At 60.1% G+C, this 55763-nt stretch carries 52 protein-coding genes, 2 pseudogenes and 1 riboswitch (2 of these 55 only partly in view); of the genes and pseudogenes, 24 read left to right on the top strand and 30 right to left on the bottom strand.

Annotated elements, in window-relative coordinates:
- On the top strand, window positions 1-1792 hold the end of the coding sequence (gene gltB / locus SULPSESMR1_RS15165) for a glutamate synthase large subunit (RefSeq protein WP_089421619.1). The gene continues 2738 nt to the left of window position 1, outside the view; only the last 1792 of its 4530 coding nucleotides appear in the window; its start codon lies beyond the left edge, outside the window; it ends in the stop codon at window positions 1790-1792.
- 22 nt (window positions 1793-1814) lie between these two features.
- Here the strand turns inward: gltB and SULPSESMR1_RS15160 are convergent, their stop codons facing one another.
- The gene (locus SULPSESMR1_RS15160) at window positions 1815-2066 is read right to left on the bottom strand and encodes a hypothetical protein (RefSeq protein ID WP_089421618.1); all 252 of its coding nucleotides are present in this window, start codon (window positions 2064-2066) and stop codon (window positions 1815-1817) included.
- Window positions 2067-2409: 343 nt separating this feature from the next.
- Between SULPSESMR1_RS15160 and mtgA the strand changes: the two genes are divergently transcribed.
- From mtgA to SULPSESMR1_RS15140, 4 genes are all read left to right on the top strand, one after another.
- The gene (mtgA, locus tag SULPSESMR1_RS15155; RefSeq protein ID WP_089421617.1) at window positions 2410-3135 is read left to right on the top strand and encodes a monofunctional biosynthetic peptidoglycan transglycosylase; all 726 of its coding nucleotides are present in this window, start codon (window positions 2410-2412) and stop codon (window positions 3133-3135) included.
- Window positions 3136-3196: 61 nt separating this feature from the next.
- Window positions 3197-3862, top strand: coding sequence for an FtsZ-binding protein FzlA (gene fzlA / locus SULPSESMR1_RS15150; RefSeq protein WP_089421616.1), 666 nt, complete (start codon window positions 3197-3199; stop codon window positions 3860-3862).
- Window positions 3863-3934: 72 nt separating this feature from the next.
- On the top strand, window positions 3935-4963 hold the full coding sequence (gene queG / locus SULPSESMR1_RS15145; protein ID WP_089421614.1) for a tRNA epoxyqueuosine(34) reductase QueG: 1029 nt from the start codon (window positions 3935-3937) through the stop codon (window positions 4961-4963).
- A complete protein-coding gene (locus SULPSESMR1_RS15140) occupies window positions 4963-6969 on the top strand; it encodes a hydantoinase/oxoprolinase N-terminal domain-containing protein (protein ID WP_089421612.1) in 2007 nt (668 codons plus the stop codon). Before queG ends, SULPSESMR1_RS15140 begins: the two co-directional genes overlap by 1 nt.
- A 16-nt stretch (window positions 6970-6985) precedes the next feature.
- Here the strand turns inward: SULPSESMR1_RS15140 and msrA are convergent, their stop codons facing one another.
- Both msrA and msrB read right to left on the bottom strand, forming a co-directional pair.
- Window positions 6986-7492 carry a peptide-methionine (S)-S-oxide reductase MsrA gene (gene msrA / locus SULPSESMR1_RS15135; RefSeq protein WP_089421610.1) on the bottom strand — a complete coding sequence of 169 codons (507 nt, stop codon included), beginning with the start codon at window positions 7490-7492 and terminating at the stop codon, window positions 6986-6988.
- Entirely contained in the window at window positions 7489-7938 is a 450-nt protein-coding gene (gene msrB, locus SULPSESMR1_RS15130) for a peptide-methionine (R)-S-oxide reductase MsrB (protein WP_089421608.1), read from the bottom strand. Before msrB ends, msrA begins: the two co-directional genes overlap by 4 nt.
- A gap of 148 nt (window positions 7939-8086) precedes the next feature.
- Here msrB and SULPSESMR1_RS15125 point away from each other — a divergent pair, with 148 nt between their 5' ends.
- A complete protein-coding gene (locus SULPSESMR1_RS15125) occupies window positions 8087-8620 on the top strand; it encodes a glutathione peroxidase (RefSeq protein WP_089421606.1) in 534 nt (177 codons plus the stop codon).
- Window positions 8621-8788: 168 nt separating this feature from the next.
- On the opposite strand, the gene SULPSESMR1_RS15120 is transcribed toward SULPSESMR1_RS15125, so the two are convergent.
- The 4 genes from SULPSESMR1_RS15120 to SULPSESMR1_RS15105 form a co-directional block, all read right to left on the bottom strand.
- On the bottom strand, window positions 8789-10654 hold the full coding sequence (locus SULPSESMR1_RS15120; RefSeq protein ID WP_345889515.1) for a polysaccharide biosynthesis protein: 1866 nt from the start codon (window positions 10652-10654) through the stop codon (window positions 8789-8791).
- A 216-nt stretch (window positions 10655-10870) separates the two neighbouring features.
- Window positions 10871-11536, bottom strand: a complete 666-nt coding sequence (locus SULPSESMR1_RS15115) for a sugar transferase (RefSeq protein ID WP_089421602.1) — start codon at window positions 11534-11536, stop codon at window positions 10871-10873.
- Window positions 11537-11648: 112 nt separating this feature from the next.
- Window positions 11649-12365 carry an NAD-dependent epimerase/dehydratase family protein gene (locus SULPSESMR1_RS15110; protein ID WP_275888370.1) on the bottom strand — a complete coding sequence of 239 codons (717 nt, stop codon included), beginning with the start codon at window positions 12363-12365 and terminating at the stop codon, window positions 11649-11651.
- Window positions 12366-12525: 160 nt separating this feature from the next.
- Window positions 12526-13227 carry an IS6 family transposase gene (locus SULPSESMR1_RS15105; protein WP_089421598.1) on the bottom strand — a complete coding sequence of 234 codons (702 nt, stop codon included), beginning with the start codon at window positions 13225-13227 and terminating at the stop codon, window positions 12526-12528.
- A gap of 308 nt (window positions 13228-13535) precedes the next feature.
- Here SULPSESMR1_RS15105 and SULPSESMR1_RS15100 point away from each other — a divergent pair, with 308 nt between their 5' ends.
- The gene (locus tag SULPSESMR1_RS15100) at window positions 13536-14186 is read left to right on the top strand and encodes a 4'-phosphopantetheinyl transferase family protein (protein ID WP_089421596.1); all 651 of its coding nucleotides are present in this window, start codon (window positions 13536-13538) and stop codon (window positions 14184-14186) included.
- Complete coding sequence (locus SULPSESMR1_RS15095) at window positions 14173-18120, top strand: non-ribosomal peptide synthetase (protein ID WP_162791863.1); 3948 nt, start codon at window positions 14173-14175, stop codon at window positions 18118-18120. The genes SULPSESMR1_RS15100 and SULPSESMR1_RS15095 overlap by 14 nt, the downstream gene beginning before the upstream one ends.
- 422 nt (window positions 18121-18542) lie before the next feature.
- Here SULPSESMR1_RS15095 and SULPSESMR1_RS15090 read toward each other — a convergent pair whose 3' ends face one another.
- Genes SULPSESMR1_RS15090 through SULPSESMR1_RS15080 form a run of 3 tightly spaced genes read right to left on the bottom strand, consistent with a single transcriptional unit; the run spans window position 18543 to window position 22364 of the window.
- The gene (locus SULPSESMR1_RS15090) at window positions 18543-20822 is read right to left on the bottom strand and encodes a xanthine dehydrogenase family protein molybdopterin-binding subunit (RefSeq protein ID WP_089421592.1); all 2280 of its coding nucleotides are present in this window, start codon (window positions 20820-20822) and stop codon (window positions 18543-18545) included.
- On the bottom strand, window positions 20815-21870 hold the full coding sequence (locus SULPSESMR1_RS15085; RefSeq protein ID WP_089421590.1) for an FAD binding domain-containing protein: 1056 nt from the start codon (window positions 21868-21870) through the stop codon (window positions 20815-20817). Before SULPSESMR1_RS15085 ends, SULPSESMR1_RS15090 begins: the two co-directional genes overlap by 8 nt.
- The gene (locus tag SULPSESMR1_RS15080) at window positions 21867-22364 is read right to left on the bottom strand and encodes a (2Fe-2S)-binding protein (protein ID WP_089421588.1); all 498 of its coding nucleotides are present in this window, start codon (window positions 22362-22364) and stop codon (window positions 21867-21869) included. Before SULPSESMR1_RS15080 ends, SULPSESMR1_RS15085 begins: the two co-directional genes overlap by 4 nt.
- A 138-nt stretch (window positions 22365-22502) precedes the next feature.
- Between SULPSESMR1_RS15080 and SULPSESMR1_RS15075 the strand changes: the two genes are divergently transcribed.
- Both SULPSESMR1_RS15075 and SULPSESMR1_RS15070 read left to right on the top strand, forming a co-directional pair.
- The gene (locus SULPSESMR1_RS15075) at window positions 22503-23075 is read left to right on the top strand and encodes a TetR/AcrR family transcriptional regulator (protein WP_089421587.1); all 573 of its coding nucleotides are present in this window, start codon (window positions 22503-22505) and stop codon (window positions 23073-23075) included.
- 354 nt (window positions 23076-23429) lie between these two features.
- Window positions 23430-23915, top strand: a pseudogene (locus SULPSESMR1_RS15070) (IS6 family transposase); the annotation flags it as partial.
- A 276-nt stretch (window positions 23916-24191) separates the two neighbouring features.
- Here SULPSESMR1_RS15070 and SULPSESMR1_RS15065 read toward each other — a convergent pair.
- Entirely contained in the window at window positions 24192-25220 is a 1029-nt protein-coding gene (locus SULPSESMR1_RS15065; RefSeq protein ID WP_089419576.1) for an IS110 family transposase, read from the bottom strand.
- A gap of 85 nt (window positions 25221-25305) precedes the next feature.
- On the opposite strand from SULPSESMR1_RS15065, the pseudogene SULPSESMR1_RS25450 reads away from it, so the two are divergent.
- A pseudogene (locus tag SULPSESMR1_RS25450) lies at window positions 25306-25524 on the top strand (IS6 family transposase); the annotation flags it as partial.
- A 73-nt stretch (window positions 25525-25597) separates the two neighbouring features.
- Window positions 25598-25801, top strand: a complete 204-nt coding sequence (locus SULPSESMR1_RS15055; protein WP_198362807.1) for a hypothetical protein — start codon at window positions 25598-25600, stop codon at window positions 25799-25801.
- 4 nt (window positions 25802-25805) lie between these two features.
- Here SULPSESMR1_RS15055 and SULPSESMR1_RS15050 read toward each other — a convergent pair whose 3' ends face one another.
- The 7 genes from SULPSESMR1_RS15050 to ade all read right to left on the bottom strand — a co-directional run bounded on the left by SULPSESMR1_RS15050 (window position 25806) and on the right by ade (window position 33358).
- Window positions 25806-27059 carry a glycosyltransferase family 4 protein gene (locus SULPSESMR1_RS15050; protein ID WP_089421585.1) on the bottom strand — a complete coding sequence of 418 codons (1254 nt, stop codon included), beginning with the start codon at window positions 27057-27059 and terminating at the stop codon, window positions 25806-25808.
- 41 nt (window positions 27060-27100) lie between these two features.
- A complete protein-coding gene (locus tag SULPSESMR1_RS15045) occupies window positions 27101-28072 on the bottom strand; it encodes a GlxA family transcriptional regulator (RefSeq protein WP_089421583.1) in 972 nt (323 codons plus the stop codon).
- A 68-nt stretch (window positions 28073-28140) separates the two neighbouring features.
- Entirely contained in the window at window positions 28141-28545 is a 405-nt protein-coding gene (locus SULPSESMR1_RS15040; RefSeq protein ID WP_089421582.1) for a thioredoxin family protein, read from the bottom strand.
- A 74-nt stretch (window positions 28546-28619) separates the two neighbouring features.
- Window positions 28620-29489 carry a DMT family transporter gene (locus SULPSESMR1_RS15035; RefSeq protein ID WP_089421580.1) on the bottom strand — a complete coding sequence of 290 codons (870 nt, stop codon included), beginning with the start codon at window positions 29487-29489 and terminating at the stop codon, window positions 28620-28622.
- 168 nt (window positions 29490-29657) lie between these two features.
- Window positions 29658-29945, bottom strand: coding sequence for an HU family DNA-binding protein (locus tag SULPSESMR1_RS15030; protein WP_028955749.1), 288 nt, complete (start codon window positions 29943-29945; stop codon window positions 29658-29660).
- A gap of 150 nt (window positions 29946-30095) precedes the next feature.
- Window positions 30096-31559 (bottom strand): AMP nucleosidase, encoded by a 1464-nt coding sequence (locus SULPSESMR1_RS15025; RefSeq protein ID WP_089421579.1) that lies wholly within the window; start codon window positions 31557-31559, stop codon window positions 30096-30098.
- Complete coding sequence (gene ade, locus SULPSESMR1_RS15020; RefSeq protein ID WP_089421577.1) at window positions 31556-33358, bottom strand: adenine deaminase; 1803 nt, start codon at window positions 33356-33358, stop codon at window positions 31556-31558. The genes SULPSESMR1_RS15025 and ade overlap by 4 nt, the downstream gene beginning before the upstream one ends.
- An 86-nt stretch (window positions 33359-33444) precedes the next feature.
- Between ade and SULPSESMR1_RS15015 the strand changes: the two genes are divergently transcribed.
- Window positions 33445-33870: an arsenate reductase family protein gene (locus SULPSESMR1_RS15015; protein ID WP_089421575.1), complete on the top strand. Its 426-nt coding sequence runs from the start codon at window positions 33445-33447 to the stop codon at window positions 33868-33870.
- A 35-nt stretch (window positions 33871-33905) separates the two neighbouring features.
- A complete protein-coding gene (locus SULPSESMR1_RS15010; RefSeq protein WP_089421574.1) occupies window positions 33906-34343 on the top strand; it encodes a VOC family protein in 438 nt (145 codons plus the stop codon).
- Here SULPSESMR1_RS15010 and SULPSESMR1_RS15005 read toward each other — a convergent pair.
- A complete protein-coding gene (locus SULPSESMR1_RS15005) occupies window positions 34295-35215 on the bottom strand; it encodes a LysR substrate-binding domain-containing protein (RefSeq protein ID WP_089421572.1) in 921 nt (306 codons plus the stop codon). The two genes, SULPSESMR1_RS15010 and SULPSESMR1_RS15005, sit on opposite strands and share 49 nt — an antisense overlap.
- 106 nt (window positions 35216-35321) lie before the next feature.
- Here SULPSESMR1_RS15005 and SULPSESMR1_RS15000 point away from each other — a divergent pair, with 106 nt between their 5' ends.
- The 4 genes from SULPSESMR1_RS15000 to SULPSESMR1_RS14985 all read left to right on the top strand — a co-directional run bounded on the left by SULPSESMR1_RS15000 (window position 35322) and on the right by SULPSESMR1_RS14985 (window position 40125).
- A complete protein-coding gene (locus SULPSESMR1_RS15000) occupies window positions 35322-36074 on the top strand; it encodes a class II aldolase and adducin N-terminal domain-containing protein (protein WP_089421570.1) in 753 nt (250 codons plus the stop codon).
- 14 nt (window positions 36075-36088) lie between these two features.
- Window positions 36089-37249, top strand: coding sequence for an acyl-CoA dehydrogenase family protein (locus SULPSESMR1_RS14995; protein ID WP_089421569.1), 1161 nt, complete (start codon window positions 36089-36091; stop codon window positions 37247-37249).
- 77 nt (window positions 37250-37326) lie between these two features.
- Window positions 37327-39342 carry an acetate--CoA ligase family protein gene (locus SULPSESMR1_RS14990; RefSeq protein WP_089421567.1) on the top strand — a complete coding sequence of 672 codons (2016 nt, stop codon included), beginning with the start codon at window positions 37327-37329 and terminating at the stop codon, window positions 39340-39342.
- A 3-nt stretch (window positions 39343-39345) separates the two neighbouring features.
- On the top strand, window positions 39346-40125 hold the full coding sequence (locus SULPSESMR1_RS14985; RefSeq protein WP_089421566.1) for a carnitinyl-CoA dehydratase: 780 nt from the start codon (window positions 39346-39348) through the stop codon (window positions 40123-40125).
- Here the strand turns inward: SULPSESMR1_RS14985 and SULPSESMR1_RS14980 are convergent.
- Window positions 40122-40748 (bottom strand): class I SAM-dependent DNA methyltransferase, encoded by a 627-nt coding sequence (locus tag SULPSESMR1_RS14980; RefSeq protein ID WP_089421564.1) that lies wholly within the window; start codon window positions 40746-40748, stop codon window positions 40122-40124. The genes SULPSESMR1_RS14985 and SULPSESMR1_RS14980 overlap by 4 nt on opposite strands.
- 75 nt (window positions 40749-40823) lie before the next feature.
- Between SULPSESMR1_RS14980 and SULPSESMR1_RS14975 the strand changes: the two genes are divergently transcribed.
- On the top strand, window positions 40824-41678 hold the full coding sequence (locus tag SULPSESMR1_RS14975) for an SDR family oxidoreductase (protein ID WP_089421562.1): 855 nt from the start codon (window positions 40824-40826) through the stop codon (window positions 41676-41678).
- 7 nt (window positions 41679-41685) lie between these two features.
- Window positions 41686-42273 carry an exopolysaccharide biosynthesis protein gene (locus SULPSESMR1_RS14970; protein WP_089421560.1) on the top strand — a complete coding sequence of 196 codons (588 nt, stop codon included), beginning with the start codon at window positions 41686-41688 and terminating at the stop codon, window positions 42271-42273.
- Between the two features lie 7 nt (window positions 42274-42280).
- Here SULPSESMR1_RS14970 and dxs read toward each other — a convergent pair whose 3' ends face one another.
- The 5 genes from dxs to SULPSESMR1_RS14945 all read right to left on the bottom strand — a co-directional run bounded on the left by dxs (window position 42281) and on the right by SULPSESMR1_RS14945 (window position 46625).
- On the bottom strand, window positions 42281-44209 hold the full coding sequence (gene dxs, locus SULPSESMR1_RS14965) for a 1-deoxy-D-xylulose-5-phosphate synthase (protein ID WP_089421558.1): 1929 nt from the start codon (window positions 44207-44209) through the stop codon (window positions 42281-42283).
- A 13-nt stretch (window positions 44210-44222) separates the two neighbouring features.
- Window positions 44223-45083: a polyprenyl synthetase family protein gene (locus tag SULPSESMR1_RS14960; protein ID WP_089421556.1), complete on the bottom strand. Its 861-nt coding sequence runs from the start codon at window positions 45081-45083 to the stop codon at window positions 44223-44225.
- A gap of 4 nt (window positions 45084-45087) precedes the next feature.
- Entirely contained in the window at window positions 45088-45330 is a 243-nt protein-coding gene (locus SULPSESMR1_RS14955) for an exodeoxyribonuclease VII small subunit (RefSeq protein WP_089421554.1), read from the bottom strand.
- Between the two features lie 84 nt (window positions 45331-45414).
- Entirely contained in the window at window positions 45415-46116 is a 702-nt protein-coding gene (locus tag SULPSESMR1_RS14950; RefSeq protein ID WP_089421552.1) for a response regulator, read from the bottom strand.
- A complete protein-coding gene (locus tag SULPSESMR1_RS14945) occupies window positions 46113-46625 on the bottom strand; it encodes a MarR family winged helix-turn-helix transcriptional regulator (RefSeq protein ID WP_089421550.1) in 513 nt (170 codons plus the stop codon). Before SULPSESMR1_RS14945 ends, SULPSESMR1_RS14950 begins: the two co-directional genes overlap by 4 nt.
- A gap of 160 nt (window positions 46626-46785) precedes the next feature.
- Here SULPSESMR1_RS14945 and SULPSESMR1_RS14940 point away from each other — a divergent pair, with 160 nt between their 5' ends.
- Both SULPSESMR1_RS14940 and SULPSESMR1_RS14935 read left to right on the top strand, forming a co-directional pair.
- Window positions 46786-47655, top strand: coding sequence for a branched-chain amino acid aminotransferase (locus SULPSESMR1_RS14940; protein ID WP_089421548.1), 870 nt, complete (start codon window positions 46786-46788; stop codon window positions 47653-47655).
- The gene (locus SULPSESMR1_RS14935) at window positions 47633-49081 is read left to right on the top strand and encodes a citrate lyase subunit alpha (RefSeq protein ID WP_089421547.1); all 1449 of its coding nucleotides are present in this window, start codon (window positions 47633-47635) and stop codon (window positions 49079-49081) included. Before SULPSESMR1_RS14940 ends, SULPSESMR1_RS14935 begins: the two co-directional genes overlap by 23 nt.
- 97 nt (window positions 49082-49178) lie before the next feature.
- On the opposite strand, the gene SULPSESMR1_RS14930 is transcribed toward SULPSESMR1_RS14935, so the two are convergent.
- From SULPSESMR1_RS14930 to aroC, 5 genes are all read right to left on the bottom strand, one after another.
- A complete protein-coding gene (locus SULPSESMR1_RS14930) occupies window positions 49179-50135 on the bottom strand; it encodes a cyclase family protein (protein ID WP_089421545.1) in 957 nt (318 codons plus the stop codon).
- Window positions 50136-50222: 87 nt separating this feature from the next.
- On the bottom strand, window positions 50223-50816 hold the full coding sequence (cobO, locus tag SULPSESMR1_RS14925) for a cob(I)yrinic acid a,c-diamide adenosyltransferase (protein WP_089421543.1): 594 nt from the start codon (window positions 50814-50816) through the stop codon (window positions 50223-50225).
- 3 nt (window positions 50817-50819) lie between these two features.
- Window positions 50820-51761 carry a DMT family transporter gene (locus SULPSESMR1_RS14920; protein ID WP_089422350.1) on the bottom strand — a complete coding sequence of 314 codons (942 nt, stop codon included), beginning with the start codon at window positions 51759-51761 and terminating at the stop codon, window positions 50820-50822.
- A 38-nt stretch (window positions 51762-51799) separates the two neighbouring features.
- Window positions 51800-52180: a hypothetical protein gene (locus tag SULPSESMR1_RS14915; RefSeq protein ID WP_089421541.1), complete on the bottom strand. Its 381-nt coding sequence runs from the start codon at window positions 52178-52180 to the stop codon at window positions 51800-51802.
- 91 nt (window positions 52181-52271) lie between these two features.
- Complete coding sequence (gene aroC / locus SULPSESMR1_RS14910; protein WP_089422349.1) at window positions 52272-53387, bottom strand: chorismate synthase; 1116 nt, start codon at window positions 53385-53387, stop codon at window positions 52272-52274.
- Window positions 53388-53519: 132 nt separating this feature from the next.
- Window positions 53520-53621, top strand: a riboswitch (TPP riboswitch).
- A 37-nt stretch (window positions 53622-53658) separates the two neighbouring features.
- Here aroC and thiB point away from each other — a divergent pair.
- Together thiB and SULPSESMR1_RS14900 are read left to right on the top strand one after the other, a co-directional pair.
- Entirely contained in the window at window positions 53659-54645 is a 987-nt protein-coding gene (thiB, locus tag SULPSESMR1_RS14905) for a thiamine ABC transporter substrate binding subunit (protein WP_089421539.1), read from the top strand.
- Window positions 54621-55763: the 5' portion of a thiamine/thiamine pyrophosphate ABC transporter permease ThiP gene (locus tag SULPSESMR1_RS14900; RefSeq protein WP_089421538.1), read on the top strand. 417 nt of this gene lie beyond the right edge of the window; 1143 of the gene's 1560 nt are visible here — the first part of the coding sequence; it begins with the start codon at window positions 54621-54623; its stop codon lies beyond the right edge, outside the window. Before thiB ends, SULPSESMR1_RS14900 begins: the two co-directional genes overlap by 25 nt.

Here is a 55763-nt window from a genome sequence, read left to right as displayed (position 1 = left end):
TGAAGGTGGCGAAGACCCCGCACATTTTGTGCCCGAGGCGAACGGTGACAACCCGTCTGCCAAGATCAAACAGGTGGCGTCGGGCCGGTTTGGTGTTACAGCCGAATACCTGAACCAGTGCGAAGAGCTAGAAATCAAGGTGGCGCAGGGCGCCAAGCCCGGAGAAGGTGGCCAGTTGCCCGGTATGAAGGTCACAGACCTGATCGCTCGGCTGCGGCATTCGACCAAGGGGGTGACGCTGATCTCGCCTCCGCCGCACCACGACATCTATTCGATCGAGGATCTTGCCCAGCTGATCTACGACCTTAAGCAGATCAACCCACGCTGCAAAGTCACCGTGAAACTGGTTGCCTCTAGCGGTGTTGGCACGATCGCGGCGGGTGTGGCCAAGGCCAAGGCGGACATTATCCTGATCTCGGGGCACAACGGCGGCACCGGCGCATCACCTGCGACGTCGATCAAATATGCGGGTCTGCCGTGGGAAATGGGCCTGACCGAAGCGCATCAGGTTCTGGCGATGAACAACCTGCGCGACCGTGTCACGCTGCGGACCGATGGCGGGCTGCGCACGGGGCGCGACATTGTCATGGCCGCGATGATGGGTGCCGAGGAATACGGTATCGGCACAGCCGCGCTGATCGCGATGGGCTGTATCATGGTGCGTCAGTGCCAGTCGAACACCTGCCCCGTCGGTGTGTGTACCCAAGACGAAGCATTGCGGGACAAGTTCACAGGCAACGCCGACAAAGTGGTCAACCTGATTACCTTCTATGCGCAGGAAGTACGCGAGCTGTTGGCATCAATCGGGGCGCGGTCGCTGGCCGATGTAATCGGGCGCGCTGACCTGCTGGCACAGGTGTCGCGCGGGTCGGCCCATCTGGATGATCTGGACCTGAACCCGCTGCTGATTACCGTCGATGGCGCATCGGAAATCGTCTATGACCGTGACAAGCCGCGCAATGCTGTGCTGGACACTCTGGACGCCAAGATCGTGCGCGATGCAGCACGTTTTCTGGAAGACGGTGAGAAAATGCAGCTGTCCTATGCTGTGCAGAACACGCACCGCACCGTGGGCACTCGCACTTCCAGCCATATTGTCCGCAAATTCGGTATGCGCAACTCACTCCAGCCCGACCACCTGACGGTGAAGCTGACAGGTTCGGCTGGACAATCCTTGGGTGCCTTTGCCGCGCCGGGGCTGAAACTGGAGGTATCGGGCGACGCCAACGACTATGTCGGCAAGGGTCTGTCGGGCGGCACCATCGTGGTACGCCCGCCAATGTCATCGTCCATTATCGCGTCTGAAAACACCATCATCGGCAACACGGTGCTTTATGGTGCGACAGCGGGCAATTTGTTCGCAGCGGGCCGTGCAGGCGAACGCTTTGCCGTGCGCAATTCGGGCGCATCGGTGGTGATCGAAGGCTGCGGAAGCAACGGTTGCGAATATATGACCGGCGGTGTGGCGGTCATTCTGGGAGAGATCGGTGCAAACTTTGGCGCGGGTATGACCGGCGGCATGGCGTATCTGTATGACCCAGAGGGAAAATCCTTGGCGATGATGAATATGGAAACGCTGGTGACCTGCCCCGTGACCGTAGACCACTGGCGCACCCAGTTGGAAACATTGTTGCAGCGGCATCTTGAGGAAACTGGCAGCCAGAAGGCGGCTGATATACTTCAGCACTGGGATATCGAGCAGAAGCATTTCATGCAGGTCTGCCCGAAAGAGATGCTTGTGCATCTGCCAGCGCCGCTGTCCATCGAGGAAAAAGCAATCCCGGCAGAGTAAGAACAGGTGGGGCCTTCTGGCCCTATCTCTGCAACATGGCGGCACGCGCATTGCGCATGCGCGCGGCGTTATCGCGTGATCCTACATAGGTATTTTCTGCCAATATGTCGGCCACGCGGCCTATGTTGGTGCCCATTTTGGCGGCGATAACGGTTTCATCATTTCCGGTCCAGCTCAGCAGCCAAACAGTGGCAGCATCAGCATAGCTGAGCACGGCTGGCTGTGGTGTGGTCGACAGTCCGGCAGTGCCGGACGCGTTGAGTGCGGTAATCATCCCGAGGTCTCCATATTGCGTTGCGGGAGTTGCAGAATACGACAACTGTGCCGTTCGAAGAGATTAGCACGAAGTCAGGCGCAATCGGACCTATTAACGATTTGGTATTTCTTAAACTTTTCTGAATTCACGCCGTCGTTGTGCCACAGCTTTTGGCATTTTGCGCCTCATCTTTTGAAAGTCGCAACATCTAGGGTCTATCTGTGGAGGACAACGCCTACCCTGGTGCACCGCAGTAGTTGTAACCATGAACAGGTTTGGTTGGATTTTAAGCACTGCGGGCTTTTGTAAGCTGGCAAACCCAAAGATTGCGGGCCTGTAACGGGACGTCTATAGCTGATGGATGGCCCGAAAAAAGACCCGTAAAAGCACCAAGACCAAAACGGCAGCGCGCCCCCGATGGACGCGGCTGCTGTTTCGCTGGTGGCTGCGGACTGTCAGTGTTGTCTTTCTTCTGATGGTGACTTTGGTGTTGCTGTTTTCGGTCGTGAACCCGCCCACTACCATTTACATGATGCAGGAATCGCGCCGTCTTGGCGCGCTTGATCAGCAATGGGTGCCGTTGAAGAACGTGGCCCCTGCAATGGCTCGTGCCGTCGTTGCTGCTGAAGATGCGAATTTTTGCAATCACTGGGGTTTTGATCTGATCGCAATTCGTACCGCCATCGCAGAGGGGTCTGGCCGTGGCGCGTCGACGATCAGCCAGCAGGTCGTCAAGAACGTCTATCTCTGGCATGGGCGCAACTGGTCGCGTAAGGTACTTGAGGCGCTGATGACACCATTGGTCGAGGCACTGTGGTCCAAACGCCGGATCATCGAGGTTTATCTGAACGTGGTCGAATTCGACGAGGGTGTGTTTGGCGTCAAAGCGGCTGCCCGTCACTATTTTGGCGTCGGTCCCGAAGCGCTGAGCGATGTGCAGGCTGCGCGTCTGGCGGCCATCTTGCCGCTGCCAAAAGAGCGATCCGCCAGCAACCCCAGCAATTCCGTCCGGCGGCGCGCCGCCGCTGTACTGGATGGGGCGGCAACAATCGACGTGGATGGTCGGGCAACCTGTTTCCAGAGTTGAAAAGGTCCGTCTGCCCGTGCAAGGAAGGTGAACGCTTCTTTCACCTATCAGCGGATGTTCTATGGCCCGTATGTTTCACGTTCCCCTGTCCCCGTTCTGTCGCAAGGTCCGTCTAAGCCTTGCCGAGAAGAAGATCGGGGTTGATCTGGTTGAAGAGAAATACTGGGAGGCTGACGCCGACTTTTTGCGCCGCAACCCTGCCGCCAAGGTGCCGGTGCTGCAACTGGACGGTATCACCATGTCGGAAAGCGGCCCGATCTGCGAGTATCTCGAAGAAACACGGCCCGAGCCGTCATTGTTGCCCAAGGATCCGGTCGCACGGCTGGAGGTGCGGCGACTGGTCAATTGGTTCGACGATAAATTTCACAACGAGGTCACGTCGAAACTGCTCTACGAGCGGGTGAACAAAAAGATGATGGGGCAGGGCTATCCTGATTCGAAGAATGTGAAAGCTGGAGCCAAAGCGATCAAATACCATCTGGATTACATGACATGGCTGTTAGACCATCGCCGTTGGCTGGCGGGCGATCAAATGACGCTGGCCGATTTCGCGGCTGCGGCGCATCTGTCTTCGCTGGACTATATTTCGGACGTTGACTGGAACCGGTCGGCGGTGGTCAAGGACTGGTATGCCAAGATCAAAAGCCGTCCGGCGTTTCGCAATATTCTGGCCGATCAGGTTCCCGGCTTTCCGCCCCCACGGCATTACAATGACCTCGACTTCTGAGGCACACGCGATACCGGGGCCACGCTTTTTGCCCTGCGGCCCTATTCGGGGATTTCTTGAATCAGAGACGACATGGACCTGAAGCAACAGGTCATCGCCCGCGCTCTTGAAGAAGGGTTTGTGATGGCGCGTGTCTGTAGGCCGGATTCAGTGCCAGAGGCAGCGCCGCGATTAGAGGCCTTTGTTGCGGCAGGTTATCACGGCCAGATGGGCTGGATGGAAGACCGGATGCACTGGCGTGGCAACCCCGCAGCGCTGTGGCCCGAAGCGCGGTCGGTGATCATGTTGGCCGAAAGCTATGCGCCGGAATACGATCCGATGAGTTTACTGGAAGCACGTGAGCGCGGCGTGATTTCATCCTATGCGCAGGGCCGCGATTATCATGACATCGTCAAGAAACGGCTTAAACGATTGGGGCGGTGGTTGATTGAGACCTCCGGAGGCGAGATCAAGGTTTTTGTCGATACAGCACCCGTGCCGGAAAAGGCATTGGGGCAGGCGGCGGGGTTGGGATGGCAGGGCAAACACACCAGCCTGCTGAGCCGTGATTGGGGAAATTGGGCCTTTTTAGGCTCTGTTTTTACGACGCTGAAACTGGAGCCCGACACGCCCGAAGTGGGGCATTGCGGGTCTTGTACGGCTTGTCTGGATGTCTGCCCGACCGATGCGTTTCCGGGCCCCTACCAGATGGACGCGCGGCGCTGTATTTCCTATTTGACGATTGAGCACAAAGGTCCGGTGGATCTGGAGCTGCGGGCCAAGATGGGCAACCGCATTTACGGCTGCGATGACTGTCTGGCGGTCTGCCCGTGGAACAAGTTCGCGGTTGCGGCCAGCGATATGCGCTATCACGGCGGGGTGGGTGCGCCTCCTCTGGCCGAACTGGTGGCGCTGGACGATGCAGCGTTTCGGTTGCGATTTTCCGGTTCTCCAGTCAAGCGGATCGGTCGGGATAGATTTGTCCGCAACGTATTGTACGCAATCGGAAATTCAGGTGTCGCGGATCTACTACCGGCGGCTCAGGCACTGTGTGAAGATGCGGATGCGACGGTGGCCGATGCGGCGCGCTGGGCAGTGGCGAGATTGAAGGGAACAGCCTGATGGCGATCTTGTTGGGTGTAGACACAGGCGGAACCTATACAGATGCGGTGTTGATTCGTGACGAGAAGGTGGTGATTGCAAGCGCCAAGGTGCTGACCACGCGGCAGGATCTGGCGATTAGCGTTGGTGCGGCGGTGCGTGCGGTGCTGGCACAGTCGGGGGTGGCTGCCGAACAGGTCACGATGGCGTCGTTGTCTACCACACTGGCCACGAATGCGCTGGTCGAGGGGCAGGGCGGTCGCGTGGCGCTGGTTTATATTGGATTTCGCGAGCGGGATCTGGATGCACACGGACTGCGCGAGGCGTTGAAGGGTGACCCCTATATTGTGCTGGACGGCGGGCATGACCATGCTGGCGTGCAGGTGGCCACACTGGACGAAGCCGCACTGATCGCCTTTTTAGAGACGCATAAGGAAGATGTGAGCGGCTTTGCCGTGGCCGCACAATTCGGTACACGAAATCCGGCGCATGAAGTTCGGGCGGCGGAATTGGTCACGCAGATCACCGGGCGGCCTGTGTCGGCGTCGCACCAACTGTCTGCCAAGCTGAACGGTCCAAAGCGGGCGCTGACGGCAGTGCTAAATGCGCGGCTGATCGGGCTGACACTGCGGCTGATCAAGCGGGCCGAGCAGGTGCTGGCGGATCTGGGCATAACTGCGCCGTTGATGGTGGTGCGTGGTGACGGTGCACTGATGAGTGCGGCACAAGCCCGCGCTCGGCCAATCGAAACGATCCTGAGCGGACCTGCGGCGTCGATTGTCGGGGCGCGTTGGATGACAGGGGCCGAGACAGCTTTGGTCAGTGACATTGGCGGGACGACGACGGACGTGGCGATGCTGAAGAACGGGCGTCCGGCGATTGACCCGGCCGGTGCGCGGGTGGGCCCGTACCGGACAATGGTCGAAGCGGTGGCAATGCGCACCACGGGGCTGGGCGGCGACAGTGAGGTGCATTTCACCGTCGAGGGGTTGCAAGGTGGGGTGACGCTGGGACCGCGCAGGCTGTTGCCTGTGTCGTTGATAGCGCACGAGGCCGCAGACGTGGTTTTGCCAGTGTTAGAGCAGCAATTACGCAGCGCTACACCGGGGGAACATGACGCCAGATTTGTCCGCGCGGTTCAGGGTGTCGAGGCGCACGGGCTGCCTGAACGGGATGCGGATCTGCTGAACCGGATCGGCACCGGCGTTTGGCCTTTGGGCAAGGTGTTGAAATCACGCATGGAGACAGGCGCGCTCAAGCGTTTGGTCGAGCGTGGTTTGGTGCAGGTCGCAGGTGTGACACCTTCGGATGCCGCGCATGAGCTGGGTGTGGTCTCTGCGTGGGACACAGATGCAGCGCGGATGGCATTGGAACTGTTCGGCAGACGGCGAACAGGCGCAGGCGTGATGCTGGCGCGTGATCCGCAGGCAGTGGCGCAGATTATCGTGGATCAGTTGACCCACCAGACCGGATTGGCCTTGTTAGAGGCTGCTTTTTCCGAAGATCCGCAGGATTTTGGTCTGTCCGCCGAAGTATTGGCCCGCCATGTGCTGATGCAACGCGGGTTGGGGCGCCACGCAGGTGTTGTGCGGATTGATACCGGCCTGAACGTGCCCGTGATCGGATTGGGTGCATCGGCTGCCAGTTATTATCCGGCGGTGGGCGACCTGATGGGGTGTGAGATGATCCTGCCGGAACACGCAGGTGTTGCCAATGCCATCGGCGCGGTCGTGGGGCGGGTGACGATGCGGCGCAGTGGGACTGTAACCTCGCCCAGCGAAGGGCGGTTTCGCGTGCATCTGGACAGCGGCCCCGAGGATTTCATGGCCTCGGACGCGGCTCTGACACGGCTGGAAACGGCCCTGCGCACGGCAGCCCGTTCGGACGCCGAGGCAGCCGGTGCAGGGGATATCCAGATACGAGTTGAGCGGGACATTCGCACCGCCGAAGCCGAAGCACGGCAGGTGTTTGTCGAAGCGACGCTTACCGTCGAAGCGTCAGGCCGCCCGCGCGTGGCGGACGGCTGATTTGCCTTTTTAGGGTCTATTCTGCCGCGCGTCGGGGCAGCACCCAACCGGGACGCACAAAGTGACATGTATAGCCATTGGGGATGCGTTCCAGATAGTCCTGATGCTCTGGTTCGGCTTCCCAAAAGTCGCCAACCGGTTCCACTTCTGTCACGACTTTACCGGGCCAGATGCCCGACGCTTCGACGTCCGCTATGGTGTCCAGTGCCACGGCTTTTTGCGCGTCATCGACGTAGTAGATCGCCGAGCGATAGCTTAGGCCGACATCGTTGCCCTGGCGGTTGGGCGTGGTCGGGTCATGAATCTGAAAGAAGAACTCTAACAACTCGCGGTACGAAACAACGGCAGGATCAAAGATGATCTCGATGCCCTCGGCGTGGGTGCCGTGGTTGCGATAGGTCGCATTCGGAACGTCACCGCCCGTGTATCCGACACGGGTGGATTTTACGCCGGGCCGTTTGCGGATCAAATCTTCCATTCCCCAGAAACAGCCGCCGGCCAATACTGCGCGTGCGTCGCTCATGCCACGTCCTCCACTTGGTTGATGTAGTCGCCATAGCCTTCGGCTTCCATGTCGTCACGGTGGACGAACCGCAAAGACGCCGAGTTGATACAATAACGCAGGCCGCCGCGGTCACGGGGGCCGTCGGGAAACACGTGACCCAAGTGGCTGTCACCGTGGGTGCTGCGCACTTCAGTGCGGATCATACCAAGGCTGGAATCACGCAATTCGTTCACATGGGCGGGTTCGATCGGCTTGGTGAAGCTGGGCCAGCCACAGCCGCTTTCGTATTTGTCAGCTGACGCGAACAGTGGCTCGCCCGAGACGATGTCAACGTAGATGCCGGGTTCTTTGTTGTCCAAAAGCTTGCCGGTGCCGGGGCGCTCGGTGCCGCTTTGTTGGGTGATGTGGAATTCTTCGGGCGACAGGCGCGCGATGGCGTCGGGATCTTTTGTATAAGTGGCCATTGGTGCCTCCTTCGGGTCAGAGTTACTTTGTCCATTAAATGGGGCGTCGCGGGGAAAATCAAAGGGATGTTACAACACGATAACACAAAGGACAGTGATCCGTTTAGCCCTGCCGCCCGTATCTTTTTTAGCCGGCAGGAGATTTCACATGCGTGCCTTCGCCCGATTGTTTTCCGCGTTACTGACCAGCTTCTGGTTCGCAAGCGTCGCGTGGGCCGGAATGGCAGGGTACAGCTTTGACAGTATTGACGGTGGCACGATTGATACAGGTGACTGGGCGGGGCGACCGGTGTTGGTGGTGAACACTGCTTCGCAATGTGCCTTTACTCCGCAATACGCCGAACTTCAGGCGCTCTATGACCGGTACAAGGCGCAGGGACTGGTCGTGCTGGCCGTACCATCTGACGACTTCCGTCAAGAGCTGAACAGCTCCGAAGAGGTCAAGGCGTTTTGCGAACTGACATTCGGGCTGGATATGCCGATGACCGACATCACCCACGTGCGTGGCGCCAAGGCGCATCCATTCTATGCTGGGGTGAAAGCCGAGACCGGCTTTGTCCCGGGTTGGAATTTTCACAAGGTGCTGATTGGACCGGACGGTCAGGTCACCGCAACATGGGGCGCGCGCACCCGTCCTATGTCGGCGGAAGTCACTGGGGTGATTGAGGGGCTTTTGAACTGAGCATCGTTGCTGCTGGTGCAATTTATTAGGCGCGCCTAGTCGAGGCTTCCTTTTGAATTTTAGTGTGCCTGCACTGTTGTTGCGCTACCCACGCATTCTGCAGTGGCATCTGTCCTTGATCTTAGCGACCTTTTGCGCAGCGTTCTGGCGAGAACTGACCAAACGCCGTCATGACATCGGGTTGAATTTTGGCGCGTTTTCAAACTGCTCGCGCACGGCAAGTGAATACCCTTCAACCCAGCGCATCGCGACATCCTTGGCGGCCTGTTCATCGCTGGCAGCAAGGGCCGCACGCAAACTGCGCAGCGCGCTTGCAATTTCGATTTCAGACAAGGCCGCCTCGTCTGCCGAAAAAATCTTGCGGTGACCGGTGCCGACCATATTACCGGTCAGGGACAATTCTTCGGTCATTTTTTCGCCCGGGCGCAGGCCGGTAAATTCGATTTCAATGTCACCCTCGGGGTAGTTGGCGTCGCGCACCGTATAGCCCGCACTTTCAATGACCTGACGGGCAAGGCGTTCGATGGGAACTGGTTTGCCCATATCCAGAACATAGATTTCACCGCCTTTGGCCATGGCACCGGCGCGCAGCACCAGATGCACGGCCTCTTGTGCGGTCATGAAATAGCGCGACACATCGCGGTGGGTCACGGTGATCGGGCCGCCACGGCGCAGTTGCTCTTGAAACAGTGGCACGACCGAGCCTGACGACCCCAGAACGTTGCCAAAGCGCACCATCGTATAAATTGGTCCTTCGCCGAAAGGGACACGCGTGGCCAGATCACGCACCACGAATTCCGCCAGACGCTTGGACGCGCCCATAACGTTAGACGGGCGCACAGCCTTGTCCGAACTGATCAGGATAAACCGCTCGACTCCTGCGGTCGCAGCCTCTGTGGCGAGAGTCTGGGTGCCCAGCACATTGTTGGTCAGACCTGTCAGTGGGTTGGTTTCGACCAGGGGCACATGTTTGTAGGCGGCAGCGTGCAGCACCACCTGAATGTTGTGTTTCGTCAGAATGCGCCGCACCTGCAGCGTGTCGGTGACAGTTCCCAGAACCGGAACAATCTCAACTTCTATATCTTCGGCGATTTGCCGAAGTTCCATATCAACTTTATACAGGGCCACTTCGCTTAGTTCGAACAGCACCATTTTCGCTGGGTGGCACTGCAAAACCTGACGGCACAATTCCGACCCGATCGAACCACCCGCGCCTGAAATCAGGATGGTTTTGCCCTCGTAGCTTTCGATTCCACCCGCGCCCGTGACGCTTGAGACTTCATCGCGGTTCAGGAATAGTTTCGGTTCGACATCGGTCAACTTATCGACCAGCGCCTCTTCTCCGATCAGCTGTGCAAAGGAGGGCAAAGCTTGAACCTCAAACCCCATTTTCTGCAACCGCCGCGAGATTTGCGCCTGTTTCGGAAGACTGAGTGACGGCAGGGCCAGCAAAACGCGGTCAATCTGCTTTTCGGCGGCGATTTCCGCGATGCGCACCGGCGAATAGACCGGCAGACGCGCGACCACCAGGCCGTGCAGTGCTCTGCTGTCATCCACAAAGGCGACGGGTTCGATTTTTTCATGGTTGCGCAGCGCCGACACCAGCTGGGTGCCCGTCGTGCCCGCACCATAGATCAGAACGCGGCAACGGACCGCGGACCGGCGATAGATCGCCAGAACGATTTGCAATAATACCGCGCGGCTGATGACCGAAAAGATGAAAAAGCTGGTGCCAAAAACGATATGCGTTGCCACCGTGACCGGAATTTGCGCCGCGGTGGTCAACAAGACAGACACCAACACCAGCGCCACGGAATAGGCACCTGTCAAACCGATTGCCGCCGATTCATAAGCGTTCAGTTGGATTGTCGAAACGCCCAGCAGCACAGATAATGCCCCCGAAATAACCAGAAAAACGGGCAAAACCGGCAAATAGGCCAGCATCATCGAAAGTATGCTTTGCCCGCCGCTGCTGTGCAGAGATAATGCCAGCAAAAGCGCAAGCGGCACCAACATTGAATCGACCGCAAGCATGATGTTACGCTTTTGGGAACGCGACAAAGATTTAACGAAGCTCAACATGTAGTGTCCCCACGATTTGGAAAGCTAAACGGGTATCAGCGTATTTCGGTTCAACGCTTTGCCAAACCAGTCTGGGACGCTGCACCGGCGCAATGCACACGCAGCATGATTAGCCAGCAGTTTGGCTATCAATAGTTAAAGAATAGAGAATATGATGAGACTATGGGTCTACGGAGAACGATCCGGTCCACTGTGTAAGCCATCAGAAGTCTCTGTGATGGAGCGCCGCCTGCGAAACAGGTTTCCGATGGTCTGAAAAACCAGATCAATGTCCCAGCAGGTCGACTGGTTGCGCTGATACATAATATCCAGCCGGGCTTTGCGCGGGATGCAGATGCGCGTATAGATGTCATCAGTTTCCGCTGGCGTTTCGCACCGAGCAAGAAGCCAATCCTCGTGTTTGTGGAACATAATGGTGGCCAGTCCGGTTACTCCGGGTCGTGATTTCAGCACTTCACTGTAAAGCTCGGGGAAACGTTCGACGTATTCGCGTAGCGGCGGGCGCGGTCCGACAAAGCTGAGATCGCCCCTAAGGATATTCCAGAGCTGCGGAAATTCATCCAGCCGCTTGGCCCGCAATTTTGCACCCAGCGGGGTAATCCGTTGCTGCTTGTAACCACCAGACACGCCTGCGTCTTCGTTGACCACAGTCATGGTGCGGAATTTCCACAAGCCAAAGGGTTGGGTCGGCGTTTTCATGCGTTCCGAGACATAGAACAGCGGCCGACCCTGTTTGATCAGTATATAACAGACCAGCCACAGGATGATCGGACCAAGGATGATCACCAGCAAGCTGGCAAAAAACAGGTCAAATATGCGCTTGTGCCATGTCATTTTGGGCCTTGTGCCTGATGCCAATCGGCGACGATGCCTTCGGCGGTACTGCAGCTTGGGGCAAAAGGGACCAATGTGGCAAGCGTGTCGGTGTTCAGGGTCACGTCCCAGATCACATGATCGCCAGGCGTGCGTGGCTGCCAGGGCAGTCCGGCGGCATCCAGCACAGCGCCCATTTGCACCCCCCCCGGAGCCGCAATGTTGAGCACCGGGGGGGTGCTTTGGCATCCATCACAAACGCCAACGTGCGGGCAAAAGTCTGCGGCCCAATGTAGCTGCGGCAGGGCGTGCTGCCATCAGGACGCGCGTCCAGCGTCATGCCGTTATGCCAACCGCCCAAGATTGCGTCAGAACCGGCCACATTGCCGATGCGCAGGCATGTCACTGGTGCGCCGGTCGCCAGAGCGGATTGTTCCATCGCCAGCTTTGCCTGACCATAGGGCGACACTGGCACGCAAGCGTCCGTTTCATACAAATTCGCTCCGCCCGCGCCGTAAACCGATGCAGATGAGGCCAGAAACACCCGCGCACCCTGTGCTGCCTGAATCGCGGCAATCGCCAGATCGGTGTTATACTGCAATGTATGGGCCGCGTTGCCGATCACGCCCGCCAGACACAAGATACTGTCTGCGCCGACGCACAGATCTTTCAACCCTTTGGGATCGTTCAGAATATCCACCTTGTGAAAGCCGACCCTTTCGGTTCTGGTCTGCCACACCACCGCGTCCCCCTGCCAGAACTGGCGTAGAACAGCGCCCAAACGCCCTGTGGCTCCTAAAACCACGTGGCGCTTAAACTTGACATCAGGGTGTGTTGACGTTGACGGCATGAGGGCATTCAGTATCTTGCCGCAAAGAAAAGTCCAACGTGTCTGCATTGTCCTGCCGGCTGATTCGGATGGAAATGTGTCGCCCGGGGGGCAAACAGCACCATGACAGGTGTTGTCACGTTAACTCGCCGAGTTTGCAAGTTGACATGCCGTTCGTTGATCAAGCGGCATGTGCCGCGGATTTCCACGCCTCGAATGCTTCGAGCCGATGGTAGCGGATGGTGAGGGCAGAGCGGCGGCGGGCTGGGACAGAGAAGGAATTTCGGGTTGCGGACTGCATAGATACAAAGCGTTGTAATCCACCCGGCGATCGGAAGCCTTGCATCACCCGCTCTCGCTTTCGGAAGGGCAAGTGGCTGTTCTCGGCACGGTTATTGAGCCCCTTGTGTGACCAATGATCAAGGCCAGGCGCGACTTCGCGCTTGGCGGCGCCGTAGGATCGCAATTTGTCCGTAATGATCCTTTTGGGAACGAAGCCCCGGCGCTTCATCAGCTTGACCAAAAGCCGCTTTGCGGCGCGCTTGTCTCGCCTCGATTGAAGGATTTCTTCAAGAACAACGCCGTTTTGGTCGACTGCGCGCCAGAGCCAGTATGACCGGCCTGCGATCTTCACAACGACTTCGTCCAGATGCCAGACATCGCCAGGGCCCGGCTGCCGTCGCCGCAGAACGTGGGCGATCAGGGGGCCGAACTTGACGGTCCAGCGCCGGATCGTTTCATACGAAACGTCCACGCCACGTCCCAGCATCATCTCCTCTACCTCCCGCAGGCTCAAGTTGAACCGGACGTAGAGCCAGACAACATGAGCGATGATCTGAGGCGGAAACCGATGGCGTTTGTAGCTGATCTTCTGTGTCTGCATCGACACCGCCTACGCCCAGATCAATGAACCAGCAACCTCAGGCCCGTTAATGTGACAACACCCTTGTGCGGCATCAATAGCGTTCAGATCCGAGACAAAGAACTCTGCTACCACACGAGACCTCCTCCCTGCAACAACGCCTCTCGCTGTCTATTATTTCAGCAGCCTTTTTGAAGTTATTGTAAAAATTATCTTTTGCTATGTAAGTTCACATCTTTAGTATGTACCAGTGGTCCAAGAATATTCCCTCTTAGGTTGAAGTTCGCGCGTGCACGTGCCAGCCACAACCCCATTGCAGGCTTGGATCAATGGCTTTTATCAGCGCCCAAAATCCGGATGTGCGGCCCCGTAACCGCGGGCGAATCGACCGTTCCGCGCCACCCCGCGCGATCCGCGTTCCAATCGTTGCGCGTCCGGACTGGGCCGATAGCATCGCGCATCTTGATGACGGGGTGCCATATGATCCCGAAGATCCGGCACGCCATATCTCGCGCTCCCATGCCGGCGGGCTGACGCTTCATGCGCAACAACGGCTGGGACGGATCGGGGTGGATCTTGTGGCGCTCGGCGATCTGCGCATGACTGATTCCACGGCGCTGGTCTCTCTGACCCGCCCACGGACGACACCCGAAGCGCTGGGGATCAGATCGCGCTGTGATCTGGGGATATGGTGGGCGGCGACAGAGGCCGCCGTCAAAGCCTGGCGCGGCGGCCTTTCGACGTTGATCGGGCGGTTTCAGGTTGTGCTGATGCGGTCGTCGCGCGCCGCACTGCTGTGGAAAGACGACGCCCTGCCGCCGCTGTTATTTCATCCCCTTGTCCTGCGTGACGGTCTGACTGGCATGCTGGCCAGCGACGGCGCGGGCGTGGATGTCTCGGTGATTGCATACGACAGACATCCCCCCTGCACGCAACTCCTGACCCAATATGACAGAAGGAAACCCGATGCTGTTGGATAACACCTTTGTAATCTCGCCAGACCAGACGAGCCTTTCGGCGAATGCTGCCCAGAACGGGATCTGGTTCGCCGAACAGCTCAGCCCCGATGGCTATCTGTTCAACCTTGCGGAATACCTGTCTTTGCAGGGCGATCTGGACACGACCCTGTTTTTGGACACGCTGCGATGGCTGGCCAACGAGATACAGGCCCCCCGTGCCCGCCTTGTTCCGCGCACGGCGGGGTTACAAGTTGAAATCGCGCCGCACTTTGAAGGCGAGATTCCGTTGATCGACTTTAGCGACCACGCCGACCCTATGGCTGCGGCGACAACGTGGATGCAGACCGACCTGAAAGATCACAAACGCGGGCTGTGGCGCGCGGCATTGATCCGCCTGAATGCGCGTCACCACCTGTGGTATCATTGCGCCCACCACGTGCTGCTCGACGGTCATTCCGGCGGCCTTATCGCGCGCCGCTGCGCAGAAATCTACACGGCGCGGCTGCGCGGGGAAACGCCGCCCCCCTCGGGCCTTGCCCCTGCCGATGTGTTGCTGGAAGCCGAGCGCGGCTATAGTGATGGCAAGCGGGCCGGGCGCGACCGTGACTATTGGGCCGAAAAGCTGGCCGCGCTGCCCGATCCGGTGACGCTGTCGACCGGCGGCACCCGCACCGGCGGTGTGATCTGCGCCAGCCGTCGGCTGAGCATAGAAGACAGCAACCGGCTGCGCGCGTTTTCCGCGCAAACCGGCATTTCGCTGCCCCAGGTGATGGTCTCGGCCTTTGCCGGTTACGTTCACCGGATGACCGGCGCCCAGGATCTGGTGCTGGCCATGCCGGTTCTGGGGCGGCTGTCACGATCCGAACGCGCGGTGGCGATGATGGCAGCAAATGCCGTCGCGCTGCGCTTTGATTTTTCTCGGGAAATCAGCTTTGCGGAACTGGTGCGCCAGGGTGGTCAGACCATGATGGGTGCCCTGCGTCACCAGAAATACCGGTTTGAGCAGGTCCGCCGCGATCTTGGTCTGACGCGGGCCGATCAACAGGTCGCCACCATAGCCGTCAATTTCGAACCCTTCGACTATACGCTGCATTTCGGGCCTGTCCCTGCCAGGGTAACGAACCTGTCAAACGGGTCGGTGGACGATCTTACGGCCTTTATCTTTGATCGTGGCGACGGACAGGGGCTGGTCCTGACGCTCAACGCCAATCCGGGCCTTTATTCCCGTGCCGAGGTCGAAGGCCATCTCGAACGCCTGCATCTTTTCCTGCGCGGGATGGTGACCCGTCCGGACGACGCGGTGCGCGCGGCGGCGATTTACCTGCCGGACGAACAGGAAAAAATCGCCGCATGGTCTGACGGTGGCCCGGCCCCGACGGGCGCAAGCTGGCTTGATGCGTTTGACAGTCAGCGCAAAGAGGCTCCGGACCGCATCGCGGTTCATGACGGTGTGCAGCGTCTGACCTATGACGGTCTTGACGCGGTGGCCTCGCGGATTGCACAGGCCCTGCTGCGGCGCGGAGTCGTGCGGGGCAATATAGTGGCGCTGTTGCTTGATCGCACGGTGCTGCTGCCGGCGGCGATCCTGGCATTGCACCGGATTGGCGCGACCTATCTCCCGCTTGATCCCTACGCCCCCGAGAAACGCAACGCGCTGATCCTTGAAACCGCCGCGCCTAATCTGGTGTTGATGCCCGCCGACCGAACCGGCACCGCGCCCGCAGGCATGGTAGAGAGTTTGGTTCTGGGCGCGGACCTGTTCACCGATGCGCCAGCCGACTGGCCCAATGACGCGCAGCCCCGCACAGCCGGTGATCTGGCCTATGTTATCTTCACCTCAGGGTCGACGGGCCAGCCCAAGGGCGTCGATATTGGCCACGGGGCGCTGTGGGCCCTGCTTGCAGCGATGCGTGACGCAATCGGGCTGGATGCGGCGACACGTTGGCTGGCTGTCACCACAATCGCCTTTGACATCGCGACACTGGAAATGCTGTTGCCGCTTAGCGTGGGCGGCACGGTTGAAATCGCGCAGCGGCACGAAACGCTTGATCCCGATCTGCTGAACGCGCGGATTGAAACGTCGGACGTGACCCATCTTCAGGCAACGCCGTCGCTGTGGTCTCTCGCGCTCGAAGCCAAAGGGTCAGCACTGCGCTCGCTGACCAAGCTTGTCGGCGGGGAAACGCTTCCGGGCGATCTGGCACGGCGGCTGGTGACAGGCGGGCCGCTGTTCAACGTCTACGGCCCGACCGAAACAACCATCTGGTCCAGCCTCGCACGGATCACCCCCGACACAGCGGCCCACCCGTCTGTCGGGCGTCCTCTTGCCGGTGAACGGATTTTTGTTCTGGACCGGTTCGGAACACCCGCACCCGTCGGAACCATCGGTGAAATCTGGATCGGCGGTGTCGGGCTGGCGCAGGGATACCACGCCCGCACCGACCTGACTGGCGAACGCTTCATCGAAACGACGCTGGGACGCGTTTACCGGACCGGCGATCTGGGCCGCTGGACCGATACAGGTACGCTGGAACATTTCGGGCGGATCGACTTCCAGATCAAGGTACGCGGCCACCGGATCGAAACCGGAGAGGTCGAGGCGGTGATGCGCCAGTTTGACACCATTAACGATGCCGTGGTCGTCAAGCCCGACAATCACGATCACCTGCTGGGCTATTTCTGCAGCACCGATCCGGTCGAAATCCCGTCACTTGAAACATATCTGCGCGCCCGTCTGCCCGACTATATGGTGCCCCACGTGTTCATACGGATTCCGGCCATACCGCAAACGACCAACGGCAAGCGCGACCTGAAGGCACTGCCGCCCATCACCCCCGCGCGCGGCACCTGCGGGCGGGCTGCCGCCGAACCGCTTTCACCAACCGAGCGCCACCTTCTTGACCGGGTGCGCGACGCACTGAATCGACAGGACGTGGGGATTGATGACGATTTCTTTCAATTGGGCGGGACAAGTCTTTCCGCCGCACGGCTTATCGCCGGTCTACGCCGCGACTATGGGTCTGACATTGCGCTGGCCACCGTCTTTGCCAATCCCGGCCTGCGTCGGCTGGCCGCCGAGATAGACAGCGCCTGTGCGGCTGATCCGCTGAGCCCCGTTCTCGACCTGCGCAAGGCGGATGATGATGCCCCAACGGTCTTTTGCCTGCATCCCGTTCTTGGGATTGGCTGGGGCTATTCGGCCCTGATACAGACCCTTCCCCAAAAGGTAGGTATTTGCGCCCTGCAATCCCCTGCCCTGACCGGACCGGACAACTGGCCTGACCTGCGCAGCATGGCGCGCGATTACGTAGCCCGTATCCAGGCCGTGCAACCCGAGGGGCCATATTTCCTTCTTGGCTGGTCCTTCGGGGGCCTTGCCGCGCAAGAGATTGCGCATCAGCTCGAAACACAAGGGGAGCGGATCGCCTATCTGTGTCTGCTCGATGCCTTTCCGTTTCAACCCGAAACCGCTGCCTGCACCCAAGCAACACGGGTGCAACAGACGCTGGCCTTTCTCGGAGAAGCCCCAGACCCCGCGATCCGTACGCTGGACGCGCTGGCGGAAAAGCTGGTCACGCGGCCCGAGATCGAAGCCTTGCGCGCAACCCTTGGCAATGACCGCTTCGAAACCCGGATCCGTGATGTGGTCGAGGCCAATCTCGATCTCGCGCGGCGTCATGTTCCGGGGCGGGTCAACGCCCCGATCATCGACATTTGCGCAACGCAGGGCAAGTCGGCGGCGATTGACACCCTGCTGGACTGGCGCGGCAATCCGTGGGGGCCGCATTCGCGGGCCGGAACGCGGCGGATCAACCTGGATTGCGGGCATGACGATATGCTTGGGCCGCTCAGTGTGGCCGCTTTTTCACCCTGCCTGCGCGCCGCGCTCAACCGCCACGGGGCGGCCCAGACACTGATGGCAAAGAAAAGCGAACGGGACGCACAGTTCGTGTAGAACACGCAGGTCAGCGTTGGTTTTTCCAATGAAATTGGTGATAAAGATGTTAGCCCGAATAATTCAGTGCGCCCCGATGGCGCGTTTCACCAGTGGAGGGGAAGCGTTGCACAGATCGGTTGCAACTCAGAACGCGCCCTACCCGAAACGGACCTCCGGCGGTGCGTTCGAAACTTGGGCGGCCAAGTTCGGTCATTCGGTTGAGAGGTATTGCCAGTCTTAGCTTCTGTAACGTCACCGTCTCTCCGCCTCTGACTACCGCCGCACACGAACAGAGGCCCAAGGCCTCTGGGTTGGTTGCGTGGGCGAAATCAAGGCCTGATGCTACCGCATCGGCTTCTTATCTAAGCGTTGAGAAACAACCTGACAAAGCCGCGACAACACCTCAGCGGCCTATAAGGGTTTCACCTGCCCGCCCTTCTTTACAACCCTGACCCCCTTGGATCTGCGGGGGGTAACGCAATCAACAAATCCGCAATGCGGATCGGGAAATGGCGCACGCGCTTGCCGGTCGCATGCCAGATCGCGTTGCCGATGGCCCCGACCGTCCCGACAACCCCTATCTCGCCCACGCCCTTGATCCCAAGGGCGTTCACGTAAGGATCATCTTCGTGCACTGTAATCACCTCCAGCCCGCTCACATCAGCGTTCACCGGCACATGATAACCCGCAAAATCCGCGTTCACGATGCGCCCGCTGCGCGGGTCGTGCCGGGCGGCCTCATGCAGTGCAAAGGAGGTGCCCCAGATCATGCCTCCCATCAGCTGGCTCTCGGTCAGCCGTGGGTTGATGATCCGCCCGGCAGCAAAGGCCCCCACCAGTCGGGTCACCCGAACCTGACACAGATCCGGGTCCACTTTCACCTCGGCGAAGACCGCGCCATGAGAGTTCATCGCATGGCGCATGGCATCCTCGGGCGCGCGCCCGGCGCGGCCTGTACCAGTCATCTCGGTCTGTCCGGCACGCGCGAGGATGTCGGCGAAACGCTCGCGACGGCTCTCGTCCTCCTCCATCAGCAGCCACCCGTCCCGCGCCACCAGGCTGGTATTGCCCGCGCCGTAAAGAGGCGAGGCCGGATCTGCCGTCGCAAGCTCGCCAAGCTGGCGCACCACATCCCCACCCGCAGCGTGCAGCGCACCGCCCGCCGTGGCGGTATGCCCAGAGCCACCCGCGACACCGCCATCGGGCAGTGACGAGTGCCCCGCGTGGAACTCGACCTGATCCAGCGTCAGGCCAAGACTGTCCGCCGCAATCTGCGCCAGCGACGTCCAGGCCCCCTGTCCCATATCAACGGCAGAAGTTTCGAACAGCGCCGTCCCGTCGGGGCGGAGCGTTGCACGCGCTTCGGCAGCGAACATCGGGCAGGGAAACAACGCCGCCCCCATGCCCCAACCGGTCAGCAGGCCGTCACTGTCCTGCATTTGCAGTGGCGCCAACGGTCGCCCCTCCCAGCCAAAGCGCTCCGCCCCTTGCGCGTAACACTCCCGCAAGGCTTTGGACGAAAAAGGAAGCCCGGTGCCGGGCTGCGTCTCGGCATAGTTGCGAAGACGGAATTCCAGCGGGTCAATCCCCGCCGCCTCGGCCATCTCGTCCATCGCGCATTCCAAAGCGGCAGAGCCTGACGCCTCGCCCGGTGCACGCATAGGTCCCGGCGTGCCGACATCCAGCCGCACCAGCCTGTGGCTGGCCCGCAATGCGCTGGCTGCGTAAAGGCCCTGCGAGGCATTAGCCGCCGGTTCCACAAAATCATCAAAGGTCGAGGTTTCTGCCAGGCCGTCGTGGTCGATCACTGTCAGGGCGGCGGTATCGTCCACGCCCATCCGAAGCCGCTGGCGTGTCGCTCCACGGTGACCCGCTGGCCCGAACATCTGCTGTCGGGTGAACATAAGCTTGACGGGCCGCTGCGTCATCCGCGCGGCGAGGATCGCCAGCACTTGCGGTCCGGTCGGTATCGCCTTCGACCCGAACCCCCCGCCAAGGTAGGGGCTGCGCACGGTCACATTCTGCGGCGGAATCCCGAAGAAATAGCCATAGGCCGCGCAGGAAAGGTTCAGCGCCTGACTTGGAATATCCAGCGTCAGCCGGTCTTCGTCCCATTGGGCCACCACCGCGTGGGTCTCCATCGCGTTGTGATACTGCGCGGCTGTTTCATAGCTTACGTCGATGCTGCGTATTGCCGCGGCGTGCCCCGCCTCAAGATCGCCGTGGCTTTCCCCGCCCGGCAGGCCAAAGCCGCTCGGCTCAAAGCTGGTGGCCGCGTTGTCATCCAGTCCCACCCGGGCCGGATCGGCCACATATTGCGGTGCCAGCAGGCGCGCGCCCTCGGTGGCGGCCTCCAGTGTCTCGCCCAGCACCAGCGCAATCGGTTGTCCAGCATAACGCACGGTGTTGTCCTGCAAAACCTCGGTGCGGAAGGAGAACATCGTAGGCTTGGCCGAAGGGTCGCCCTGCAACTCGGGCCGATTCTGCGGCGTGATGACATGGGTCACACCGGGGTGCGCCTCTGCTGCGGCGCGGTCAAGATGGCTGACCCGTCCGCGCGCGATCTTCGCATGGGCGTAGACAGCATAGAGCAGACCCTCGGGATTGTTGTCGGCGGCAAAGGTCGCGACACCGGTGACCTTCGCGATCCCATCCCGCCGTGTGGCAGGCTGGCCCGCGTTGGAGCCGAAACGAATTTGCGGGGAAAGCGTATCAGACATTGGCGAGGTCTCCGTTCTGTTGGCCAAAAGGCGATGCGGGCAACGCCGGCATCCGTGCCGGAGTGCCGGCCGCAGCCATGGCAAGTGCGCGCGCAGCAGTGCGGCGGGCAAGGTCGATCTTCCATTCGAGATGCGCCGGGGCCTCGGCCCCCGCGAGCGCCGCCTCGGCAGCGCGTGCAAACAGCGCCGCATTCGGGGCCTGTCCGGCCAGCAGCGCTTCGGCCTCGGCAACCCGCCAGGGCTTGGCCGCCACTGCGCCAAGCGCCAGCCGTCCCTCCGCGATAATTCCATCCTCCATCCGCAGTGCAGCGGCGGCAGCGGTGGTAGCAAAGGCAAAGGACGTGCGGTCGCGCACCTTCAGATACCGCTCATGTTTGGCAAACGCCGCCGCCTCTGCAGGCAGGTGCACCGCGATGATCAACTCGCCCTCCACCAGCGCCGTCTCCCGATCCGGGTGGTCGCCCGGAAGCAGATAGAATTCTGAGAAGGGGATCTCCCGCGTTCCGTTCACGCCGCGCACCTCCACCCGCGCCTCCAGCGCCGCGAGCGGCACGCAAAAGTCCGAGGGGTTCGTCGCCACGCAGCCCGGGCTTGCCCCCAACAGCGCACGCGCCTCTTCGTCACTGTCGCGTGCATCACATCCCGCGCCGGGGGTGCGACGGTTGCAGGCTGCCGTTTCCTCTTGGAAATAGGCGCACCGGGTGCGCTGCATCAGGTTGCCTGCAACGGTCGCCATATTGCGAAGCTGCCCCGAAGCCCCCGAAAGCAGCGCCTCGGCCACCATCGGAAAGTGCTGGGCAAAACCCGCGTGGCGGGCAAGCGCGGCATTGCTGACCAGCGCCCCGATCCTCACCGATCCATTCTCCTGAAACGCGATCTCGCCAAGGTCGGAAACCCGTGTCAGGTCGATCACCCGCTGCGGCTGGGCCACGCCCAGTTTCATCAGGTCAACCAGATTGGTCCCCCCGCCAAGCCAGGCCGCATTCGGCTCCCAACTCGCCAGCGCCTCGTCCACAGTCTTGGGCTGCACATAATCAAACTGTTTCATGCCGTGTCTCCCTCGTCCTTGGCGGCCATCCGGCGGCTCGCTTCCTGCACGGCAAGAGTGATCCCGTGATAGGCCCCGCAGCGGCAGATATTGCCGCTCATGCCCTCGCGGATGCGCTCCGGATCGCTCCCGGCGTCCCCTTCGGCAATTAGCCCGACGGCGCTCATGATCTGGCCCGGCGTGCAATAGCCGCACTGGAACCCGTCATTCTCAATAAAGGCGACCTGCACCGGGTGCAGGGTCTCGCCCACTGCGAGGCCGTCGATTGTAGTAATCTCCGCACCATCAAGGCCGGCCGCAAGCATCAGGCAGGCGTTCGCACGCTGCCCGTTCAGCAGGACGGTACAAGCGCCACACTGGCCACGGTCGCAGCCTTTCTTGGTGCCGGGCAGCGCCAGACGTTCGCGGAGCAGATCAAGCAGTGTCACGCGCGGGTCATCAATGATGACGTCCCGCGCCTCCCCGTTGAGGGTCAGGTTAATGCAGAGTGACATACGTCCTCCCTGTTTTGCTATATTCTAGGTGTGGTGTCTCGCGGGCGAGGTCCGTTATAAGAAATTAAGGGGCGCAGCGCCGCCTTCTGGAATACAATATACGGAGGCATCCTCCGTTTTCAAGGTGAAAGGCAGATTTTGGCGGAAATTGGCAAACGCAAGCCGCGCGCCGACGCACAGAAGAACCGCGAGCTGCTGCTTGAAGCGGCCAAAGAGGTTCTGGGTCGCGGCGGTCCGAAAGCGAGTCTCGAGGCCGTCGCGCGGCGCGCCGGTGTCGGCATCGGCACGCTCTACAGGCACTTCCCCACCCGCGAGATGCTGTTCATGGCGGTCTTCAGCCGGGAACTGGACCAGCTTGTGAGCACCGCCGAAGACCTGGCTGAAAGGGAAGACCCCCTTGAGGCAATACGCAGCTGGCTCCACGCCAATGTCAATCTGGTGGAAACCAAGCGCGGTATGCTGGGGGCGCTGAGTCTGGTCATGACGGAAGACCTGAAACAGGGCTACACCGAACGCTCCAACCTCGTGCTCGCGGCAATGGACCGGCTTCTGGACAAGGGTCGCAAGGCCGGAGAAATCCGTGACGGCGTCAGCGCCGAAGATCTCGTGCAAACCCTATACGCCATCTGCTACGCCCGCCAGCCCGGGCCTGACTGGCGCGAAAATGTCCTGCGTGTCCTCGACATCTTCGTCGACGGACTGAAAAGGTAAGACACCCTGCCCCCCTCGGCGCCCCGGCCCGCATGGTTTCGGCTTTCCAGCAGCAATCACTACGCCGCCTGCCTAAGCGGAATTTCGACCCTGAAACCTGCGCGCCCTGACATTAACACCACATCTTCTTGGGTTCTTAACCAGTATGGGTGACATCAGATTCAGCGTATGGTTTCGTCTCTATCACCGGTTCTGCCGCACGTGATTCAACAGCGCGGACGCGCTTTAAGTCAAAAATTCCGGCCTTAACCGCCCTCCTATACTGGGCTTTATGATATCCAATAATCTTGCCGGTGTTGTCACATTAACGGGCCTGAGGTTGCTGGTTCATTGATCTGGGCGTAGGCGGTGTCGATGCAGACACAGAAGATCAGCTACAAACGCCATCGGTTTCCGCCTCAGATCATCGCTCATGTTGTCTGGCTCTACGTCCGGTTCAACTTGAGCCTGCGGGAGGTAGAGGAGATGATGCTGGGACGTGGCGTGGACGTTTCGTATGAAACGATCCGGCGCTGGACCGTCAAGTTCGGCCCCCTGATCGCCCACGTTCTGCGGCGACGGCAGCCGGGCCCTGGCGATGTCTGGCATCTGGACGAAGTCGTTGTGAAGATCGCAGGCCGGTCATACTGGCTCTGGCGCGCAGTCGACCAAAACGGCGTTGTTCTTGAAGAAATCCTTCAATCGAGGCGAGACAAGCGCGCCGCAAAGCGGCTTTTGGTCAAGCTGATGAAGCGCCGGGGCTTCGTTCCCAAAAGGATCATTACGGACAAATTGCGATCCTACGGCGCCGCCAAGCGCGAAGTCGCGCCTGGCCTTGATCATTGGTCACACAAGGGGCTTCTGTGGTTGCCGTCCTTGATGCAAGATGTTTTTCAGACCTCTTGAGTTGGTGATCGAGTGCGTGCTTCTGTCAGGCCTTCGAGTGCGGCATTTCCAGAAGCCGCTGGCCGGGATGGTGATCTGCGGATCAGGTCCATATCTCAACAACGAGCTTCGACGCTCATTCCCTTATCCTGGTTTTCCCGATCCAGATCTGTTCGATCATTCTGCCCATTCAGGTCTTTGACTCCTTACACCTCCTTTACCGACGTCAATCGGCCCTGCGCTACACCGTGGTCATGTAGCGACCGCCTGCGTCGGATCCCGATAATTTTCCTTCTTCGTTTGCATGGCCCATAGGGCCCGGGCCATCTTGTTGGCCAGCGCAATTGCGACCAGCATCTTCGGCTTGCGCGCGAGCATACGTTCCAGCCAAGATCCTTTGGGTATGGATTTGCGACCTAACTGGCTCAAGCGTGACATCGCTCCGATAATCAGAAGCCTTCTGATGTCAGATTGGCCCGCCTTTGACATTCGCCCCAGACGGGGTTTGCCGCCTGATGAATGCTGTCGTGGCACGAGGCCCAGCCAGGCCGCAAAGTCGCGGCCCCGGGTGAATGTCTCCAGTGGTGGAGCAAATGCCTCGATGGCAAGGGCGCTTAAAGGGCCAACGCCCGGCATCGTCTGAAGTCGTTTGGCCGTGTCCGTCTCAGTGGACAAGGCTTTGATCCGTTTCAACTTGGCGTCGATCCGGACAGTGGTCTCTTCAATCAGTTCGAAAAGGTCTCGACACTCCTGGCGGACCAGGTCTGGAAGATCGCAATTCGGGTCCTCAAGGATCTCATTCCCGCGGCTCAAATTCCCTATGCCCTGCGGGATTGTATGCCCGAACTCATAGAGGATTGATCGCAGACCATTTACCAACTCAGTCCGTTGGTTCACCAAACGCTCCCGGTTCCGGAACAGGATCGCACGGGCCTGTTGGCTCTCAGACTTGGCAGGAACAAACCTCATCTCCGGACGCTGCGCCGCGACGACGATAGCTTCTGCGTCCGCGGCATCGTTTTTCTGGCGCTTCACAAATGGTTTCACATATTGCGGCGCGATCAGTTTCACCTCGTGACCAAGTCGGGCCAGCTCGCGCGCCCAGTAGCTGGCACTGCCACACGCCTCCATGACGATGACCGCGGGTGGTTGCGCCGAAAGAACCTCCCGAAACTGTGAGCGGGACAACTTCTTACGAAACTTCAACTGCCCAGTCATGCTTGCCCCGTGAAGCTGGAAAACGTTCTTTGCCAGGTCCACTCCGATCATTGTATCTTTCATTTGCCGTCCTTTCCGTTTCATGATGTCGAACACCACGACCTTGGCACATTGCGATGCCGTTTGGGGAGGACGGCAACCACCCCATCTCAATAACCGTGCCGAGAACAGCCACTTGCCCTTCCGAAAGCGAGAGCGGGTGATGCAAGGCTTCCGATCGCCGGGTGGATTACAACGCTTTGTATCTATGCAGTCCGCAACCCGAAATTCCTTCTCTGTCCCAGCCCGCCGCCGCTCTGCCCTCACCATCCGCTACCATCGGCTCGAAGCATTCGAGGCGTGGAAATCCGCGGCACATGCCGCTTGATCAACGAACGGCATGTCAACTTGCAAACTCGGCGAGTTAACGTGAATACCCCTCCAGCGCAGTGCGCACCGGTATGAACGGGCCGCGCCAGCCGCGTGTTGTGTTCACGCTGGATCTGACCAAAGCCGACGGTCTTTTTTCGGCGCGCAACTTCTGGATCAACTCTGGCGATGTCGTGCTGGTGACCGAAAGCCCGATCAATGGCACCCGCACAGTTCTGGGGTTGGTGGGGTCAGTCTTTGGCGTCTTCAACACGGTTGGAAATTCGGCGAACTGATGGCTTAGGCGGGCAGGGCAATCGCCTTGTCTGCGGGCACCAGCGCGTTGATCTGGCGCAGGTGTTCAGGCAGGCATACGCCGAGGAAATCATACGTTTTCACCACATGCGCCCGCGCGTTCGGGCCCAGATGCGCATAGGTATCCGGCCGTGCCAGAACGTCGACAACCTGTGCTGCCAGTGCTGCCGGATCAAAAAAATCCACCAACATGCCAGTCTCTCCGTGGGTGATGGCCTCGCGCACAGGGTCCACGTCGCTGGCCACGATAGTGGCCTGCATCGACATGGATTCCAAAAGCGACCAAGACAGTACAAACGGCATGGTCAGATAGATGTGGCAGCGACTGATCTGGATCAGCTTCCGGTAGGCGTCATAGGGCACCTGCCCCAGAAAATGCACGCGGGACCAATCCACGCGATGCCCTACCTCGGCCTCCATCTGGCCGCGCAGGCCATTGGGATGCTTGGATTTACCGCCATAGGATGTGTCGTTGCCACCCACCACCATCACACGGGCATTTGGGCGACCTTCCAGAATGTCGGGCAGGGCGCGCATGAACTGGTCAAATCCGCGCGTAGCCTCCAGATTGCGGGCCACATAGGTCACGATTTCATCGGCACGGGTTAACGGGTGGTCGATCCGCCCAAGCCGCAATTTGACGTCCGGATCGGGCTGCAGCATGTCGGTGCGGATGCCGTCGTGACAGACGTACATTTTGTCATGAAATGCTTTTGGAAACCGGCTCTTTTGCCATTCGGTTGGGCACTGCGCCAAATCCACGCGGTCAATGTTGACCAGCGGCACGGTATTGTGCGCCTGCATGATAAAGGGCGCATGATCATTGACCGGACTTTCGGGGTCAAAGCCGACAGGGCCGCCTTTGACGCTATAGTAGTACTCGAAAAAACCGATGATCGGCACGTCTGGATAGATTTCCTTCATAAAGGTCAATTCGCCCCAGCCGACGTGTCCGATGATGATGTCGGGCGTCCAGCCCTCTTTGTCGCGCAAACCTTGAGCAGCCATCGCGCAGCCAAAGCCGGATCCGGCGGCATTTTCCCATGTTTTGACCAGCCCATAGGCGTGCTCGGACGCATGGTGATGGGCCTTGTAAGTCACTTCGCGGACGCCCTTCATGACGGGTGGCTGTTTGCGTTGGGTCAGAAAGACAATATCGTGATCGCAGGTTTCGGCCAGCCACTGGACAAATTCACGGTACTGGCCGGGCATGTTCTGATGAACAAAAAGCAGTTTCATTGAAATACCTTGGGTCTATTTCACCAAGGTTTAGCGTGCGTTCACGAGGTCCACAACAAATGGGTACCGCGCATCTCTTGGCCTGGACTAAGACCAAAGTTGCTGCGGTAGCATTTCGAGAAATGTGACAGGGATTGAAATCCGCAGGCAACGCAAATGTCTGTCACGCTCATCGAGGTCTGCCGCAACAGCCCGCGCGCCTTTTCCAGCCGAAGGCTGAGATAATGCCGTTTGGGCGATACGGCGAGGTATTTGGCGAACAGACGTTCCAACTGGCGGGTGGACAATCCGACCAGATCGGCAATCTCGTCCGGGCGCAACGGATCTTCAAGGTTGTTGGCCATCGCTTGCAACGCCAGTGCCAGTTTGGGATTGCGCGCTTCGGCAGGGCCGCCCGCCGACATGCGCTGGGCGTGCTCCTTTTGTCTTGGATGGGTATAGACCATCTGATCCGCTACCCAAGTCGCCAGGTCTTGTCCGTATTCGTCCCGAATGCGCGCCAGCATCATATCCATCGATGCGGCCCCGCCTGCGGTGGTGAACACGCGCCCGTCGATGGCAAACAGTCCCTTTTCGATAATCACATCCGGCAGCAGTTCGCACAGCGCATCGCGGTACTGCCAATGGGTTACGACCCGCTTGCCTGACAGCAGCCCTGCCAGTGCCAGCGTATAAGCGCCTGACGACAGCGCGCCAAAGTCGATGCCCCGACGTGTCTCACGGCGTAACCAGTTCAGGACGGGTTTGGTGCTGCCTGCCCCCGCCTTTTCACCCGCGCAGACCACCAGCGTGTCGTCGCGTCGTAATTCGGTCAGCGGGCCATCAACCGCAGTGGTGATACCATTGTAGGCAGGCACAGGCGCGCCATTCTCGCTTAGCACGGTCCAAGTGTAATAGGTCCGGCGCGAGGGGTGCAGGTTGGCAAGACTCAGCGCTTCAAGCGCGCAAGCAAAGCCCAGTTGGCTGTAACCGGGGATCAACAGGAAAACATAGCGGCGCGGAACGATCGTCATGCCCGCAGGCTAGCGTGGCAGGACTGGCGCTGACTGTTCTGAAAACGACCCGCCCGCGTGCCCGCGTTTCAGCGTGCATCAAGAGCGGTATCCATCAGGCTCTGGATTTTACGGGCATGGGGTTCGTTCACCAGACGGGCGATTTCGCTGCCGTTTTTCATCACCAACAGGGTTGAACGTCGCTCGACTTTCAACCTTTCGGCCATGCGCGAGCGGCCATAGGTGTCCCAGTTCACGTTGATGAATTGCAACTGGCCATAAGCCGGGTTTTCCGTAATCGCCGTGGCAATCAGTTCTTGTTTGATCTGGCAGGTCAGAGACCAGTTTGCGCGAAAGTTCAGTATTACGACCTGATCGGTGGATCGCACTTCATCCCAAAGCGCAGGGGTGAAGGTGCGCACCTGAAAGGCAAATGCGACATGGGGCAGGGCAAGTGCGGCTGAAGTGGTGGTGAGAAAGGCGCGGCGGTTCATCAAAGGCTCCTTGAATACTCAAGCACTTTACCGGGTACGGCGCGCGGGTCTCAACGGTTTAGGGTGTCTGGGAGTCAGGTTTTTACAGCGCGTGACAGTTGTACCGCAAGAATACCCAATCCGATGACCACAACGCCCAGAATGTCGTGTGCGCCCAACTGTTCGCCCAACAGGTAGGCCGCGATGGCGACGCCGAAGAACGGGTTGAGAAAGTGGAACGTGGCCGCCTTGACCGCGCCGATGCGCTGAACCAGCGCAAACCAGATGTACGTCGCCAGCAAACCGGGTGCCAGCATGGTATAGACAAAGGCCGCAACCAGTTCGGGCGTCAGGTTAACGTGGATGGTCTCGGTCAGCGCCGACACCACCGCCAGCACGCCAGAGCCCACGAGCATTTGTAGCCCCACCACCATCATCAGATTGCCACCCGACGACGCGCCGCGCATCGACAGCGTGGCGACGGTCAGCGAGACGGCGGCGATAACGCACAGGGCAACGCCGCGCAAATCCACGCCCGCGTCCATCCGCGCCGACATGATGATAACCACGCCTACAATGCCCAACAGCAATCCGATCACGCCGAACAACGGCAGCCGGTCGCGGAATACGATCCAGCCCGCCGCGGCCACCATCAACGGCATGGTCGAGGCAATGATTGATGCCAGCGACGCCTGTACAGTCTGCATCGCGAAAAAGTTCAGACCCAGATAGATGGCGTTCTGGCACAGACCGAAGACCAGTGTCGCGCGCCATTGGTCACGGGTCAGGTTCCATGTCTGGCCCATCATCCGTGCAATGATGACACCGATGATGCCGGACAAAAAGAACCGCAAGGACAGCGAGGCCAAAGGCGACGCATCCGCCACGATGATCCGCGCCGACGAAAAGGCAGAGGACCAGATCAGGGCAAAGAAGACGCCCATCAAGATTGCTTTTATATCCATGTCGGGGGTGCGGTCCTAAGGGGTGCTGTGGCGGCGACCCTTTCGCAATTGCCACCCCGAGGCAAGATGCTGGCAGGACAATGCCATCTGCTGCAGCGCGTTTTCCCCTGAAACAACAAAGGGCCACCCGACGGGTGACCCTTTGCATAAATCATGTCGCAGACAAGATCAGCCGTTCACGCTGTCTTTCAGCGCTTTGGCGATTGTCATTTTGACAACCTTGTCGGCTTCTTTCTTGAACTGCTCGCCGGTGGCAGGGTTGCGCACCATGCGCTCGGGGCGCTCGCGGCAGTAGATTTTGCCAACGCCGGGCAGGGTGACGGCACCGCCGCCGGACACTTCACGCGTAATCAGCGCGCAAACGGCGTCGAGTGCAGCACCTGCGGATTTCTTGTCTGTCCCCATGTCCTCGGCCAGTGCGGCGACGAGTTGGGTCTTTGTCATTGGTTTTGCCATTTTATGGTCTCCTTCGTCCGCCCGAATTATAGGGCCTCACGCCCGTAGAGTAACGGAATGTTGTATATGAACACAACGAATAGTGGTCCAAGACAAGCGCTAATCGTACATTTTCGCTTATTTTCGTCGATTTACCCCTGAATCCGCCGATCAGAGGAACGCTGTCTCGTCAAATGAGCGCAGTTTCCGGCTGTGGATACGTTCCAACGGCATCTTGCGCAACTGTTCCATCGCGCGAATTCCGATCATCAGATGGCGTTGGACCTGTGTTGTATAGAACTCCGAGGCCATGCCGGGCAGCTTCAACTCGCCGTGCAATGGCTTGTCCGAGACACACAGCAACGTGCCATATGGCACCCGGAACCGGTAGCCGTTGGCCGCGATTGTGGCGCTTTCCATATCCAGCGCAATCGCGCGCGACTGCGACAGCCGTGCGACCGGCCCGGATTGGTCGCGCAGTTCCCAGTTGCGGTTGTCGATGGTGGCCACGGTGCCGGTGCGCATGATCCGCTTAAGCTCGAACCCTTCCAGCGCAGTGACCTCGCCCACCGCCAGTTGTAGCGCGATCTGGATTTCGGCCAGTGCAGGGATCGGAATCCAGACCGGCAGGTCGTCGTCCAATACATGATCTTCGCGCAGATAGGCGTGGGCTAGTACAAAGTCGCCCAAGGCTTGCGAATTGCGCAGACCGGCGCAATGCCCCACCATCAGCCAAGCGTGCGGGCGCAGTACGGCAATGTGGTCGGTCGCGGTCTTGGCGTTGGACGGGCCGACACCAATGTTCACCAGAGTGATGCCGCTGCCGTTCTTGCGCTTCAGATGATAGGTTGGCATTTGCGGCATCTTAACCGGATCCGCCAGCGGCTGGTTGCCCGCGGTGATCGTCGCGTTTCCGGTAGAGACAAAGGCGGTATAGCCGCTGTCCGGGTCGTCCAGTTGCGTGCGGGCAAAGGCTTCGAATTCGGACACATAGAACTGGTAGTTGGTGAACAGCACAAAATTCTGGAAATGCTCGGGGTCGGTGGCAGTGTAATGCGCCAGACGTGCCAGCGAATAATCGATGCGCTGGGCGGTAAACGGGGCAAGCGGACCAACACCGTCGCTGGAGGAGTAGGTGCCGTTAACGATGTCATCATTGGTAGTCGAAAGATCCGGCACGTCAAAGACATCGCGCAGGGTGAAGTCGGCAGCGCCCTGTTGTGGCACCTGAACGGCAGCATCTGATCCAACCGCGAAATGTACCGGAATGGGGGTGTCTGACGCACCGATGTGTACGGGTTGGCCGTGGTGATCGATCAGCAGGCCGATCTGCTGGATCAGATAATTGCGAAACAGGTCTGGCCGCGTGATTGTTGCCGCATAAGTGCCAGGCATTGGAACGTGGCCAAAGCTCAGGCGAGTGTCGATCTGGGCATAGCTTAAGGTGGTTACCCGCACTTCGGGGTAAAAGGCCCGCACACGGGCATCGGGCGCACCTTCGGACATGGCCTGTAAAAACTGCGAACGCAGGAATGTGGTGGCGGCTGTATACAGCTCTTGCAGGTAATCCACGGCCTCTGTCGCGTCGGAAAAGGTGCGTGGGTGGCCATCGTCCGGCGTCAGAATACGGGTCATGTATGTGTCTCGATTACAGGCTTGAATTCAAAGGTACGCACATCGACAAGGCCAAGGTCCGAGATGCGCAGTTCGGGGATCACCACCAGCGCCAGCAGCGAATGTTGCATATAAGCGTTGTTCAGCGTGCAGCCACAGGCGCGCATCGCGTCCATCATCGCCTCGGCCTTGGCGGCGACGTCGCGGGCGGGGCTGTCGGACATCAAGCCCGCAATCGGCAGGTCCACCAATGCCAGTTCGGTGCCATCCTTGAATACGGTGATGCCGCCGCCAACTTCGCGCAGACGGTTGGCAGCCATCGCCATGTTGTCGGCGTCGGTGCCCACCACGATCATGTGGTGGCTGTCATGGGCAACAGTCGAGGCCATCGCCATCTGACCTTCATAGCCAAAGCCTGAAACGAATGCATTGACCACGCCGCCCGTGGCCTGATGCCGTTCGACCAGCGCGATCTGGCAGACCTCGCCGGTGGCCTGAACGCGGCCCTCGGTGACGGGCAATTCGAATTGCAGCGCTTTGGTAGGGGCCTGGTTTTCAACCACGCCGATGACGTTGGCCGTGACTGCATTGGCGCCCTTTGGAGCGTCGATACCAAAGTCGTTCGCCGTCAGATCGCGGGCCATGTTCACCGTCTGCCTCGCAGTCTCAGGCCAGTTGTAATGTGGACAGTCAACAGCGATTTCGCCATTGACAGCGACTGTTTTGCCACGTGCGATCACGTATTCAACCGGGAGCGTTTTCAGATCCGAGGTCAGGATCACATCGGCCCGCCGTCCGGGTGTCAGCGATCCGATCTCGCGTTCCAGCCCAAAGTGGGTTGCGGTGTTGATCGTGGCCATCTGCAAGGCCACCAGCGGATCGCAACCACAGTCGATGGCATGGCGCACCACGCGGTTCATGTGTCCCTCGTTCACCAATGTGCCGGAATGGCAGTCGTCAGTGCACAGGATCATGTTGCGCGAATCCAGCCCCTTTTCGGTGATCGCGGTGATCTGGCTTTGCACATCATACCACGCACTGCCCAGCCGGATCATCGCCCGCATTCCCTGCCGCATCCGCGCAATGGCGTCCGCTTCGCAGGTGCCTTCGTGATCGTCGGCGGGGCCGCCCGCCACATAGCCCGCAAAGGCAGGCCCCAGATCGGGCGAGGCATAGTGCCCGCCCACGGTCTTGCCCGCCGCCTGCGTCGCTGCAATCTCGGCCAGCATTTTGGGGTCGGCGTTGCTGACACCGGGAAAGTTCATCATTTCACCCAAGCCGACAATGCCGGGCCAGCCCATAGCTTCGGCGACGTCTTCGGGCGAGATTTCAAAACCGGTTGTTTCCATACCCGGTGCGCTGGGCGCACAACTGGGCATCTGGGTGAATATGTTGACGGGCTGCAAAAGCGCCTCGTCGTGCATCATCCGCACGCCTTCCAGCCCCAGCACATTGGCGATTTCGTGCGGATCGGTGAACATGCTGGTGGTGCCGTGGGGGATCACGGCGCGGGCAAATTCGGCGGGGGTCAGCATGCCGCTTTCGATATGCATATGCGCGTCGCACAGGCCGGGGATCATGTAGCGGCCCTTGGCCTCGATCACTTCGGTGTTCGGGCCGGAGCAATAACCGGCATCAGGTACTACGCAGGCGATGCGACCGTGCGTTATGGCAATGTCGTGGTTGTCCAGCACTTCGCGCGTGTGGACGTTGACCCACTTGCCACCCTTGATAACGGTCTGCGCAGGCGTGCGGCCAGTAGCCACGGCGATCAGGTCGGCGGCCACATCGGGCCATGAGGGAAAGGGGATGTGTTCCATGCCCCATTTGTTCCAAAGTTGCAGGTGGGTGCAAGGGGCTGCGGCTGCATTCTTGAAAACGTCACGAAACTGGGGCAGGTCAGGACATGGATATCGTCATATTTCATAACCCGACTTGTGGCACTTCTCGCAATGTGGTGCAGATCGCCCGTGATGCGGGTTATACACCTACCATCATCGAATATCTCAAGGTTGGCTGGACCCGCCCGCAATTGTTGGCGCTGTTTGCCGCCGCTGGCCTGATCCCACAGGACGCGCTGCGCGTGGCAAAGTCACCGGCGGCAGATTTGGGGCTGCTTGAGGATGGCGTCAGTGATGATGTCCTGTTGGACGCGATGGTGGCGCATCCGATCCTTGTAAATCGTCCCATCGTGGCCTGCGTGCGCGGTGTGCGGTTGTGCCGCCCGTCGGGCGAGGTTCTGGACCTATTGCCTAACTGGCCACCTGCCCCCTATGCCAAGGAAAACGGCGATTTGCTGATTGACAGTGATGGCGTTCGTTTGCCGGAATGACTTGACGCACCGCATCAGCCTGGGGACGGTACGACATGGATTATGAAACGATTGACGCCGCCGACTTTGGCCGCAGTTTGCAGGGTATTGGTCTGAACCTGCTGGTACGGGACGTGCGGGCGCATGTGACGTTTTTAGAGACTGTTTTCCAGATGATCGCGCATCGGGTTTCGGATGATTTCGCAATCATGGCCTATGGGGATCAGTTGTTTCAACTGCACAGCGACGGCACCTATCATTCCAATCCGTTGCAGGCCTTGTTGCCCGAAAACCCGCCGCGTGGTGCCGGACTGGAAATCCGGTTGTACGACACCGATGCGGATGCCGCCGTAAAGCGGGCCAGCGCTTCGGGGGCCATGATCCTGCAGCCGCCCACAGACAAGCCCCACGGCCTGCGCGAGGCGTATATCCTGTGCGCCGACGGCTATGCTTGGGTTCCGTCACGTCCCATTCCAGAGCCTGGCAAAGGGTAATCCGCCGCCATCTCGTCTTTGACCCAATTGGCAAAGGCGCGGGCGTGCGCATTGTCTTCCGCCTGTGGAGCCAATGACAGATAGTACGCCTCGTGCATTTGAACCGCGCCTGCAAAGGGGCGGACCAAACGACCCTCCGCGATGGCGTGACGCGTGGCGCAATCATGCCCCATCGCCAGTCCTGCGCCGGCTTCCGCAGCGGCAAGTGCTGTCGCCAGAACCTGCGCGTGGGTGATCTTTGGGCCATTGGCAGGGGGCAGGCCAGTGCCTTCGGCCCACGCATCCCAGGTGGTCAGCATCGCGGTGCAGTAGAACAGCCGATGCCGCGCAATATCGGCCAGCGCCACCTGATAATCAGGGGCGCAGACCGGATAGAATGTGTCCCAGGTCAACCGTTCCGCAGGCCGGTCGCGCGCGGGGGCCATCAGAAACCGTATCTCGATATCAGCCATGTCGCCGCGTTCCATTGGATCCCAGATTGCGGTGTTGATCTGTAGATGCAAATCGGGGTGACGGGCGTACAGGCGGGGCAGACGCGGGGCCAGCCAGCAGGTGGCAAAGGTCAGATTGCACTGCACCTGAAGCGCGTCACGTGCATCACCGTCGACCAGCATCCTTGTTCCCCGGCTGAGTGTCTGGAACGCATCGCGGACAACCGGCAGGTAATTCAGCCCCGTTACCGTCAGCTCCAACGCGCGGGGCCGCCGGTAAAACAGTGGCTGGCCCAGATAGCCCTCAAGCGATTTGATCTGCTGGCTGACCGCACTTTGCGTCATGTTCAGCTCACCTGCAGCGGCGGTAAACGACAGATGGCGGGCGGCTGCCTCAAAGGCGCGAAGCTGGTTCAGCGGGGGAAGGGCGCGGGTATTCATAAACCAGCCATTAGCATTACTTATGCCGTGACAACAGTTTTTTCGTTGGCCATCCGGCGCTGTCCCCGCCACTCTGGGCGAAACTTGAAAACCGGAGAAGCTTCTCATGTCCGTCACCCAGATTCGCCCAAATATGGAACATATGCAGGAACGCGTTGACCTTGCCGCCGCTTTCCGTTGGACCGCGCGACTGAACCTGCACGAAGCGGTGGCAAACCATTTTTCGCTGGCCGTGAATGATGATGGCACCAAGTTTCTGATGAATCCCAACCAGATGCACTTTTCACGGATCAAGGCATCGGACCTGATCGAGATGGACGCCAACGATCCCGACAGCATGGTTGGCGTTGATGCGGACCCGACCGCTTGGGGCCTGCATGGCGGTATCCATCGCCACTGCCCGCATGCGCGTTGCGCCATGCATGTCCATTCGATTCACGCGACGGTGCTGGCATCGCTTGCCGACAGCAACCTGCCGCCGATTGACCAGAACTGCGCCACATTCTTCAACCGTTATGTGATCGACGACGGCTATAACGGGCTGGCGTTCGAGGACGAAGGCGAGCGTTGCGCGCGGTTGTTCAACGACCCCAAGAAAAAGGTCATGATCATGGGCAACCACGGCGTGATGATCATTGGCGATACAGTCGCGGACACCTTTAACAGGCTCTACTATTTCGAACGCGCCGCCGAAACATACATCCGTGCGCTGCAAACCGGACAGCCGCTGCGCGTGCTGCCCGACGATGTCGCGGAAAAGACGGCGCAAGAGCTTGAGGATTATCCCGAACAGGATGAACGCCATCTGGCTGAGCTGAAGGCCATTCTCGACGAAGAAGGCTCTAACTACGCCAGCTGATAAGGATCCAGCACATGATTTACGGTCTGACGGACGAGCAGACGATGATTGCGGACACAGTCCGCAGCTTTGTCGAGCACGAGATTTACCCACACGAAGAGCTGGTTGAACGCACCGGAGAAGTCCCCGCCGAGATCGTACAGGAGATCAAGCAAAAGACTCTGGATCTGGGGTTTTATGCCTGTAATTTTCCTGAAAGCGTCGGCTGCGCCGGGTTGAACCACGTGGAATTCGCGCTGGTCGAGCGGGAACTGGGGCGTGGATCAATGGCGCTGAACCACTTTTTCGGGCGGCCTCAGAACATCTTGATGGCCTGCGAAGGCGAACAGATCGACCGCTATCTGATGCCCGCCGTGCGCGGAGAGCGGATGGATGCGCTGGCGATGACCGAACCGGGAGCCGGATCCGACGTGCGGGGTATGAAATGCAACGCCGTGCGTGACGGTGGCGACTGGGTGGTGAACGGTACCAAACATTTTATCTCGGGTGCGGATCATGCAGATTTTATAATCGTTTTCATCGCAACGGGCGAGGATCAGACGCCAAAAGGCCCTAAAAAGCGGATTACCGCATTTTTGGTGGACCGTGGAACGCCCGGTTTCACCATTCGTGACGGGTATAAGTCAGTGTCGCACCGCGGCTACAAGAACATGATTCTGGAGTTTGACGATTGCCGCCTGCCCGATGCGCAGGTGCTGGGCCAGGTGCATGGCGGATTCGAGGTGATGAACACATGGCTTTATGCCACGCGGATCACGGTTGCGACCATGTCGGTGGGCCGTGCGCGCAGGGTGTTCGACTATGCGCTGACCTATGCCGCCGCGCGGGAACAGTTCGGGCAGAAAATCGGCAAGTTTCAGGGCGTTTCGTTCCAGATTGCCGATATGATCACCGAGATTGACGCCGCAGACCTGCTGACGCTGGCCAGCGCCGACCGGCTGGACAAAGGGCTGCCTGCGAACCGCGAAATTGCATCGGCAAAGCTCTATGCCAGCGAGATGTTGGGGCGTGTCACGGATGCGGCGATCCAGATTCATGGTGGTATGGGGTTGATGGACGACTATCCACTGGAACGGTTCTGGCGCGATGCGCGGGTTGAGCGGATCTGGGACGGAACCAGTGAAATCCAGCGGCACATCATCAGCCGCGAGCTTTTGCGTGCTTTGGGGGCGTAGAGGGGGGCCAACCCCCGGCCTGCGGCCTCCCCCCGGGATATTGCGGGCCAAAAGAACTCAGGTTTGGAGTGCCCAATATGATGCGTGATCTGTCGCGGTTGCTGCGGCCCCGTTCGATTGCCGTAATTGGCGGCGGTGCGTGGTGCGCGCAGGTGGTGAAACAATCTGTGCTTATGGGATTTTCGGGTGATATTCAGATCGTTCACCCAAAAGGTGTGGTGGTTGAGGGGATCGCTTCGGTGCCCGCGGTCGAGGATTTACCGCACCCGCCGGACGCGGTTTTTATCGGCGTGAACCGGCATGTTGCCATCGATGTGGTCGGGCAACTGGCCAGAATGGGGGCCGGCGGTGCGGTTTGTTTTGCATCAGGCTTTGCCGAAGCTGCGGCAGAAGATGTAAGCGGAGCAGATTTGCAAGCGCAACTGGTTGCAGCTGCGGGGGACATGCCGCTGCTGGGGCCGAATTGCTATGGATATATCAATGCGCTGGACGGCGCGCTGTTGTGGCCAGACCAGCATGGTTGTGCACGGGTAGAGACGGGCGTGGCGATTCTGACGCAAAGTTCGAATATTGCGATCAACCTGACGATGCAGTTGCGCGGATTGCCCATTGCCTACACGGTTGCATGCGGAAACATGGCACAGACAGCGCAGGCAGATATTGCGCTGGGGTTGCTGGACGATCCGCGCGTGACCGCCATCGGGCTGCACATTGAAGGATTTGGCGATACCGCTGCGTGGCACCGGCTTGCGATGCGGGCCACCGAGCGTGGCGTTCCGTTGGTTGCATTGAAGGTTGGCGCATCCGAGCAGGCGCAGCGCGCGACGGTATCGCACACGGCGTCGTTGGCAGGCGGAGATGCTGGTGCGCAAGCCTTGTTGGCGCGGTTGGGCATCGGACGGGTGCGCGATTTGCCGACCTTTGTCGAGACGCTGAAGTTGTTGCACGTGGCCGGACCGCTGGATGCGCCGACGCTGTCATCAATCAGTTGTTCGGGGGGCGAGGCAAGCCTTGCTGCGGATACGGCGCATGGGCGTGCTGTTTCCTTTCCGGCTCTGACGAGGGGGCAGCGGCAGGCGTTGGGGGCTGCATTGGGGCCGATGGTCGCGCTATCAAACCCATTGGATTACAACACTTATATCTGGCGCGATGCACAGGCGATGACACAGGCGTGGGCGCCGATGGCGGCGGATCACATCGGCCTGACATTGTTGATTGTTGACTATCCGCACACCGATGCGACGGATTGGGAATGCGCGACATTGGCCGCGTTGCGTGTGCGTGCGCAGACGGGGCGGCCTGTGGCGATGGTGGCGACGCTGCCTGAATTGATGCCGTTGAGCGTTGCACAAAGACTGATGGCAGGCGGCGTGGTGCCTATGAACGGGTTGACCGAGGCAATTGCTGCCGCTGAAATCGCAGCACATCTGGGTCATGTCGCTGCCACAGCACCCTTGCCCGCAGGTGCCGAGCGTTCAGGTGCTATCCTGAGCGAAGCCGATGCCAAGCGGGTGATTGCCCAATATGGTGTTCCTGTACCAAAATCAGTCTCTGATGTACAAAAAAGCGGGTTCGGCTTGTCCGGTCTGACACCCCCCTTTGCAGTTAAGGGGCTGGGGTTGGCACATAAAACCGAAGCCGGAGCCGTGCGGCTGAACGTTGGTATGGACGAGGTGAACGCCGTTTTGGCAGAGCTGCCCGGCACGGGTGCGATCGTCGAGGAAATGGTGACCGATGGCGTGGTTGAATTACTGGTTGGTGTCACGCGCGATCCGGCGCACGGGTTTGTTCTGACGCTGGGTGCCGGGGGTGTGCTGACCGAGTTGCTGGCCGACACCGTGTCAATGCTGCTGCCCGTGGATGAAGTCGCCGTAAAACAGGCTCTAACAAAGTTGAAATGCGCCCCTCTGTTGACCGGATATCGTGGCAAGCCTGCTGCCGACCCTGACAGTATCGCGGGCGCGATCATGGCCGTGCAATCCTATGTGATTGCGCAGGCTGATGTGATCAGCGAAGTTGAGATCAACCCGCTGATTTGCACCCCCACACGCGCCGTCGCTGCCGACGCGCTGATCCGAATTGCAAAGGACTGACAGATGGACCCGATCAAGACCCGCCACGAAGATGGTATTCTGCACGTTACGCTGGACCGCCCCAAGGCCAATGCGATTGATCTGGCGACTAGCCGGATCATGGGCGACGTTTTCGCCGGTTTTCGCGATGACCCGCACCTGCGTGTGGCCATCATCACCGGCGGAGGTGACAAGTTCTTTTGCCCGGGTTGGGATCTGAAAGCGGCTGCCGATGGGGACGAGGTGGATGCGGATTACGGCGTCGGCGGCTTCGGCGGCTTGCAGGAGTTGCGCGGCCTTAACAAGCCGGTGATTGCTGCCGTGAACGGAATATGCTGCGGCGGCGGGCTGGAACTGGCGCTGAGTGCGGATATGATTCTGGCGGCGGATCATGCGCAGTTTGCGCTGCCCGAGATTCAGTCGGGTACAGTCGCGGACGCGGCCAGTGTGAAATTGCCTAAGCGGATTCCCTATCATATCGCGATGGAATTGTTGTTGACCGGCCGCTGGTTCGACGCCACCGAGGCGCACCGCTGGGGTATTGTGAACGAGGTGCTACCGGGCGATACGCTGAACGACCGTGCGTGGGAACTGGCGCGTTTGCTCGCCTCGGGGCCGCCGCTGGTTTACGCTGCGATCAAAGAAATTGTGCGCGATGCCGAGGATGCGAAATTTCAGGATGCGATGAACCGGATCACCAAGCGGCAGTTACCGACGGTCGATGCGCTGTATGCGTCCGAGGACCAGTTGGAAGGCGCAAAGGCCTTTGCCGAAAAACGTGATCCGGTGTGGAAGGGGCGCTAACGTTTGATCCAGCTGGCCACACGGGCCAGGTCCTTTGCGTGGTCCCCTGTGGTTTCGGGGCTGTAAATGGGCACATCGGTTAGGGTCAGGCCGTGAATATCACGCTCTAACGAGGCGAATTTAGCGGCGAACCCTTGTGCCGAGAAGTGCTGCGCATTGATCGAAAGGGTGATCCGCCCGCCGGTTCTTACCACGCGCATTACCTCGTCCAATGCGTCCGGACCGACGTGTCCGGTGGTGAATGTGCCACTGCTGGTAACGCCGGCATAGGTGCCATCTTTCACATCCAGACCACGCAGGATGTCGCCGGTGAACAGTTTGCGATAGATACCCTTTGCCCGCGCCACCTCGAGCATTTCGGGAGAGATGTCGGTGGCGTCTACCGGCTTGATATCATGCGCTGTCAGCGCTGCACCGCACAGGCCGGTGCCTGCGCCCACGTCCAACACCGACCCTTTGCCGCCGTGTTTTACGAACAGCGATGCCACCTGCATATGCAGGACATAGCCGTTGGCGCTGGCAAATGTGGTGTCATAGGTGTTGGCCCAGCGGGCGTACAGCTGCCGGGAGTCCTCGGGCGTTTGTAGGGCGTAGGCGGCGTTCAGGTCTGGATCATCGCTCATGGCGACATGCTCTCGCTTTGGGGCGTATTGTGCAAGGGGCTTGAACGCAGGAACGCGGCGGGGCACCTATGGTGTATGAACAAGACATTGCTTTCCTTTGGGCACGGTTATTCGGCGCGCGCGCTGGCGGCGGTACTGATCCCGCAGGGATGGCGCGTGATTGGCACAACACGCAGCGCGGATAAGACGGACGAGATTGCCCGAACGGGCGTCGAACCGCTGATCTGGCCGGATGGTGACGATGTCATGCCCGCACTCGCCGTGGCGTCGCATGTGCTGATTTCGGCGGGGCCCACGACAGATGGTGATCCGGTGTTGAACGATTTGCAGGATGCAATCGAGGCTAGGGCGGGTGATCTGCGATGGCTTGGCTATCTGTCGACCACCGGCGTTTACGGTGACCATGACGGTGATTGGGTGGACGAGGACACAGCCCTGACCCCCACCACCAAACGCGGCCAGATGCGCAAGGACGCCGAAGCGGCATGGCGTGCAATTCCCGATTTGCCGCTACATATTTTTCGGCTGGCGGGCATCTATGGACCCGGCCGAGGTCCGTTCGAAAAAGTAAGGCAAGGCACCGCGCGGCGCATCATCAAGCAGGGTCAGGTGTTTTCGCGCACCCATGTCGAGGACATTGCGCAGGTGCTGGCTGCATCGATTGCACAGCCTGCGTCCGGCACCGCATATAACGTCTGCGATGACGATCCTGCCCCGCCGCAAGAGGTGATCGCCCATGCGGCAACGCTGTTGGGGTTGCCGGTGCCGCCTGCCATTCCGATAGAGCAGGCCGATATGACGCCGATGGCGCGCAGCTTTTACGCCGAAAGCAAACGTGTTCGGAACGATCGGATCAAAGAGGCGTTGGGTGTACGGCTGCGCTATCCTACATATCGCGAAGGACTGGCCGCCCTTTTGAAGAACGGCTGATCCAAGAATGTCCGAACCCGGCGACAAGACCCTGACGCATCTTCTGGATGCGATTGACCACGCAGCCGAAGGATCGGTCGTGTCGGTGCGTAATATTCTGGTTGCTATTGGCGACCGGTCAATCATGCCATTGGTTTTGGCGGTGTCCATTCTGATCGTGTCACCATTGTCGGGTATTCCGTCGGTGCCGACGATGTCTTCGATGATTTTGCTGGTGCTGATGGGGCAGGCGTTCGGGAAACGACGGCATTTGTGGCTGCCGGAAATCCTGCTGCGGCGGGAACTGGCAGCGCATCGGGTCAAGACGGCGACAGGTTGGCTCAGGCCGCCCTGCGCGTGGCTGGACGCCCATTCACGGCCACGGCTTCGGGTGTTGACGTCGGGTGTGCTGCGCCCCTTGACGTTGGCGGTGTGTATGCTGACGGCGGCGACCTTTCCGTTTCTGGAAATTCTGCCGTTTGTATCGTCCTTCTGCGCCGGTGCCATCGCGATGATCGCCTTCGGGGTGATCACGCGCGATGGGCTGTGGGTGCTGGCAGGCTATGTTCAGGTGGCGGCGCTGGCTTGTGTCGCGGTGTGGATCTGGCCAAGTTAGAGCCTGATCACGCCCGTTCGGCGCCGATCTGTGACACGCCCAGAACGCTCAGCACTTTGGCCTCGATGTCCTTGGCGCTCAGCTGAGCGGTGGCATACATATCGGCGGGGCTGGACTGGTCGATAAAGGTATCGGGCAGAACCATCGACCGGAACTTCAGGCCCGCATCGAACACACCTTCATCTGACAAAAGCTGTGCCACATGGCTGCCAAAGCCGCCCACGGCGCCCTCTTCGATGGTGATCAGCGCCTCGTGGTCCGCGGCCAGTTGCAGGATCATGTCGCGATCCAGTGGTTTGGCAAAGCGGGCGTCGGCCACGGTGGGGGTGATCCCCTTGGCGGCCAGACTTTCACAGGCGGCTTCGACCTCGCTCAGACGTGTGCCAAAAGACAGGATCGCCACGCGACCGCCATTGCGGATTATACGGCCTTTGCCGATTTCCAGCGGGGTGCCACGTTCGGGCATCTCGACGCCGGTGCCTTCGCCGCGTGGAAAACGGAACGCGATGGGTCCATCGTCATACGCTGCGGCGGTGGCAACCATATGGGCCAGCTCGGCCTCATCCGCGGCGGCCATCACCACGAAACCGGGCAGGTTGGCCAGAAACGCAATGTCGAACGCCCCCGCATGGGTGGCACCGTCGGCTCCGACCAAACCGGCACGGTCGACGGCAAAGCGCACCGGCAGACGCTGGATCGCTACGTCATGCACAACCTGATCGTAACCGCGTTGCAGGAAAGTCGAGTAAAGCGCGCAGAACGGCTTCATCCCGCCCGCAGCCAGCGCCGCCGAAAAGGTCACGCCATGCTGCTCGGCAATCCCGACATCAAAGCAACGGCTGGGATAGCGTTCGGCAAACAGGTTCAGCCCGGTTCCATCGGGCATCGCCGCTGTCACCGCGCAGATCTTGTTATCGGCGGCGGCTTCCTTCAGCAGGTGCTGGGCAAAGACGCTGGTGTAGCTGGGTGCGTTGCTGGGTGCTTTTTTCTGCTCGCCAGTGACCACGTCGAATTTGGCGCGGGCGTGGCCTCTGTCGGCGGATTCTTCTGCGGGCGCGTAACCTTTGCCCTTTTTTGTCAGTACGTGGATCAGGATCGGGCCAGTCGCCCGCGCCTTGACCGTGCGCAGAACGGGCAGCAACTGGTCCATGTCGTGCCCGTCGATCGGCCCGAGATAGGAAAACCCAAGCTGTTCAAACAGGGTGCCGCCCACGGCCATGCCCTTGAGGATATCCTTGGCCCGACGCGCACCTTCACGAAAGGGCGGCGGCAGCAGGCTGACAGCCCCTTTGGCGGCGGCCTTGAGATCCTGAAACGGTTCTTCGGCGTACAGACGGGACAGATAGGACGACATCGCGCCCACAGGCGGGGCAATGGACATTTCGTTGTCGTTCAGGATGACAATCAGACGTTTGCCCAGATCACCCGCGTTGTTCATGGCCTCATAGGCCATGCCAGCGCTCATGCTGCCGTCACCGATCACGGCAATCGCGTCGCCCAGCCCTTCGGGTGTCACGCCACCCAGATCACGCGCCACGGCAAAGCCGAGCGCGGCACTGATCGAGGTGCTGGAATGGGCCGCACCAAATGGATCATATGGGGATTCGCTGCGTTTGGTGAAACCCGACAGGCCGTCCTTTTGGCGCAGCGTGCGGATACGGTCGCGGCGTTCGGTCAGGATTTTGTGTGGATAGCACTGGTGCCCCACGTCCCACACGATCTTGTCGCGCGGCGTGTCGAAAACAGCGTGCAGGGCCACGGTCAATTCAACCACACCCAGACCTGCGCCCAGATGTCCGCCGGTGACCGACACCGCAGCCACGGTTTCGTCGCGCAGTTCACCAGCCAGCTGATGCAGCTGGGCATCGCTGAGGTGTTTCATGTCAGCGGGGCGCCGGATCGTATCCAGCAAAGGGGTGTCGGGGCGGTCCGTCATGTGCGGCCTTCTGTCATTTCTCGCGGCGAATGACAAATGCGGCGGTTTCGCGCAGCACGTCGGCATCCGGTCCATATACATCTAGGGCGTCGCAGGCCGATTGCACGAGATCAGCCGCGCGCTGTTTCGCCCCGTCGAGACCCAGCAGAGACACGAAGGTGGCTTTGCCAGCATCCGCGTCTTTGCGCGTTGCCTTGCCAACGGTATTGGCATCGCCGGTCACGTCCAGAACATCATCGGCAATCTGGAACGCCAGCCCCATCGCTTGGGCATAATGGCGCAAGGGTGCCGTATCGTCCCCTGCCATACGGGCGCCGGCACAGGCTGACCATTCGATCAAGGCACCTGTTTTGCCGCGTTGCAGGTATTCGATCTGGTCCAGTGTCAGCGGCGTATCGGCAGTTTCGGCGGCAATGTCCAAAGCTTGCCCCAGCACCATGCCCCTTTGCCCGGCGGCCAGTGCCAGTGTGTGCGCGAGATCGGCGCGCGCAGGGCCGACGTCGCTGTGCGTGACCAATTCAAAGCTGAGCGCATGGAGCGCATCACCGGCCAGCATGGCGGTGGCCTCATTCCATTTGACATGAACTGTGGGCTGGCCCCGTCGCAGATCGTCATCGTCCATACAGGGCAGATCGTCGTGGACCAGCGAATAGGCGTGCATCGCCTCGATGCCGGTGGCGGGCCAGAGAGCGGCGGCAGGGTCCAGCCCGTGCAGCCGCGCCGATTCCAGCACCAGAAACCCGCGCAGCCGCTTGCCACCCTTGGTGGCATGGGCCATCGCGTGGGTTACGGGCACATCATCCAAACCGCCCAAAACGGTGTCGAACTGCGATTGGATCTGCGTTGCGGCCTGTGCCAGCCGGGCGGAAAACATCGACCTACTGAATGTCGACGGGCGCAGTGCCGGTGGGGTTGCCGTCGCTGTCCAGCGTGATGGCGGCGACTTTTTCCTCGGCTTCTTTCAGCTTGGCCTCGCAGCGCGCTTTCAGAGCTGCCCCGCGTTCATAAAGCGTAATCGACTCGTCCAGTGCCACATCGCCGCGTTCAAGCTGGCCCAGAACCTGTTCCAGTTCGGCCATCGCTTGCTCAAAGCTCATCTCGTTCACGGGTGTCTCGGTCATGCGCGGCGCCTCTTGCTACTTCGTGTGCAGCATAGCGGCGTTCGCGACCCGATGCCAGACGGACAAGCCGCAGTTTTTGCGCAGTTAGTCCGGTGCCAGCATATAGCCTGCGCCGCGCACTGTTTGCAGGTAACGGGGTTGTTTGGGGTCACTTTCGATTTTGCGACGCAGACGGGTGATTTGTACATCAACCGCGCGTTCTTGTGCCTGGCCACGGTCGCGACCCAGTTCCTCGACCAGTTTGGCGCGGCTGATCGGGTTGCCGGGTTGTGCAGAAAATATCTTCATCAACAGCATTTCGGTGCCGGTCAGACGCACAATGTCCTGACCCTGCCACATCTCGCCGCGTTCAAGGTCATAGCGGATGTCGCCCAGATGCAGGATTTTGGGCATGCTGTCTTCGGCTGGGGTGTCGGGCATACGCCGCAGTACGGCATTGATGCGCAGCAGCAGTTCTTTTGGCTCGAACGGTTTGGGCAGGTAATCGTCGGCACCGGCTTCAAATCCTTCGATGCGGGCATCTGTTTCACCGCGCGCAGTCAGCAGCAGGATTGGCGTGGTTTTGGTTTCGCGCAATGACCGGCACAGGCTAAGACCGTCTTCACCGGGCATCATCACATCAAGAATGATCATGTCGAAGTCCAGCCCCGTCAGGATGCGCCGTGCGTGCTGGGCGTCGCGGGCGGCGGTCACCAGAAAGCCGTTCCGGATCAGGAATTTCTGCAACAGTGTGCGGATGCGTTCGTCGTCATCTACGACCAGCAGGTGGGCGTCAAAATCGCTCATGCGCCGTTTTCCTTCAGGCGGGCATAAGCGCGCCGCATTTCGGGGTCCATCATCGCTTCAAGCACGCGGCGGAACCCTCCGACGGCGTCTGGCCCGGCTTCGCGAAAAGCTGCGCGCATACGGGCGCGTTGGGCGTCGGACAGTTGCTGTTCCAGCGCACGACCCGCCTCTGTCAGATACAGGTGGCGTTCGCGTTTGTCGTTCTGGCCCACCCGGCTTTCGACCAGCCCGTCTGCAATCAGGGTGCGCAGCACGCGGTTCAGCGACTGTTTGGTCACACCCAGAATGTTCAGCAGATTGTTCACCGTGGTGCCCGGTGCGCGGTTGATAAAGTGCACCGCTCGGTGGTGCGCACGGCCATAAGCCATGTCTGCCAGAATGCGGTCGGGATCGGCCGTAAACCCGCGATAGGCAAAGAACATTGCCTCGATACCCTGTCGCAGTTGCTCGTCTGTCAGGAACAGCAGGCTTTCGCCCCCCAGTCCCGCACCCATGCCAGTGTCACGCATATTCCGTGTGCCTCACTCGTCCCGTGTAAACGTCAGCTTACGTCAGTGTTGTTGACATTCCAATAGCCAAGGGCTATCGAATCGCATGTTTTGCGCAATAAAATGTCCACACCGGTCATAAATGCGCAATATTAGGAAAACAAACAAAAGGATGTGACCGATGTCTGGCGCATATGATGATCGTGACGGCAAGATCTGGATGGATGGTAAACTGGTCGAGTGGCGCGACGCAAACGTCCATATTCTGACGCACGCTCTGCACTATGCGTCCTCGGTCTTTGAAGGCGAGCGGTGCTATGATGGCAAAGTGTTCAAAAGCCGCAAACATTCGCAGCGCCTACTGAAATCCGGCGAACTGATGGATATGGCGATCCCCTATACCGTGGACGAGATCGAAGCCGCCAAGCGGGCGACGCTGGATGCCAACGGTCTGACCAACGCATATCTGCGGGTTGTGGCGTTCCGTGGTGCGGGCGAGGACATGGGTGTCGCCGCATCGCGGAACCCGATCCGTATGGCTGTGACTGCGTGGGAATGGGGCAACTATTATGGCGACGCCAAGATGAAAGGCGCCAAGCTGGACATCGCCAAATGGAAGCGTCCCAGCCCTGAAACCATCCCCGTCGCGGCCAAGGCTGCGGGTCTCTATATGATCTGCACCATGTCCAAACATGCCGCCGAAGCCAAAGGCTGCTCGGATGCGATGTTCCTTGATTATCGCGGCTATGTGGCCGAAGCGACCGGCGCCAACATCTTTTTCGTAAAGGATGGCGAAGTACATACGCCGCTGGCGGATTCGATCCTGAACGGCCTGACACGTCAGACGGTGATCGGCATGTTGAAAGACCGTCAGATCAAGGTGCATGAACGCCACATCATGCCCGAAGAACTGGAAGGCTTTGAACAGTGCTTTCTGACCGGATCGGCTGCCGAGGTGACGCCCGTGGGCGAGATCGGCGATTTCAACTTTGAAGTTGGTACGCTGACCCGCGAGATCGCGGAAGGCTATGAAAAGCTGGTCCGCAGCTGACCATGATCCGCGCCGCCCCAGCCCACATGCCAAGGGCGGCGCGTTGATGTCTGTGTCTTTGCAGGATGCCATTGCCACGTCGGGTCTTAGGTCCGGCGGCACGCTGTCGTTTCACCATCACCTGCGCAACGGCGATGCCGTTTTGAACGCGACGCTTCAGGCCTGCGCGGCTCTGGGTCTGCGCGATCTGCACATTGCGCCGTCATCGGTGTTTCCATGCCATGCGCCATTGGTTGACCACATTCGCACCGGTACGGTGACGCGGATCACCACGGCCTATATGTCCGGTCCTGTGGCCGAGGCCATTTCGGGCGGGGTGCTGGCGCAGACGGTCACTTTGCAAACCCACGGTGGACGGGCACGACGGATTTCGAACGGAACATTGCCGATTGATCTGGCGGTCATCGCAGCACCATCAGTGGATGACGATGGCAATATTGGCGGCGCCGACGGGGTGAATGCCTGCGGGCCGTTGGGCTATGCGATGGTTGATGCCGCCCACGCGCGTCACGTAATTGCAGTGACGGACGAACCCTGTGGCCCCTTGCGACGGGTGTGTATTCCAGCGGGTGATATACAGGTGGTGCGGGTGGTCAGCATCGGTGATGCGGCCTATCTGACATCGGGCACCACTGCCCGTGCTCCGGGGGCCGAGGCGCAGGCAATTGCCGACAGGACACTTGCGTTGATTGCCGCGTCGGGCCTGCTGCAAGATGGGTTTGCGTTTCAGGCGGGGGCCGGTGCCACGTCACTGGCCACGGCGCGACAGGTGGCGCGACTGATGGGCGACACAGGTGTAAAGGGGGCGTTCATCGCGGGCGGCATCACAGCCGCCGCAGTCGAGATGCAGCGGGCGGGCCTGTTCGGGAAGCTGTTGAACGTGCAAAGCTTTGATCGCGCGGCAGTTGCCGACTATGCCGTAAATCCTGACCACATCGCGATGAGTGCTGCGGAATATGCCAGCCCTGACCACCCTGATACGGTGGCGGACCGTTTGGATGTGATGTTGTTGGGTGCGGCTGAGGTTGACGTGAATTTCAACGTCAATGTGACTACCACAGGTCAGGGCCGGATAATTGGCGGGTCAGGAGGCCATGCAGACACGGCTGCGGGCGCAAAGCTGGCGATTGTAACGATGCCTCTGCGCGCGCGTGAAACACCGCGCGTGGTGGCGCAGGTAAGGTGCCTGACCACTCCTGGTACAAGCATTGACGCGGTGGTGACCGAGGCGGGCGTTGCGATCAATCCGGAACGGGCCGATCTGTCAGAGCGTCTGCGCCATTCTGGCGTGGAGGTGATCGGGATCGAGGATTTGCAAAGCATGGCGGGGCCGTCGTTGCCAACGAACGCCAGCGGACGTGTGGTTGCCAAGGTCGAGCATCGCAACGGGTCCATTCTGGATCGGGTGCGGGCGACGTCGGACTAGGGGGCTCTGCCCCCGGCCTGCGGCCTCCCCCGGAGTTTGTCTGGCAAGATGAAGGCGCGGGCGAGGACCAGTTGTATCGTCCGCGCCCGCGTTGGGTTTAGTAAAGGGCGACGGGGTTGATCATTGCCTGAACGGTGCCACGGATGCGGGCTTGTCCCAGAACGAACATGAATTCGTTCACGCCGTCGTCAAGGATCGGGCCGGTGTTCATCGTCTCGAGGATGTATATCCCGTTCTGCTTTAGCAAGATAACGTGGCCGTAAAAGGTGCCGTCACCTTCCACTGCGGGCACTGCTTCAAGGCCCCAAGTGTCGGCGCCCACGGCCATCGGATCAAGCGATGCGACATACTCTGCCCCTTCGTTGGTCAGGCCCGGTTCGCCGGAGACCCAAGCGGTGGGGTCTTGTTCAAGCACGCCCTGCGTCCAGCCGGTGTGGAACATCACGATGTCGCCGGGGTTGACGGTGACGTTCTGCGCCTCCATCGCGGCCTTGATCTCTTCCGAGCCAAAGCCTTGGCCCGCTTCCATCACGTCGGTGCCGAAGTGTTTGGCCATATCGACAATCACTGCGCGTGCGACCATCGGTGGCACATCATGGGTGCCCAGTTTGGTCAGACCGGTAATGACGCTGATGTCTTTTTCATCGAGGCAGTTGTAGTACATCCCTTCCTCGCCAAGGTGGCCGAGACCATCCAACTGCGAGCCGATGCCGATCCATGTGTGGAGGATGTCATCGTTATAGTTGCCCGGATAGCCGAAGGCCTCGAGCTTTGCGCCGCCCTGCTGGTTTGGCTGCACGACTTGCAGGCTGAGCGAGCGCGGCGCAAAGGCCGGCGTTTTGGCGTCGATGGTGATGCCCAGTGGCACGGATTTGCCCTGTTTGATCAGTTTGGCGGCTTCCAGCGTGCGCTCGGTGCTGACGTGGTTGGCTGATCCGATGGTATCGTCGGCGCCCCATTTGGATGGGGCACACGTGGAATGGGCATCTGCAAGCGCGGTCGTTGCTGTCAGTGCCAGTGCCGCCACAGCGGCCAGTGTGGTTTGAATTTTCATATGTGGTTCCTCCCTTGGGCGTCATGAGAATCGGGTGACGCAAGGTAAAGTTACCACAGGTTGCAGTGCGCGGCGTTTGACGCCGCGTCAGAAATCAACGCCCCGCTGTGCCTTGATACCGGATTTGAAGGGGTGTTTGACTTCGGTCATGTCGCTGACCAGATCGGCGTAGTCCATCAGGTCTTGCTTGGCGTCGCGACCCGTCAGGATCACACTGGTGCGGTCGTCGCGTGCTTTCAGCCCGTCGATGACCGTGGTGATGTCCAGATAGTCATAGCGCAGCGCAATGTTGATTTCATCCAGCAGGATCAGGTCATAGTCGCCCGATTTCATCATATCACAGGCTTTGCCATAGGCGGCGGTGGCGGCCGCGATGTCGCGATCGCGGTCCTGTGTATCCCATGTGAAACCTTCGCCCATCGTGTGCCAGGTCACTTCGGGCAGCTTCTTGAAAAACTGGCGCTCGCCGGTGATCCACTTGCCCTTGATGAACTGTACGACGCCGACGGTTTTGCCCCAGCCCAACGCGCGGATGGCAACGCCAAAGGCCGAGGACGATTTGCCCTTGCCGTTGCCGGTATGCACAAGGATCAAGCCGCGTCCAAGATCTTCGGTCTGGGCGATCTTTTCGCGCTGTTTGCTTTGCAGGTCTTGCATCCGGGATTTGTGGTCGTCTGTCATGTTTTAACCTTTTGGATCGGTCACGGCGCGGGCGCGGCCACGTTCGAGACCCAGTTGACGTTCACGCCAGATGATCAGCACACCGCCGGTCACCACCAGCATTGCACCGGCCACCGTGGACCATGTGGGAATTTCGCTGAAGATCACGAACCCGATGAGGGTGGCAAAGATCAGCGAGGCGTAGTCGAAAGGTGCCAGCATTGACGCCGCACCAAAGCGAAAGGCGCTGGTCATCAGGATTTGCGCAACGCCGCCGATGATTCCGGCACCAACCAGCAGCGCCAGATTCGAAGTCGAGGGCATGACCCAGCCAAAGGGCAGTGTTAGCAGCGACAGGGCCGTGGCTGTGAGCGAAAAATAGAAGACGATTGCGGCGGTATGCTCGGTTTGTACCAGACGGCGAATGTGGATCTGCACCAGCCCGCGCACCAATGATGCCCCCAAGATCGCAAGAACACCCATGGTCGCCGCCTGACTCATGTCGTTTGCGCCCAATGTCAGGTTCGGCCAGATCACGATCAGCACGCCGACCAACCCCAAGCCTACGGCGGTCAGGCGGATTGCGCGCACCTTTTCGTTCAGCAGGAAAATCGCAAAGATGACGGTGAACATCGGCGTAGCATAGCCGATGGCGGTCACTTCGGGCAGGGGCAGCAGGCCAAGTCCCATAAACGTCAGTGTCATCGCGGCAGTTCCGAACAATCCGCGCCAGACGTGGCCCATCGGGTTATTGGTCGACAGCCCGTGACGCAATTCGCCCGTTTGCCAAAGCCACGCCAGAATGACGGGAATACAAAAGAATGAGCGGAAGAAGACCGCCTCGCCCGCAGGCACTTCGCGGACCGCAATCTTGATCATTGCGGACATCACCATAAACAAAAAAACTGCCAGCAATTTAAGCATGACAGCGGTGCCGGGACGGTTTTCAATCAAGGGCATAGCCATGTGCAACCCTTGATCTTTCATTCATCGAGTTGCAAGTGTCAGTTTAGCTTGGCGACTGCCAACGGTGTACTGTCAGCGGGGTTCCAGATCCAGACTTCGTTATAGTCGGAGACGTTGAACGACCGGCCTGCGGAATAGTCCTGTGATCCTTCGGCAGATTGCAGTGCGCCCATGTCCGTGCCGGTGTCCAGATTGCCGTTGCGGCCCAGTCCCACGCGCGCGTCGGTGGCACCTTCCAGCTTGAAATCGCGCATCAGCGAAACGCCGGCGTCTGTCACAACGACAATTCCGCTGGCGGTGATGCCGTTGCGGCCCTGAAACGTACCTTCACGCCCCATCTTGTCCTGCGCAAAGGCAGGCAGCGCAGCCGGCAGCAGGGCGCAAACAACAAGTGCAGTGGTGATAAAGCGACGGTTCATTATGCATCCTTTCAAAACAACGTGCTTTATACCTAGAGCGTGTCTGGTGGATTCCCAGAGGCCGCGCTGAGTTCGCCGATCTTGTGACATTTTAGCCAATGTGGCCACGGGTCTCGCCAACCTGTCCGCCGACCTGACCACGGTGCAGCAGCATGTGGTCCAGTATCACGCAGGCCATCATTGCTTCGCCCACGGGCACGGCACGGATGCCAACGCAGGGGTCGTGGCGGCCTTTGGTGACAATCTCGGTTTCGGCGCCGGTTTTGGTGATGGTCTTGCGGGTTTTCAGGATGGACGATGTCGGTTTGACCGCAAAGCGCACGACGATGTCCTGTCCTGTGCTGATGCCGCCCAGAATACCGCCCGAATGGTTGCTGGAATAGGATGGCTTGCCATCGTTGCCCATGAAAATCTCGTCGGCATTCAACTCGCCCGTCAGCATCGCGGCAGACATGCCCTCGCCGATTTCAACACCTTTGACGGCGTTGATCGACATCATCGCCGCAGCCAGATCGGTGTCGAGCTTGCCATAGACCGGTGCGCCCAGCCCTGCTGGCACGCCGCGTGCCACCACTTCGATCACAGCGCCGACGCTGCTGCCGGATTTGCGCAGATCATCAAGGTATTCGGCCCAGTCGTTGGCCGCTTGGGCATCGGGGGCCCAGAACGGGTTTTGTTCGATCTGGTCCCAGTCGAAGCGGCTGCGGTCGATTTCATGTGCACCCATGCGGGTCATGTATCCGGTGATCCGCATATCTGGGGCGATGGCGCGGATGGCCTCGCGTGCCAGACCGCCCGCCGCCACGCGCGATGCGGTTTCGCGGGCCGAGGACCGGCCACCGCCGCGATAGTCGCGGATGCCGTATTTCTGCCAATAGGTGATGTCGGCGTGACCGGGGCGGAATTTTTCCATGATGTCGCCATAGTCCTTCGACCGCTGGTCGGTGTTCTCGATCATCAACTGCACGGGGGTGCCGGTGGTCTGCCCCTCGAATACTCCGGACAGGATACGCACCGCGTCGGCCTCGCGGCGCTGGGTGGTGTATTTGTTCTGGCCCGGTTTGCGGCGGTCCAGCCAGTGCTGGATCATCGCCTCGTCCACCGGCACGCCGGGGGGGCAGCCGTCGACAGTTGCACCCAAGGCAGGCCCGTGGCTTTCGCCCCAAGTGGTGACGCGGAAGAGGTGGCCAAAGCTGTTGATCGACATCGCAGACTCCTTTGGCCCAAGGCCATAGCGGGGCGGGCGCACCGGCTCAAGGGTATTGGTGTTGATCATGGGTGGGCTGTGTTGGCGCAAATCTGATTTCGGCTTGCCTCAGCCCGCCGCACGCCCTAGCTGTGTATTACCTCGGGGGGCCATTGCGGCTGAGATGCGAATGATCGCGGACCCGTTGAACCTGAACCGGTTAACACCGGCGGAGGGAAGGTCTGGACATCTCTCCACGCTTTGCCCTTTCGCCAGCAAATTGGAGACTGCCATGAAGCCGATCCATCTTGCAGCGGGAGTTTTTGCAGCAACCGTTGCCACAACAGCGCAGGCCCAAACGCCTGTTCTGACTGTCTATACCTACGACAGCTTCGTTTCCGACTGGGGTCCCGGCCCTGTGATTGAAAAAGCCTTTGAACAGGTTTGCGCCTGCGATTTGCAGTTTGTCGGCACCGGTGATGGTGCCGCACTGCTGGCGCGGATCAAGCTGGAAGGCGCACGTTCGGACGCCGACATCGTTCTGGGGCTGGACACCAACCTGACCGCAGCGGCCACGGTCACCGGCCTGTTTGCGCCGCATTCGGTCGATGTTGCCTATGACGTGCCAATGGAATGGACCGATCCGGATTTCGTGCCCTTTGATTGGGGTTATTTCGCCTTTGTCTATAATGATGGCACCGAACCGCCCGCCAACTTTCGCGAATTGGCCGACAGCGATCTGAAGATCGTCATTCAAGACCCGCGTTCGTCCACGCCCGGTCTGGGCCTGCTGATGTGGGTCAAGGCCGCCTATGGCGACGAAGCCCCCGCGATCTGGGCCGGTCTGGCCGACAATATCGTGACAGTGACCAAGGGCTGGTCGGAATCCTATGGCCTGTTCCTTGAAGGCGAGGCCGATATGGCGCTGTCTTATACAACCTCGCCTGCCTATCATCTGATTGCCGAAGAGGATGCCACCAAAAAGGCAGCCGCTTTTGACGAGGGTCACTACCTGCAGGTCGAAGTGGCGGGTAAACTTGCCGCAAGCGACCAGCCGGAACTGGCGGACCAGTTCCTTGAGTTCATGGTGTCCGATGCGTTCCAGTCGGCCATTCCCACGACCAACTGGATGTATCCGGCAGTGACGCCCAAGGACGGCCTGCCCGAAGGGTTCGAAACCTTGATCACACCGGAAACGGCACTGTTGGTTCCGGCTGAAGACGCACCCGCCCTGCGGGACGAAGCGTTGCAGGAATGGCTGCAAGCCCTGTCCAGATAAGCCGCGCAGGCGGCATCGGCGCTGCGGCCTTGGTCGTGGCACTGATTGCTGCAGCGCTGGGCGCTGTGGCGTGGCGGGCCGAGGCGGGATATTCCCTTGGCCCCGCCGATTGGGCCGCAGTGCGCTTTACCCTGTGGCAGGCGTTTTTGTCGGCAGTGATCTCGGTAGCGCTGGCGGTGCCGGTGGCCCGTGCGCTGGCACGGCGACGGTTTGTCGGGCGCAGTTTGCTGATCGCGCTGCTGGGTGCGCCGTTTATCCTGCCGGTGATTGTTGCGGTTCTGGGTATTTTGGCGGTCTTCGGGCGCGGCGGCTGGGTTAACCAGTTGTTGGGCCTGTGGGGATTTGAACCCCTGTCGATCTACGGGCTGGGCGGTGTGCTGCTGGCCCACGTGTTTTTCAATCTGCCGCTGGCGACGCGTCTGATCCTGCAAGGCTGGCAAAGCATTCCTGCGGAACGTTTCCGGCTGGCGGCGCAATTGGGCCTGACGCCACGTATTGTGTTTCGGGTGCTTGAGTGGCCTGTTCTGCTGCGCGTGGTTCCGGGGGCGCTGGCGCTGATTTTTGTGATCTGTCTGGCCAGTTTCGCAGTGGCGCTGACGCTGGGCGGGGGGCCACGGGCCACGACGATCGAACTGGCGATATATCAGGCGTTTCTGTTCGACTTCGATCTTGGGCGTGCGGCGGTTTTGTCGTTGATGCAACTGGGCATGGCGGGCGGCGCTGCGGTGCTGGCGCTTTGGTTGGTGCCGCAGGTAACCCTGACCGGCGGCATAGGCCGCACCGTGCGCCGCTGGGATGCACCAAAGGGCGTGCGGCGTTGGCTTGATGCGGTGCTGATCGGACTGGCGGCGGGGTTCCTGTTGGTGCCTTTGGTGTCTGTTGTGCTGTCCGGCCTTCCGGGCATTACAGCACTGCCCGCGGGCGTGTTTCGGGCCGCGTGGTCGTCGGTCTGGGTCTCTGGTCTAAGCGTGTGTGTGCTGCTGGCACTGGCCCTGCCGATGGCAGGTTGGATCGGCACCAGCCGTCGGGGCGGGATCGAGGCGGCGGGATTACTGGGCTTTGCCGCGTCGCCACTGATGATCGGGACGGGGTGGTTTATCCTGATCTACCCCTTTGCC

This window comes from Pseudosulfitobacter pseudonitzschiae (genome assembly GCF_002222635.1).
GTDB classification, from domain to species: domain Bacteria; phylum Pseudomonadota; class Alphaproteobacteria; order Rhodobacterales; family Rhodobacteraceae; genus Pseudosulfitobacter; species Pseudosulfitobacter pseudonitzschiae_A.
The sequence above is the reverse complement of the archived record's forward strand: the minus strand, read 5'-3'. Positions and strand labels throughout refer to the sequence as shown.

Bases quoted from the DNA above. Each gene is read 5' to 3' on its own strand.
- cobO (WP_089421543.1), bottom strand. From the start codon at position 50,816: ATGACAGACGACCACAAATCCCGGATGCAAGACCTGCAAAGCAAACAG.
- SULPSESMR1_RS15015 (WP_089421575.1), top strand. From the start codon at position 33,445: ATGGATATCGTCATATTTCATAACCCGACTTGTGGCACTTCTCGCAAT.
- SULPSESMR1_RS14955 (WP_089421554.1), bottom strand. From the start codon at position 45,330: ATGACCGAGACACCCGTGAACGAGATGAGCTTTGAGCAAGCGATGGCC.
- SULPSESMR1_RS15035 (WP_089421580.1), bottom strand. From the start codon at position 29,489: ATGGATATAAAAGCAATCTTGATGGGCGTCTTCTTTGCCCTGATCTGG.
- SULPSESMR1_RS15115 (WP_089421602.1), bottom strand. From the start codon at position 11,536: ATGACATGGCACAAGCGCATATTTGACCTGTTTTTTGCCAGCTTGCTG.
- SULPSESMR1_RS14990 (WP_089421567.1), top strand. From the start codon at position 37,327: ATGATGCGTGATCTGTCGCGGTTGCTGCGGCCCCGTTCGATTGCCGTA.
- SULPSESMR1_RS15065 (WP_089419576.1), bottom strand. From the start codon at position 25,220: ATGAAAGATACAATGATCGGAGTGGACCTGGCAAAGAACGTTTTCCAG.
- SULPSESMR1_RS15045 (WP_089421583.1), bottom strand. From the start codon at position 28,072: ATGACGATCGTTCCGCGCCGCTATGTTTTCCTGTTGATCCCCGGTTAC.
- SULPSESMR1_RS14935 (WP_089421547.1), top strand. From the start codon at position 47,633: ATGAAAAGCTGGTCCGCAGCTGACCATGATCCGCGCCGCCCCAGCCCA.
- SULPSESMR1_RS15080 (WP_089421588.1), bottom strand. From the start codon at position 22,364: ATGTCACTCTGCATTAACCTGACCCTCAACGGGGAGGCGCGGGACGTC.
- msrA (WP_089421610.1), bottom strand. From the start codon at position 7,492: ATGAGCGACGCACGCGCAGTATTGGCCGGCGGCTGTTTCTGGGGAATG.
- fzlA (WP_089421616.1), top strand. From the start codon at position 3,197: ATGGCCCGTATGTTTCACGTTCCCCTGTCCCCGTTCTGTCGCAAGGTC.
- SULPSESMR1_RS14945 (WP_089421550.1), bottom strand. From the start codon at position 46,625: ATGCGTGACACTGGCATGGGTGCGGGACTGGGGGGCGAAAGCCTGCTG.
- ade (WP_089421577.1), bottom strand. From the start codon at position 33,358: ATGGAACACATCCCCTTTCCCTCATGGCCCGATGTGGCCGCCGACCTG.
- aroC (WP_089422349.1), bottom strand. From the start codon at position 53,387: ATGTCGATCAACAGCTTTGGCCACCTCTTCCGCGTCACCACTTGGGGC.
- SULPSESMR1_RS15050 (WP_089421585.1), bottom strand. From the start codon at position 27,059: ATGAAACTGCTTTTTGTTCATCAGAACATGCCCGGCCAGTACCGTGAA.
- SULPSESMR1_RS15125 (WP_089421606.1), top strand. From the start codon at position 8,087: ATGCGTGCCTTCGCCCGATTGTTTTCCGCGTTACTGACCAGCTTCTGG.
- SULPSESMR1_RS15025 (WP_089421579.1), bottom strand. From the start codon at position 31,559: ATGACCCGTATTCTGACGCCGGACGATGGCCACCCACGCACCTTTTCC.
- SULPSESMR1_RS15085 (WP_089421590.1), bottom strand. From the start codon at position 21,870: ATGAAACAGTTTGATTATGTGCAGCCCAAGACTGTGGACGAGGCGCTG.
- SULPSESMR1_RS15030 (WP_028955749.1), bottom strand. From the start codon at position 29,945: ATGGCAAAACCAATGACAAAGACCCAACTCGTCGCCGCACTGGCCGAG.
- SULPSESMR1_RS15010 (WP_089421574.1), top strand. From the start codon at position 33,906: ATGGATTATGAAACGATTGACGCCGCCGACTTTGGCCGCAGTTTGCAG.
- SULPSESMR1_RS15000 (WP_089421570.1), top strand. From the start codon at position 35,322: ATGTCCGTCACCCAGATTCGCCCAAATATGGAACATATGCAGGAACGC.
- dxs (WP_089421558.1), bottom strand. From the start codon at position 44,209: ATGACGGACCGCCCCGACACCCCTTTGCTGGATACGATCCGGCGCCCC.
- SULPSESMR1_RS14975 (WP_089421562.1), top strand. From the start codon at position 40,824: ATGAACAAGACATTGCTTTCCTTTGGGCACGGTTATTCGGCGCGCGCG.
- SULPSESMR1_RS14985 (WP_089421566.1), top strand. From the start codon at position 39,346: ATGGACCCGATCAAGACCCGCCACGAAGATGGTATTCTGCACGTTACG.
- SULPSESMR1_RS14960 (WP_089421556.1), bottom strand. From the start codon at position 45,083: ATGTTTTCCGCCCGGCTGGCACAGGCCGCAACGCAGATCCAATCGCAG.
- SULPSESMR1_RS15100 (WP_089421596.1), top strand. From the start codon at position 13,536: ATGGCTTTTATCAGCGCCCAAAATCCGGATGTGCGGCCCCGTAACCGC.
- SULPSESMR1_RS15140 (WP_089421612.1), top strand. From the start codon at position 4,963: ATGGCGATCTTGTTGGGTGTAGACACAGGCGGAACCTATACAGATGCG.
- msrB (WP_089421608.1), bottom strand. From the start codon at position 7,938: ATGGCCACTTATACAAAAGATCCCGACGCCATCGCGCGCCTGTCGCCC.
- SULPSESMR1_RS14995 (WP_089421569.1), top strand. From the start codon at position 36,089: ATGATTTACGGTCTGACGGACGAGCAGACGATGATTGCGGACACAGTC.
- SULPSESMR1_RS15120 (WP_345889515.1), bottom strand. From the start codon at position 10,654: ATGCTTGCGGTCGATTCAATGTTGGTGCCGCTTGCGCTTTTGCTGGCA.
- SULPSESMR1_RS15095 (WP_162791863.1), top strand. From the start codon at position 14,173: ATGCTGTTGGATAACACCTTTGTAATCTCGCCAGACCAGACGAGCCTT.
- SULPSESMR1_RS14970 (WP_089421560.1), top strand. From the start codon at position 41,686: ATGTCCGAACCCGGCGACAAGACCCTGACGCATCTTCTGGATGCGATT.
- SULPSESMR1_RS15005 (WP_089421572.1), bottom strand. From the start codon at position 35,215: ATGAATACCCGCGCCCTTCCCCCGCTGAACCAGCTTCGCGCCTTTGAG.
- SULPSESMR1_RS15105 (WP_089421598.1), bottom strand. From the start codon at position 13,227: ATGCAGACACAGAAGATCAGCTACAAACGCCATCGGTTTCCGCCTCAG.
- SULPSESMR1_RS14940 (WP_089421548.1), top strand. From the start codon at position 46,786: ATGTCTGGCGCATATGATGATCGTGACGGCAAGATCTGGATGGATGGT.
- SULPSESMR1_RS15090 (WP_089421592.1), bottom strand. From the start codon at position 20,822: ATGTCTGATACGCTTTCCCCGCAAATTCGTTTCGGCTCCAACGCGGGC.
- SULPSESMR1_RS15040 (WP_089421582.1), bottom strand. From the start codon at position 28,545: ATGAACCGCCGCGCCTTTCTCACCACCACTTCAGCCGCACTTGCCCTG.
- queG (WP_089421614.1), top strand. From the start codon at position 3,935: ATGGACCTGAAGCAACAGGTCATCGCCCGCGCTCTTGAAGAAGGGTTT.
- SULPSESMR1_RS15055 (WP_198362807.1), top strand. From the start codon at position 25,598: ATGAACGGGCCGCGCCAGCCGCGTGTTGTGTTCACGCTGGATCTGACC.
- mtgA (WP_089421617.1), top strand. From the start codon at position 2,410: ATGGCCCGAAAAAAGACCCGTAAAAGCACCAAGACCAAAACGGCAGCG.
- SULPSESMR1_RS14915 (WP_089421541.1), bottom strand. From the start codon at position 52,180: ATGAACCGTCGCTTTATCACCACTGCACTTGTTGTTTGCGCCCTGCTG.
- SULPSESMR1_RS14930 (WP_089421545.1), bottom strand. From the start codon at position 50,135: ATGAAAATTCAAACCACACTGGCCGCTGTGGCGGCACTGGCACTGACA.
- SULPSESMR1_RS15110 (WP_275888370.1), bottom strand. From the start codon at position 12,365: ATGCCGTCAACGTCAACACACCCTGATGTCAAGTTTAAGCGCCACGTG.
- SULPSESMR1_RS14980 (WP_089421564.1), bottom strand. From the start codon at position 40,748: ATGAGCGATGATCCAGACCTGAACGCCGCCTACGCCCTACAAACGCCC.
- SULPSESMR1_RS14920 (WP_089422350.1), bottom strand. From the start codon at position 51,761: ATGGCTATGCCCTTGATTGAAAACCGTCCCGGCACCGCTGTCATGCTT.
- thiB (WP_089421539.1), top strand. From the start codon at position 53,659: ATGAAGCCGATCCATCTTGCAGCGGGAGTTTTTGCAGCAACCGTTGCC.
- SULPSESMR1_RS14950 (WP_089421552.1), bottom strand. From the start codon at position 46,116: ATGAGCGATTTTGACGCCCACCTGCTGGTCGTAGATGACGACGAACGC.
- SULPSESMR1_RS15160 (WP_089421618.1), bottom strand. From the start codon at position 2,066: ATGATTACCGCACTCAACGCGTCCGGCACTGCCGGACTGTCGACCACA.